This window comes from Bifidobacterium sp. ESL0690 (genome assembly GCF_029392315.1).
GTDB lineage: Bacteria > Actinomycetota > Actinomycetes > Actinomycetales > Bifidobacteriaceae > Bifidobacterium.
This window is the reverse complement of the sequence record NZ_CP113939.1, coordinates 57,672-115,342: the sequence shown is the minus strand read 5'-3', so window position 1 is coordinate 115,342 and position 57,671 is coordinate 57,672. Positions and strand designations below refer to the sequence as shown.

The following is a 57,671-nucleotide window of genomic DNA, read 5'->3' as shown; positions in this document are numbered from 1 at the left end:
CGCGTGCGCGACGACGGCGGGCAAGTTTATGCGATGAAAATCCTGCGGGATTCGCTCAAGGACGACAGCGAAACCGGAGGCGGTTATCAAAACGGCGATACGTCGGCGGAAGATGATTCCGGAAGTTACGGAAACAGCGACGGCAACAGCGGCAACGGCTCCATGGGTTATGACACTACGGGCGGCAACGCAGAGCAACAGCACCATCATCACAGCCACGACCCGCACGTCACGGCCCGCGAGCGCATGCGGCGCGAGGCGGTGGCCATGCGTAAAATCAACCATCCCGGCGTCTGCGCCATCGTCGACATGGAGCTCGACGATTCCCTCGCTTTCATCGTCACGGAACTAATCGAGGGCAAGAACCTGCGTGACGATGTGGCGGCGAACGGACGATACGTCGGCGACGACCTGCAGCGCCTTGCCGCAAAACTCATCGATGCCGTTCGCGCGGTGCACGCGCAAGGCATCATTCACCGCGACATCAAGCCGACCAACGTCATGGTCTCGGCGGCCGGCCCGGTTCTGGTCGACTTCGGCATCGCCATGAGCGCCGGCGAAAGCCACGTCACCCGTACCGGCTTGGTGATGGGCACGCCCGGCTTCATCGCCCCCGAAATCATCGACGGCGCCGAAAGCAACGAAGCCACCGACTGGTGGTCACTCGCCAGCGTCATCGCCTTCGCGGCGACCGGCCGACCGGTTTTCGGCAGCAAACCGATGATGGCGGTGCTCGAGCGCGAGGCGAGCGGCAACGCCAATCTTTCCGGCCTTCCGTCCAATACGCTTAATGCTCTGCGCAGCGCACTCGACCCGGATCCGACCAAACGCTGCAGCCCCGACCAATTGCTGCAAGCCATCACGCTCGACGCACTCAATCCCTTCGAAAACGGCGAGCTGGACGACGAAGATGACAACGACAATATCAATGGCCCAGCCAACGGATTCGGCAGCACCAACAACATGAACGGTTACGGCACGAATGCCAATAACGGTGCCGGTAATAGCGGAAACAGCCACGATAATCCCGAAGGGGTGGTGCCCCCTTTTGGCCAAACGCCTCGGCCTGATTCAAACTCTCCGGGCAAAACCTCGGATAATCCCCGAGCTTCTTGGACCGACAGCGCCCCTGTCTTCCCGAATTCGCCGCAAGCCAGCGCCACTGCCACGATGCCGCTTAGCGCGCCGATGACGCAAAGCCTCGAGCAGACATCGCGCCTTCCCGCTTCGAATCTGCAAACCGCACAGCAGCCCGACGACGCCACGATGCCACTCACTGTCGCGCCAACGCCTCAGTTCGCAGGGCAGCAACAAGCCCAGGGCGCCGCTTACGGAGCTCCATATCCCGCACCATATATATATGGTCAACCGAACGTGCAGCCAGACTATCCGCCACAACAGGCCCAGCTTGCTCAGCCCGTCGCACAGCCGGCGGCGAACCCGGCAGACATCAGGCGCGGCAAGCTGCTTTCACGCTCGATTCTGCCGCTGTGGCTTCTGACAATTCCGTTCGCCCTGCTTTCGGCCTCGGAGCCAATCGTCTCGATATGTTGCGCCGCGGCCCTACTTTGGTTCCTGCTGACGCTGGGTTACAGCGAAGAGGGGCAGCTCGAACGCGAAGGTCGCCGCGGCGGCATCCGCAAGGGCGGCGACCCGGCGTTGCGCGTGGTCGGACTGCCCTGGCACACCCTCAAAGCCCTTATTTTCACCATTCCGCGAGCGCTGATTTTCGTCGTCATCGCCGGCGTCGGCCCAGTGGTCGTGAATCTGGTTTCAGGACTTCCCACGCACATGATCACGCCGTCCTTCGGTTCCTGGCACCTTCCGCTGCCGTTGCCTGCGGACTTTTCACTCTCTTATTCAAGCCTTTCGCTGGCGATATTCATGGCCGCCGCCTGGTTGGTCGCCGTTTTCGGCCCGAAGACCACGTTGCTGCGCATCGGTGCCGGCCGCCTGCGCGGAGCCGCTTACCCCGAACCGGACGCCGCAGTTTATTCCGCGAATCCTGCGGGCAACGGATACGAAGATGATTCATCCAATGCAGATATTGCGGATGATATCGACAATATTGACGAAACCTACGATGATGCCGACGATGAAGACGATATGGCCAATACGAAATCGAAGCGCCATTCGCTCCGACGCTGGGTACTTCTCGCGATTTGGCTGATAGCAGCGCTTGCGGCACTGGCGCTTGCCCTCACCGATCACCAAATCAACTGGATACCGCTCCCCAATCCCCAGCTATAATACGGTTATCAATAAATGCGAATAAACAGTAGCTGAAACCGGGCAGAAACCCAAGCCAAACCGAAAGATAATTAGACATAGTATCAATATCTGTAATAAACTGCCAACACACTCAGCTCTCGGGCTATTTCATCCACCCATACGTGCAAAATAAGAGAGCATTAAGTCTATTTGAGTACGTTGGTTGCTTTAGTCGCTATACGGTGAACGAACCGGCGATTGGCAGCATTTTGCAATCACAAAGAAGGACACATGGCACAACAGGGCAATAAAAAAGCGCAAAAACGCCAGACACGAGCCAGGCGCCAAGCCGAGGAAGCGGCGCGACAGAAGGCGCTGGAAGAGGCCGCGGCCAAGGAACGCAAGCAGCAGACGCTCATCGGTGCGCTCGTCGTGGCCATCATCCTCGTGCTCGTCGCCATCATCGCTATCATTAGCCTCCGTTCGATTATCAAGAAGAACGAGGCGAACAAGGTCACCGCCGACGCTTCTTACACCTCGCTACAGTCGGTGAAAACCAAGCCAAAGCACATCGACAAAAAGGGCGGCATCCTCATTTCCAAGTACGGCTACGACAAGAAGGTCGAGAAAGCTCCGACCGTCGAGATTTTCATGGATCCGCTTTGCCCCGGCTGCGGCTCGATGCACCGCCAAATCGATTCCGACCTCGATAAAATGGTCAATTCCGGCCAGATCAATCTCGTCTACCACGTCATGAACTTCCTCGACGCGGATTCGACCGACCAGTACTCCACGCGCGCAGCCGGCGCGATTCTCTACGTCGCCAGCCATGATTCGAACCCCCAGCACCTGCTTGATTTTGTCAGCAACCTTTACAAGAAGGACTACCAGCCCGACGAAGGCGCTAAGTACAAGCCAACCAGCAATGAGCAAATCCAGGCGCAGGCCGTGGCAGCCGGGGTTTCGAAGAATGTGATGTCCAAGGCGTTCAACGGCACGTACAACAAGTGGCTCGAAGCGTCATACAACTACACGGTCAGGCGCAAAGACATTCTGAACGATTCCGGCCAGCTGAGCACCCCGGCCGTGACCATCAACGGCAAGTTGATGGATATGACCCAGGTTTCCGAGCTGGGCATCTCTCAGCAGCAGGCTCTGCTGAAGTCGCTGGGCATCAAGGAAGCACAGGTCGGGCAAAAGGGCGTCATGCCGGCAATCGGCACCGGAGCGCCTGAATCGCTGAAGTAAGCAGGGACAGGCAAGTCACTTTCGCGACATTCGCAGCTTAAGACCGGCGGCAGATACACACTATTGATGTGTGGTCTGCCGCCGGTTTCGTTTCACTGACTGGGTTTATTGAGACAGGTAACTCGGAAGCGGAACCTTGAAGGCTTGCCCGCTGACTGCTTTCCAGCATCTCGACTTATTCATCTAGAAGGTAATTACTGACGACCACTGAACTGACGACCACTGCATGAATCTTTCTAGTTTTCAGAGGGATTCATGCAAGAAAGCTGTCGCTGACAAGCCGCAACGAATCAATCAGATCAGAGCTAATAACTCACGCTCACGCAGTGGGCTGGGTCTTCGGGAACGTCGGGTTGCCGTCGCTGCCGATGGCCGGTTGCGCGCCGACCCTGCCGATATCCTCATTGGAAAGGCCGATGGACTGCAGAATGGCCACCTTATAGGTGAGTCCGATGTCGGAAATCCCCGAAATATCGAGCATCTTGCCATTGATCACCACCACAGGCGTGGTGAGCTTGCCCTTGAACTGCCCGGCGATGTCTTTAAGCTCAGGCCGACGCAGCGTATATTGCGCGGCCGCCGAAAGCCAAGGCTCGTATTCACTGCCGAACGCCTTCGCCGCGATATTCGCTGGAACGCCCGAAGCCACGGCCTGCTGTTGCAGCTGCTCGTTGCTCACAGGCTGGTAATTGGCGGCTTCTTCAGGCTGGAAACTATCGGAATGGATATTGGTCAGGAAGTCAAGCAAATGGTCGGGATTGGGGTCGTTGGACGAAATATAGGCCACACCATTATCAGCACGCGATGAATAGTGATCGGTCGACATATTGTCAAGGAACGTCACCGGATGAATTTCAAGGTTTATCTGGCCGGCATCGAGCATCGAGCGGAACGTCGCGTCCATTTGCTGGTGCAGGACGGCGCATCCGGGGCACATCGGGTCAGTATAGATTTCCAGCGTCGGGGCGTTGGCGGCTTTCTTGCCGTAACCGGCATTCGAAAAAAGTATCCCGCCCTTGTCGTTGGTGAATTTGGGCTTGAATTTGACGTTCTGCAAGGTCGCGTACGCCTGGTCTTCAGTAATATTCTGTGCAGCATTGCGCTTGGCAATGGAACGATAGCTGACCAACCCGATAACGGCCACGAAAATGACGACGATGACGAAAGCCACGAATCCGATGATACGACGCTGCTTGCGCTCCTTGGCTTCCTGGGCGCGACGCGCCTGAAGCAACAAATCACCGGCGTCGACGCCTCCATACCAAGAAGTATTAGCTGCCGTCGATGAGTAGCCATTGCGTGTATGCCGAGCCATACCCCATCCTCTATACTCTTTGCGCTAGCAACGTTGTCCATTTACCGGCACCTTACGGGACGCCGGCTGATTATGTCCTAACATTCCTACCCCCAACAAGCCGTGCGGCATTCCCCAAAAGTGCAATGCCGACCAAGATGTGCAAGAAGCAGCATTCTTAAGAGTATAACAAGAGTCAAAAGCCGGCGAATTCTCTCTCGTTTAGCGAAGCCGTTTTGCGCAAAACGCAACTTAATTTTATGTGACGTAAAATGATAAAAATGTCCGGAAATCCATTTATATCAGTAATTATTACCATCTGATAGTCGCGTAAGTTTCCGGACGAGGATTCGCATATAACGTTTTATGTTATTATACCATATAAACAAATATCATTTTAAGTAACATCGTTCACAAAACGTTTGTATTGCGAAAAATATCGGCACGAATTCCACTGGTCAGCCAAAACCCTAGGCACGTCAAGGTAATCGAGCCTTGCTGTTAAAGTAATGGTCTGTCTGGTTTTGTCGGTTACGATCGAAACCAACGCCTCCTTAGCTCAGATGGCCAGAGCGGCCGCCTTGTAAGCGGCAGGTCGTCGGTTCGATCCCGACAGGAGGCTCACCGGTGCGAAGTTGCGGTGAGAGACGATTAAGCAGTTTGCGGTTGAGGTTATTGGTGTCGGCATTGTTCGCGGCTGAGGCGGGCGGTGCGCGCCAATGGAAGCGGTAATGAATTTGTTGTATGGCCCACGAAAGTGGGTTGCGTGCGTTGTGGCGGTTCGCAAACCTTACGTCCACAACGATTCCGGCGTGAAGGAGGCGCCGACTGTATTACTCGTGCTCGAGTAAGTAAGCGCTGCCCCTCTTCCATATGAGGGCAGCGTCCAAGGGCGAAACTTCCCCCAATTTGCTTCGCCCTTTAGGGGCGGGAATATCCCCTTCTCTCCCGCCCCTTTCCCTTCTTAAACGGCTTTAACTTTTACAACCTTCATAGGTACTGTTCGCCGTACTTTTCTTTGCGAAATCTTGACTCCATAACCCAGATACGCATTGCAACCCCCACAGCGAAACCGATAGACTGTAGACTTGATTATGACAATGGGTATGCCCGGTAATCGCGGTATGCTCGGCAAATTACTTCAGGGGGTTTGGATGGCACGTCGATGGACGCCACGCCGGTTCGTCACTTTGCGCAGGGTTCGCGTGGCGGTTTGCGTGGGAGTGGTGCTGCTGGCCAGCATCATCTTCTTCGCGATCACCGCACGCAAAAGCGTTGCTCTGACGGTCAACGGCGATACCAAAACCGTCACCACCTATTCGGCCTCCGTACCCAGATTCCTTGAATCGCAAGGCGTCAAGACCAAATCGCACGATTTCATCGAATCCACCGACAAGCTGGCCGGCCTGAAAAACAATGACGTGGTCACCGTGCGCAGCGCCTACCAGACCACCATCAACATCCAAGGTCAGGAAGTGCCTTTCTGGACCTACGCCACCAGCGCCGACCAGCTGCTCGGCTTCTTCAAAGCCAATGACCAGAACGCCTCCAAGGTCTCGGTCAATGTCGGCAACGTCTATAACCAACTTACCGGCGGATTCGTGATCAACAAGGCCGGCCCGGTGACGGTGATCGCCGACGGCAAGACGTCCGTCGCGCCCAACGGCAAGCTTACGGCCGCCTCGATTCTCGATTCCAAGAACATCACCATCGGCAAAGACGACCGCGTCAACGTCAGCGAAGAGAACGGAAAGACCATCCTTCGCGTCCAGCGCGTCACACACGGCCAGGAAACCAAGAACGTCGCCGTAGCCTTCCCCACGCGCACTGTGGTCGATTCCAGCCTGCAGCCCGGCCAGACCGAGATTCGCCAAGCCGGCCAAAACGGCAACAAACAACAGGTTTACGACGTCACGTACGTCGATGGCCAAGCGGAAAGCTCAACGCTCAAATCCGAAGCCGTCTCGCAAGCACCGGTCGAAGAAATCGTAGCCGTCGGACCCGCCGCACCCACTCCTGCGCCTTCAACGGGCGGCAGTGGCAGCAATAGCAATTCCGGTTCTGGCTCCGGCTCCGATAGCGGCTCAAACAGCAACAGCGATTCGAACAAGGGCAACGACAATTCAAGCAATTCGAGTTCGTCCACGCCCGCGCCTTCGACTCCTTCGCAGCAGCCCAGCCAGCCGAGCCAGCCTTCACAGCCTTCGACACCTACCCCGGCTCCAGCGCCCGCTCCGGCTCCCGCACCGACTCCAGCCCCGACACCTTCGGCCCCATCGGGTGGCGGACTTTGGCATCCATCACGCGAAGCGGCGCAAATCTACGCTCAGGGCGCTGCAGCGCAATATGGCTGGACCGGAGACAACTGGAGTAACCTCGTATGGATTTGGGATCACGAATCCGGTTGGCGCTGGAATGCAGGAAACCCGAATTCGACCGCATACGGCATTCCGCAGATTCTTTATTATTACCTGTACACCAGCCAGACCGACTGGCCGGATAACGGCGCCACGCAGATCGCCGCTGGTCTGACCTATATCAACGGGCGTTACGGCAGCCCGAACGCGGCCCGCGTTTTCTGGAATGCGAATCATTGGTATTAAACGATTGGGTTTCGGTCGTTCTTACAAAACCGCGGCCGCAGCTGACGCTACCTTTTTGACTGAATGTTTCAGTTACGTCTGGCACTTGGCCTCTTTGCACCCCCAAAGTTTCAATTATCACCGAAACTTCAGCCTCACGAACCTAAGCCATAAGTCATATCCGATACTTTCAGCCATTTATAGCTGCAATCTCGGCAGCACTCCCAGCTCGCAAACCTATCGATTCGCGTACCAAGGGTATCTTTGAAAACATGAGTGAACAGATGACGGACGAGAGCGGCTTGGCAGACGGCAATCCGCCACATACCGGCCACTTGCTGGGTGCAGGGGATATCCGGCGGATTGCGGCCGAAGCAGGGATCAGCCCGACCAAAAAATTCGGGCAAAACTTTGTGATCGACCCGGGAACCGTACGACGCATTGTGCGCGAGGCTGGCGTTACAGCCGATACCAAAGTGCTTGAAGTCGGGCCGGGATTGGGCTCACTTACCTTGGCTTTGCTGGAAACTGGCGCTGCCGTCACCGCGGTGGAAATTGACCCGGCACTGGCCGCACGCCTGCCGGAAACCGTTGCCGAATTCATGCCGGAAGCGGCCAATCGACTTACCGTCGTCACGGCCGATGCCATGAGCCTGAGTCCCGCGACGCTGCCTGATTTTGCGCCGAATCTTGAAAACAGCAACCCATTCACGCTCGTTTCCAATCTGCCGTACAACGTGGCGACGCCAATATTGCTGACGCTGCTCGAGCGATTCGAAAATCTCGACCATTTTCTAGTCATGGTGCAGAAGGAGGTGGCTGATCGGCTCGCGGCCAAACCCGGTTCAAAGATTTATGGCACGCCGAGCGTGAAACTGGCGTGGTATGGCCGCGCCGAGCGCGTCGGGCTGGTGGGCCGCAACGTTTTCTGGCCCGCGCCGAACGTCGATTCCGCGCTGGTTTCGTTTACCCGTTATGACGAGGGTTCCAAAGACAAACTAGCCTCGAAAGCCAATCGCAAGAAGGTGTTCCAGCTTATCGATGCAGCATTCGGGCAGCGCCGCAAAACCCTTCACGCAGCCCTGAAAAAGTTGGTGCCGATGGAAGCGTTCACACAAGCCGGCATCGATCCGACCAGACGCGGCGAGACCCTGACCATCGATGAATTCGTTGCATTGGCTGCAGCGATGGAAGGCTGATTCCGCTCGTTCGGCCTATCACTTGCCCGGAATGCCGATATGATCCACCTGGTCTAATTCAATTCAATCGAATCTAGTGAATTTTAGTCCAATACATCAGCTCTAGGTTTCGGCTCGGCAACGGCCGAACCCGGATATCCGCCCAGCGCGTCACACTCTCACGGTAAAGTGAAAACGTCGATATTTCGCCAAATCCTACGCGCGTCGGGTGAGCCCACGAGCCTGCAGGAATTGGCGCAGGCACGGTTGACAGGAACGAAACATGCAGCAATTTAGTGACGAACGTCAGGCACGCAAGAAGTATGTGCATCACCGTCAGATGCGCGTGTTTTCAACGATTGCGGCCATTCTGGTCGTCGCACTGGTCGTCGCATTCTTCACCCTTTTCCATTCTCTTGGCAAAAGCAACGCCGGCGTGCCACAGGCGCAAACCAATTTCGGGGCACCGCTCGTCTGCGCCACCGACGATCCGAAGAAAAGCCCGGCCATGTATCAGCCAAACAACAGCGTGGAAGTCAACGTGCTCAATGGAACGAAGGCGGTCGGCCTCGCTCGGGCGGTCGGCGACGCATTGACCAACCGCCATTTCAACGTCTCCAGCGTCGGCGATTTCACTTCGCGAAAAGTCGAGCGGACCACCATCTACTACGGGGTCAACAATATCTGGCAGGCTTACACGGTGTATAGCAACTTCACTGACGCGAAACTGGTGATGGACAACAGGCAGGACGGGGTCGTGAGCGTGGTCATCGGCTCGACATTCACCGATCTGACGAAAAAAGGCTCACTGCCCACCGTCGGTTCCCAAATCAAGAACATCGAGGGCTGCACTCCACTGAGCAAGGTCGACAAAGCCAAGCTCCCGCAGGACTTCCGCCAGCCCAAGAAGTAATCGCTCTGGACGTTTGAGAGTCAAACACCATTGTGATATGTTCGTCGTATCGGTGAAATCGTCCACTACGGGTACAAGGTGTGAGTCTCTAAAACTTTCAACCCGTTGATTTTCATCGTAGGGCGTTGCTTATTATCGTCCTATTTATATTGATTTGTGCGGGTCACTGGCTTAGCTGGCGGCCTGCACGAGTTTTCTGGCGCCTACTCGGCGATCAATCCTTCTTCCACAGCCCAACGCTTGAGTTCGGCGACGGCGGTGTCGTGGTCGGCAGGGCCGTGATCCAAGCGGTAATCGAGCATGTGTTTGTAGGCGCGGCCGACTTGTGGGCCGGGCTTGATACCGAGGATTTCGATGATTTCGTTGCCGTTGACGTCCGGGCGAATCGCGTCGAAGTCCTCCTGCTCCTTGAGCTCCTTGACGCGCGCCTCAAGCTCGTCCATCGCCTCCGAGAACATCAACGCCTTGCGCTTGTTCTGCGTGGTGGCGTCGGCACGGGTGAGGCGGTTCAGACGTTCGTAAAGATGGCCGGAATCCTTGACATACCGGCGAACGGCCGAGTCCGTCCAAGGCTCGTCGACGTAGCCGTGGAACCGTAGATGCAGGTTCACCAATTCGCTGACGTCGGAGACGATATAGTGGTCGAAACGCAGTGCCTTCAAGCGTTTGCGCACCAGCTTGGCACCCACCACGTCGTGATGATGGAAGCTCACTTTGCCGTGAGGCTCGAAGCGACGCGTGGCAGGCTTGCCGATGTCGTGCAGCAACGCGGCCAAACGCAACGTCAGGTCGGGAGCCGGCACGGGGCCGTCGGGACCGGTTTCCAGCGCAATCGCACGGTCGAGCACCATGAGCGTGTGCTCGAAAACGTCCTTATGACGGTGATGCTCATCGATCTCCAGCTTCAGCGCCGGAATCTCAGGTAATACAATATCGGCCAAACCGGAATCGACCAACGCCTCGATGCCCTCGTGCGGACGTTCGGAAAGCAGCAGCTTCGTGATTTCGTCACGCACGCGCTCGGCGGAAACGATGGAGATGCGATCGACCATGTCGGTGATGGCCTCGGCAGTGTCCGGCTCGATGCGGAAGCCGAGCTGGGCGACGAACCGCACCGCACGCATCATGCGCAGCGGGTCGTCCTCGAAGGATTGGCGCGGGTCGACCGGCGTGCGCAGAATGCCTTTGGCCAAGTCGCTGGCACCGCCGAACGGATCGACGAATTCAAGGTCGGGCACACGCAGAGCCATAGCGTTGACGGTGAAATCGCGTCTGGAAAGGTCGCCCTCAAGCGAATCTCCATAGCTCACTTCCGGCTTGCGGGAGTCCGGGTCGTATTTATCAGAGCGATACGTGGTGACTTCGACCTTGACTTCAGTGCCGTCCTCACGACGCCGCATCGCACCCAAGGTGCCGAACTTGCGGCCCATATCCCAAAATCCATCATGGCCGAAGCGCTTCAAAATCAGCTCAAACTGCTCCGGCCGCGCGGAGGTGCAGAAATCAAGGTCATGGCTTTTCCGGTGCAGCAGCAGGTCGCGCACGGGCCCGCCCACCAGCGAAAGCTCGTAACCCTGCTCTGCAAACATGTGCCCCAGCTCAATGGCCTCAGGCCACACCTCAAACTCCACGATTTGCCTCCAACGTTCGAATTTCACGCGCTTTCCAGCATACCGTCACCGTTGCACGCACGCGCAGGAATCAAGAATTCAATCACTGATACCGCAATTTACAGCACCGAAAGCTCCAAAAGCACCGACATGGCTTCCGTGCTGCACACAATCATTTATCAAAAATACGATTCGTCGGAAACTCGCCATTCTCTATTTCAATATGCACGGCAACCACAGCAGGGAAGCAAAAGACTACCATAAAAACGTTTCCGTGCTGCAGACGTGTGGCAATCCGAAATGTGATTCGTTGATATTCCGCCATTCCCCATTTTCAATAATGTCATCTATGTAGCAGGGAAGCGATTTTGACGGCCGAGCAAGACTCCGTGCTGTACTGCACTACCAATCCAACATCATCCCGCACAGTCCTTACGGGATCGGAGACACATCCGGCAAAACCGACCAGCCAATCCGGGATAATTGTAAAACGGCGAAAAGCATTCCGTTACCCTACCTGCACATCCTTCTGAGTAAGCTGGAGGTATGATTACGCCCGCAGACCTGGCCCGCATGATGGCCAACGCTTCGGGCGACCACACCCAAAACGCGGAGAAGCAAGACAAACTGCTCTATACTTCGGAGTCCGAGGGGCGTATCGTCCGCTTCATCGAGCCGGATGGGGCGCCGACGCCGAAGATGATGCCACATCACCGTGCCACTCACGGTCCGATGAAATTCGCTACTTTGGACGCTCAGGAGCTGCCCGTCGCTCGCGAATATTCAGCCGGCGGCTTGATTTTTGACGAACACAACCGCGTCGCGCTCATCGCACGCCACTCGCGCAGCGGCCACCTTGAGTGGTGCCTGCCGAAAGGCCATATCGAAAAAGGCGAGACCCCCGAGCAGACCGCGGTGCGCGAGGTGCACGAAGAGACCGGAATAATGGGCGAGGTCATCGATTCCATCGCCACCATCGATTATTGGTTCACCGGCCAGTCCGAACGCGTCCACAAGCTGGTTCATCACTTCGCGCTGAGGCAGATCGGCGGCACGCTCACGGTGGAAGGCGACCCGGACCACGAGGCGGAAGACGCCATCTGGGTGGATTTCGATGACCTTGACAGAGTGCTGAGCTATCCTAACGAACGTAAAATCGCGTGGCTTTACGCCAAGAAACTGAACAGGCAGGCAGAAGGTTGAAACACTCGCACCCCTGCGTCCCCGACGGCAATACGCATAAGCAACAATCGCCCATCTCCACTCGGATTTCGGCGATTGTTTCGTCCGTCGTAGCCCTGCTCTGCACCTCCGCTCTGGCTCTTACGCCCGCCTGCGCGATTGCGGTGGAACCCGGGGAAACCAACCCGCCCGCCAGTAGCACGAATCCGGGAGGCTCTCTGGTCGCTCCTGCCAATCCATCCACGGCAAATGATCCCTCTAAAACAGGCCCAGCCAGCCCTGCGGCACCAACTCAGCCGGATCCTTCTCAGCAAAGCGGCGCTTCCAAAGCGCAATCGCCGAATCTGCAAACGACAACCGCTCCAGGCTCTTCCGATAATTCCTCATCTTCTTTGATGCGTTCAGCACAACCCAGCGCCGATACTGGCAGCCAAAACGATTCCAGCGCCAGTGCCGCCGAAAAGGACGCCGAAGTGACCATCGCGGCCTCAACGCCCGTGGTCACTTCGAACTCCGGCTACCACCTGAACGTAGTCATCAAAAACACGAGCAACGACGCGCTTCCGGCGGGCACTTTGACCGTTGCCGTCAACGATTATTACACCTTCGTTTCGCGATCGGATCTGCAGCAGTGGGCGCAGGGAAATTCGCGAATCCAAGTGCCCAACCAGATTGGCGAGGTCAACGTCCCGCCGATTGCAAAAGGCGAGAAAACCAGCGTTGCCATCGACGCGAACCCGGACCAGCCGAGCCTGAAAAACATGCTTTCGTGGGGCCCGAAACCTGTGCGCGTCGATTATTCGTTCGTCCGGAATCCTTCCGAGAACGCGGGCACTTCTTCGAAATCGCAAGACAACTACCTCAACAGCACCCACACGTTCCTGACCCGTTCCAGCGATGGGCTCAACACCGCCAACACCCCGCCGATGGACGTCACCGTCGTCATGCCGCTGACCAGTGACGGCTGGCAGGTCGACGGCCAGAAGCTCACGCAGTTCATGACCGCGGGGGAGGGCGATACCACCAAAATCGTCAATACGCACAGGCTTTCCCAAACCGTCGAGCAACTGATCAACAAGCATCCCGGCTTGCAGGTGATCACGGATCCGACGCTGGCGCAAAGCCTTCCCGTACCGCCGAAAACCAGCGGAATCATGCAGCCCGGCGATTTCGATATCACTGCGTATTCGGCCATTAACGATGGCACCGCTTACGAAAAAGCGGGAATTACGGCCAAAGACTGGAATACGGAAACGGGGCTGAAGGAATACCGCGACGCGCTCGGCGACGGCAATGCGAACGCGCAGGCTTACGCTTGGCCTGGGCGAGGGCAGTGGACGATGAACTCGCTGGAAACGGCCAGGCAGCAGGGCTATTCCACCGTCATCGCGCCTGACACCACGAGCGTGGAGGACGGCACCACCAATTCCACGACCCGCACCGGCAAATACACCATTCATACCTCCGCCGGCGACGTCACCGTGCTCACCGCGCAGGACGAGCTGAGCCGGCTCGCGCAAGGAAAACCGACCGATAAAACCGTGGACGGAGAATCGAGCCCCGCGGGCAGACTGGCACGCTTCATGGCCCAAAGCGCTTTTTACCAGATGGAAAGCCCCTACGCCACACGCAATCTGCTGATCTGCTTCGACACTTCCACTGCGAATTCCGAAAACAACGCGCAGGACGCAGATACGTTGATGCAAACGGTGGAACAGGCGCCTTGGCTGAAGCTGAGCAATATGGGCGAGCTTGGCCAGGCCGATGCCTATCTTTCCGGGGAAAAAGCCGAAAGTATGGTGCCCGGTTCGTCCAACATTCGCACTTCCGCACTGCAAGGCATTCGCCAGACGCTTGCCACGCTCACCGCGAGCAAAAACGATATCGACCGGTTCAATAATTCCATTCTTGATGAATCTTCTTCGGATTCGTCAGCGTCCGGGAGTTCAGGAACCTCTGGAACATCAGGTTCGACAAGCGGTTCGAATAATTCAAATAATTCGAATAACTCCGGGGCTTCGAAAACGCAGGGCGGGCAGAATAGTTCGTCTGGTGCGAAAACCAGCGGAAAATCAGACAACGCGGAAAGCTCGAGTTCAGGTTCCGGCTCGAACACAGCCGGCACATCAGGCAAGTCGGCAGATTCCTCCAAAACCAGCGGTTCGAATAATTCAAATAATTCCGCAAATACTTCTCCTTCGTCGCCCTCAAACGCCAATGGCAACAATGGGGGCAACGGCAACTCCAACAACGCGAACGGAAACGTCAACGGCGGCAAAACCGACACTGGTGACGCGCAAGCCCTCGCCCGCCAAGACGCGGACGCAACGGCGAAACGCTCGAAGAACGGCTGCGACTGGATCGCCGCCATCTCCTCGATGCAAAACGCCCTTGCCCTGCACGCACTTTCAGACAACGACGCCATGGCCAAACGGATGACTGCGAGCGCCCAGAACCTTGCGGCCCAACTGATGAACGGTATCAAGATCACACCTTCGGAATCCATCACCGTTCTAAGCGAATCCGCGAAAATGCCGGTGACGGTGAGCAATAACCATCCTTATCCGGTCACAGTCAAGATTTCCTCGCTTTCCGATTCGATGGAAATCGTTACGACGCGTTTCGTCACGCTTTCCATACCGGCCCGCAGCGAGGCCCAAACCACGTTCAACGTCCGAGTCTCCACGAGCGGCACGGCCACGGCGCATCTGACGCTCGCCGACCGCAGGGGAGACGCGTTCTCCGCCCCGCAGTCGACACACATCACCAGCACATTGCGCCTAAGCGACATGAGCGGCATCATTTTCATCGCCGTCGCGCTGGTTCTTGCCGCACTCGGCCTGTGGCGCCAATTCAACCGTAAGAAAGATCCCGACGAATGAGCTCATCTGTAGGTCATAATTCGATGGTTATGGCCGTGGGGACGGCCGCAAGCCGCGTCACTGGCCAGATTCGCACCATCCTGCTCGCCGCGGCCCTCGGCACGACGGGCATGGCGGCCGACGCCTACCAAGCGGGCTCACAGATTCCCCAGGTCATCTTCACCTTGGTCTCCGGCGGTATTTTCAACGCGGTGCTCGTCCCGCAAATCGTGCGCACGCTGAAAAAGAAGGACGCGCAAGACCGGCTTAACAAGCTGGTCACCCTCGCCATCGTCCTGCTGCTGGCCGTGACGCTGCTCGTGGCGCTGCTCACCCCGCCGCTCACGCGCCTCTACGTCAACGGCGACCGCGATATGCTGGCCCTCGCCACCGCGTTCACCTTCTGGTGCGTCCCACAGATCTTCTTCTACGGCCTTTACACCGTTCTCGGCCAGATCCTCGCCGCCAAAGACCATTTCGGCACCTACGCCTGGAGCTCGGTGGGCGCCAATGTCATCAGCTGCATCGGGTTCACCGCGTTCATCTTCATGTTCGGCCGCGCGAACACGCAACCCCTGAGTTTCTGGACCAGCGAGAAAATCGCCTTGACGGCGGGCGCGTGGACGCTGGGCGTCGCTTTCCAAGCGCTGATCTTGTTCCTGCCGCTGCGTAAAATCGGGCTTCACTATCGGCCAAGCTGGGGCATCCACGGTTTCGGCCTGCGTTCGATGGGTTCGGTGGCGGCGTGGGGTATTGGCATCGTCGTCGTCGACCAGCTGCAGACCATCGTCAACCAGCGCGTGCTCACCAGCGTGCCCGGCAAAGCGGCGCAGCTCCATCTCAACGCGCTCGACATGGCCGGCAACGCGAGTTATTGGAACGCCAACACCATCTATATCCTGCCCTATTCGCTCATCGCCACATCGGTGGCCACGGCGATGTTCCCCAAGATTTCGCAGGCCATCGCCGATCGTGACATCGACGGTGCTCGTGAGGATCTCAGCGCTTCGCTGCGCAATGTCTGGCTGATGATGTGCCTGTTCAGCGTGATGTTCATCGTCATCCCCACGCCGATCACGCTTGCCCTGCTGCCCAGCGTCAGCGTCAAGGAAGCGGTACTGATGGCCGGACCCTTGGCCGCGCTGTCCATCGGCCTGCCGTTTTCCTCGACCTATCTGATCATCCAACGAACGTTCTACGCCTTCGAAGACGGCTACCATCCCTTCTTCTTCACCCTTCTGGTTTCAGGCGGGCAAGCGCTGATGATCGTCATCGCGATCCTGTTCATCTCGCCGTTCAACTGGGCCACCACAGTGGGCGCGACGATGTCGTTGTCGTTCATCTTTGCCTTCCCTGTCATCGTCTATATGGTGCGAAAGCGTTTCAACGGCCGGCTTGACGGCAAACGCATCGCTACGGCATTCGGCAAGGGGATTATCGCCTCGTTTGTCGCCGTCGCCGGCGGCACGCTGCTGCGCTACCCGGTCTATGGACTGTTCGGCGCCGATATCGAGCCGGGCGCGGGCGTGCGCGGCGGGCATATGAACTGGTTCCAGGCCGTCGGCGTCTGCTGCGTGCTCGCCATTATCATCGCCCTGCTTTATGTGGGTACGCTGTGGGCACTTCGTACACAGGAATTGATGCCGATTGTCCGCTCGATGGCCGGCAGGTTCGGTATCAGGGTTCCCGGCGGCGCTAATGCTGAAAATGATGAAAACGGCGAAAATACCGGAAACACTAAAAATACCTCCGATACAAACGTCGAAAATACACAGGAAATCCAGGATGCGGATATTCCCGACAAAACCGAGAAAATCGAGAACGCAACCGTTCCCGGCAATTTTGCAGCACCCGAATTTCAGGACATCATACAGCTCGGAAACCGCGATACAACACAGAATTCGAACATTTCAAACTCGTCCCCAACAGCAAATACGGCTACAGTAGAGGGTATGCCTTTCACAAACGCCAATTCCGCCGATACGGAAACGAGGTCTTCCCATACTCCGGGAGACAGATTTCCGTCCGGCGTGAGTGGTGCGCGGCATTATGCCCCGGTTGCTTTCAACCCTTTGAGTGAAAAATTATCAAAAAATAACAGCGGCCGTTTGGACAATAATTTATCGGATAGCGATATTTCCAACGATAATCGACTAATCGATGAAGACGTACAAGATTCTCCGGCAGCGGCATCGGCATTGCAAGACCCGGTGACGTCGTTTGATGCCTTGGAATCCGAGAATTCGAGCCTATTCCAGGATTTCGGAATATCCGACAACCTGACGTTCCCCTCCGCCCCCTCCCTGTCAGAACCGGAAAGCGCTGAGCACGCCGAGCTTCCAGCACTCCCCATTGAGCCCACCGATTCCGCCGATTCATCTTATGGCGAGCGCCCGGCTTCGCAGATCAAACCGCTTTTCGACACCACGGATATGCCGTCCCGGCAACCCAAAGCCGATACCAATGCGGAAAACGACGCCACCGTCAAACCGCAAATTCCGGCCAAGACCGTTTCTCAATTCCCTGCCCCACCCGATAATTTCACTTGGCTGACCGCAGCATCGCTGGGCTTGCCGCCGGTTGGCGAAGCCGAGGAAGCGGCCTTCGAAACCCAGATTTCCAAGGCTCCCCGTCACCACGCACGCTGACAGCGCGTGCCCGAACGCCACCAAACCGAGGATATACGACAAATCGACACGAAACCTTGTCACAAAAACTTACGCCCCGGCCACGGCCATGGATAGAATGAAACAGACGGCAAGCCGCCTGATATTTTTTACTTTCGTTTGCGTGTAGGGTCGAGGAAATTATGAAGCCACAGCTGGGAGATATCGTCATCAGCAGATATACGTTGGTGTCGCCGCTGCGTAGCATACCCGGGCTCGAGGCTTGGAAAGCCAACGACCGAATCCTCGCGCGCGATTGCCAGCTTTTCATCCTCACCGACAAGGCAGCCATCCCCAGCTTCGAGGCGATTGCCTCAACGCTCACCCTTTCGCGCAACCCGCATTTCACGCAGGTTATCCAAATACAGCACGTCGGCGATATTCCCGTGCTCATCACGCGTCTTGATCAAGGGCTTTCACTCAACAATTTCATCGGGCATGGCACGCGCAAGCTTGGCTACGAAGCCATGCATTCCATCATCGCAGAAGCCGCGAATGGCTTGGAAACGCTGCTGCGCGATGATCTGAAAATGAAGGCGCTGAGCACCGACATCGTACGTATTACATCAAAAGGCGTCCAAATTACCGACGCACCTCTCGAAGCGATGTTTGTCAGCACTCCTGAAGAACAGCATCTGGAGCCGGAAATGCTGGCGGTTCATGAGCTTGCCGCACTGCTTTACGCGATGCTCACCGGCAAATGGACTTCGGAAATCAAGAGTTTCGACCTTTCGGCGCTTCCTGAGGACACACCCGAAGAGCTGCGCATCATCTGCGATCGCGGATTGTCCATCACGGACGTGGACGGCAGGCCGACTCTTTCGATGGTCTCGCTGTCCGAGCTTGTCGCCTTGCTCGGGTCCGTCAAGCCGGTGGCACAGCTCCCAGCGAGCGAGCTGAAACGGCCGAATTCCGACGGTGAAGCTTCCATTTCAAGGCTTCGACTGCGCAGGGCGCGGCCGGGCAATTTGCTTGATTTTCCGCAGAATCTTTCGACCAACCAGTTGCAGTTCCGAGCACGTCAGGCCGCCAGCGCCGCTGGAGCAGGTGCTGCTGGAGCTGGAGCCAATGCGGCGCGAAAACGGGCGGGCACAGCAGCTCGCGCCGATTCTGACGCCACTTCTGTGATTCCTACACCTTCCGGCCAGTCCCGCGTTAATTCGGCAAAGGCCGGTTGGATGAACCAACCGAAATCCGCAGGCGCAAACGCCAACCGCACTTCCGGCTACACGTCCGCAAGCTCAAAGGCGGCCTCATCGCAAAATAACTCGGCGCCGTTGCCAATGCCGAAAAAGCCCGGTACACAAGGCGTTCCGGGCATCCCCGGTATTCGTGGAGCTGCCGGTGCCGCCAATAATGCAAAACCGGCCGGCCCCTCACAAGACCGATACTCGAAATGGTGGCGTCAACGCGGCAAGTCCGGCAGTAATCAGCACCACTCCGATGATCTCAACAACGTCGCGGCCCCGCGCATGGATCTGCACGATCTGGCCGCAGCGGAAATGGCCGACGCTTTCAAATCATTCGATTCGACGGCCGACGACTCCATTTTCCCGGATTTCGACCAGAACACCGTACAGACCACGAACCCGACGATGCAATTCGACTTCGCCATGAAAGGCAATGGCTCTGGCGATAACGATACCAATCCCGGCAACCGTACCGAGGCAACGGGCCGTATCCCGCTGCTCGACACCGAAGGCAATTTCATCGAGCCCGGGCATGAGTCCGCGGCCGCGCTCGAAGCGGAGCGGGAGGCCATCGATGCAGCCAATCCGGTCATCACCCCTCCCAGCTTCACGCCTCAGCAGAAGGCGCAGCAGGAATCCGACAACCCGACCAGCGACGATATCGCCGATACCCCGTTGCTTGGCAAGCTCACCACCAAAGTCGTCGCCATCATCGCCGTCATTGTGCTGATTCTCGCTGCCGCAGGCGTCGCCGCGTTCGTCTTGGTCGATCACAACAGCAAAAACGCCGGCACCTATCAGCAGTCGAACTCCGACCCATGGCCCAACATGAACCTCAACAAGGTGCCTTTCGGCGCACAAGGCGACGGAGGCGAAAGCGGGGACCAAGGCTCAGCCGATTCCAACAACGCCAATAAGCAAAACGGCTCGTCAAACAACTCCTCCTCTAAGTCCGCAAGCGGCACGAACTCCAAAGCGATCACCGCCGACAAAAACGCCAAAGCCGTTCCCGCGCCATCGCTGCCGGTGAACAATACGCCGTTGACCATCGACAAGCAGGAGTTCTACCAGAGCCCGGCCGGACAGGACGGCCTTGCGTATTACATGCACATAAGCCAGCCGGCCACCGTCACCCGTTTCGTGGTCCAGATTCGCACTTCCGGCGGCACCGGTTACCTCATCGCCAACTCCGCGCAGGATCCGAACGCGGGCCAGCGGGTCGCCCAGTTCACCTTCGACGCGAGCGGCACCACCGAGGTCAAGCTGCAGAAGCCCGTCAAGTCGCAGGACTTCCTGCTCTGGGTCCCCATGGACTCATTGCCCAACCATTCCCTCTACATCAACCACGTCGCGCTGTACTGAGGGTTTCAAAACAAGCGGAACATATTTAACAAATTTAGATTGCATTTAGTAGTGCTTTTGGTATCATGAATATACCTATTTGATGTCAAAGGAGCTATTATGGCCACCACTACTGCTTTTACTATGCGCATGGACAGCGAACTCAAACAACAATTCGACACCATAGCCAATGCGCTGGGACTTTCCGCAACGGCGGCGTTCAACGTCATGGCTAAAAAATTCGTCGAGGACCGAGGGTTCCCTTTTTCGGTCCGGCTTCCCGAATCGTTCGACCCTAACCAAATGACCATCGAAGCCATGCAATATGCGAAGGAAAGAGCCGACGGAAAAGTGCCCGATGACTCGCCGACATTTACCAATGCAGCGGCCGCAATGGCTTATCTCAACCAAAAGGCCGACCATGTTTCAGATTAAAATCGACCCGCAATTTGTCAAAGATTACGAAATATTCAGACGAAGATACCCGTTTCTCGTTGCAGAATTACAGGCAGCCATCGAAGAGCTTGCTCAGTACGGCGAAGTACCTTCTGGATATCGGCCACATCCATTGAATAATCCTGGCGGCAACTATAACGGTCACATTGATTTCCATCTTTCCGATGGAGAAGTCGATGTAGTCGTTCTGTATCTGCCGCACAAATCGAATCCGATTATTCGCCTCGTGCGCATAGGTGAGCACGCTCAACTCTTCCAAGGGCCGTTGCAATAAGGTAACACGATTATGCTGACTATGTCGCTCATTTTTATCGAGCATCTTCATTCCATTTAGATTCAGGTCCGTTACGAACCGCCGAAAGCGTGTTGAAGCGGTGCCGGTTTTTCGCGGGCGATTGCGCGGTGGCATATGGCGACTAAAGTCTTCTCTTATATTGCTTAAACGCATGAAATCTGTTTGGCGTGCGACGCACGTTTGACGCGGGCCGCAACCGAGGAAAGGCATGGGTTGATGTCTGGAAACAAGAACAATTCCGGGAAACCGAACGAAGCCGAACACCATGGTTCCAAGGCTTCCGCGACCGACGTAAGCGGCGAATCCAAGGTCTTCAAGAACGACCCGTGGTACGACTCCTACGCGGCCCGCGCAGACAACATGCGCGCCTCGGAAATCCGGGCTTTGTTCGCCACAGCCTCGCGCCCGGATGTGGTTTCGCTGGCCGGCGGCATGCCCTATTTGGACTACTTGCCGTTCAAAGAGCTCTCGGAACTCATCGCCAAGATGCTCGTCGACAAGGGCGACGTGGCCTGGCAGTATGGCTCGGCGCAAGGCGACCCGCATCTGCGCGAGGACGTGCTGCAGATCATGGCGCTCGAAGGCATCAAGGACGTGCAGCCCGACGATGTCGTCATCTCCAACGGTTCCCAGAACGCCATCGACCTGGTCACGCGCATCATGTGCGACCCGGGCGATGTCGTCATCGCCGAAGCCCCGAATTACGTGGGCGCGCTCGGTGTCTTCTCGTCCTTCCAGGTCGACGTGGTCAACGCGCAAACCGACAAGGACGGGCTGATTCCCGAATCGTTCGAAGAGACTATCAAAGCCCAGCTTGCGGCCGGCAAAAAGGTCAAGTTCCTCTATACCGTGCCCAATTTCCATAACCCCGCGGGCGTGACGATGAGCGTCGAGCGCCGCCCACGCATCATCGAGATTGCGCGCAAATACCATGTGCTCATTGTGGAAGACAACCCTTACGGCCTGCTCGGTTTCAACGGTCAGACCTACCCCGCGCTGCGTTCGATGGACGCCGAAAACGTGGTCTATCTTTCCAGCTTCTCCAAAATCATCGCACCGGGCATGCGCATCGCATGGATCGTAGCGCCTCCTGGAATCCGCAAGAAGCTCATCCTGGCCAACGAGGCATCGATTCTCTGCCCGCCGAACATGAGCCAGATGACCATCACCACCTACCTCGATAATTTCGACTGGAAGAACCAAATCAGCCAGTACCGCGGCATGTACAAGAAACGTTGCGACACCATGGACGCGGCGCTGAAGGAATACCTGCCGTACTGCTCGTGGAACAAACCCAAGGGCGGCTTCTATATCTGGCTGAAGATTCCGGAAGGCTTGAATTCCAAGGAAATGCTGCCTCGCGCCATCACCGCAAAAGTCGCCTACGTGGCCGGCACCGGCTTCTACCTCGACGGCAGCGGCACGCACCACATGCGTCTTTCGTTCTGCTATCCGACGCCGGACAAGATCAAGCTGGGCATCCAGCGTCTCGCAGGCGTGATGAACAACGAGCTCAAGACCGCCGAACTCTTCGGCACCGCAAAGGCTGACGCGGACGCACGCCGTTCCAGCAGCTCGGATAAGAAAGACTGAAGGAGCATCAATCATGGCAAAGCATATCAAGGCCAAAAAGCACGCAGCCCCAACAAAAGACCACGCTCCAATCGACCGCTCGGCAACAAAGGTACTCGTCATCTGTGGCGGCATGAGCCACGAGCGCGACGTATCGCTTTCCAGCGGGCATCGCGTCGGCGGCTATCTTGAGGAAGCCGGCTGGAACGTCGCCGTGCACGATATGGACAGCGAGCTGCTGCCGTATCTGAGCGACCCTGAGACCCGTCCCGATATCGTCTGGCCGCTGCTGCACGGCGCCAACGGCGAGGACGGCTCGATCCGCGACATCCTCGAGATGGTAGGCCTTCCATATATCGGCTCACGCGCGAAAGCCTCGCGCACCGCTTGGAGCAAGCCCATCGCCAAGAACGTGGTACGCAAGCTCGGCGGTCTCTCCACTCCGGTTTCGGTGGCGCTGCCCGAATCGACGTTCCGCGAGCTCGGCGCAAAGAAAGTGGTCGATTTGCTGGTCAAATCGTTGAAACTGCCGCTTTTCGTCAAGCCGACCCAAGGCGGATCAGCGATGGGCTGCACTCGCGTCGACAAGGCTGAAGAGCTTCCGCAAGCGATGGTGAACAGCTTCGCGTATGGTGATGTCGCACTGGTTGAAAAGGCCGTCACCGGGACCGAGATTTCGGTCTCCGTGCTGGAAATCGACGGAGAACCGCTCGTTCTGCCGCCGCTTGAGGTGGCCACGCCTGACGGCGACTACGATTATGAAGCCCGCGTGACCCCCGGCCCGACCGATTTCTACGTTCCCGCTCGTTTGCCGGAATCCGTTCTCAAAGCGGCACAGGACGCGGCTCTGACGGCTCACAACACCCTGAGCCTGCGCGATATTTCCCGCACTGACTTCATCGTCGACGAGTCCGGCACCCCGCAGTTCCTCGAATCGAACGTGGCCCCCGGCATGACCGCGACTTCGCAGCTTCCGCAAGCCGCCATCGCCGCCGGATACAGCCTGGCCGACCTCTACTCGCAGCTGGTCGAGTCCGTCCTGCGCCAGCATCGCGCCGACAAGTAAGTCTTATGGCAAGCCCGGCAAATTGAGCTGCTGGGCTTGCAGCTCGAGGCGAATCAGCCATTGCGGCGTCAGAACCACCGCCAGCACCACCAACAGCACGACGAGAACCGCACCATACACCAGCGTCCGCACCCATAGCGGGCGGCGACGCAGCGCAGGAATCCCGTCCAGCAGCAACCAGCCCAGCACCAGGCCGACCACGAATCCACCGACGTGCGCCTGCCACGCCACGTGCGGCACGAAAAGCGGCATCGCCAAATCGAGGATAATCCAAATCACCATCCCACGGATATCCTCATGCGTGCGCCGGAAAACAAGAAGTACCACGCCGAAAAGCCCGAACAGCGCACCGGAAGCGCCGTATGAGGACATGCCCCAATCGTTGGTGAAATAGCTGTAGACTATCTGGCCGTCAGAGGCGCCGAGCCCGCAAATCAGGTAGACCGCAAGGAAGCACCAATGCCCGAGCAGACCTTCCAAATACGGTCCGATGATGATCAGCGTGAGCATGTTGCCCAGCACGTGCAGTACGTTCGGGTCGTGCATAAACATCGAGGTGAGCCACGTCCACGGCTTCACAATCGCCAGGCCCGAAGTGAACGAACCGTTGAAAATCAAACTGTTGAATCGCTCCGGCGAACCGTATTTGAAAAGCACTTCCACGAGCCACACCAGCACGCAGGCAACGACAATCACCCATGTAACCACCGGGCCGTTGGATTGCCATTGATACCTGAATTTCCGCCACCAGTGCTGGATGTCGTTGCTCTCATTGGTCATTGTTATATTTTATCGATTGAAGTCTACAAGACCACCTGCAAAAGTGCACGAAAATCTTGATATGAGCATCAAGAAACCTTGAACTTTTCGCTTTTCATGGGCTTTGCACCCAATTGTCACAAAATATCGGCTAGGATAGAAGCAACGTTGGCTTGGACGCGCAAGCCGGCACTTAAGAAAGGAGCCGTCATGGAGAACAAGTCTTCTAACGGTTGGAAGTTCTTTGCGCTGCTCTTCGGCGGTCTGCTCGCTGCAGTCGTCGGCCTTTATATGTACAAGCAGCAGAACCCCGACTATGATCCGTGGGAAGAGCCGTGGGAAAACAGCTCTTCGCCAGTCGATTTGGGTCTTGATAAGGAAGCCGATCCGAAGCCTGAAGCAGGCCCGGAAGCCGCTACCGCCTGACCTTTATTTATTTTATTATTCAAAGCCGTCGCATTGCCTTGTTGGCAGTACGGCGGTTTTGCTATGTCTCTGTGCCGTTGTTCCATCCGCCAAGAAAATGGCAATGAAATAGCCGACAAGACCTCGCTTCCCACCCCATTCCGTCCATAAATGCGAGGACGATGCGAACTGCCACCATCGGCATGCCTGGGCCTAATTCCGTCCACAAGGTGAGGGACGATGACGTTATGGCAGCGATACGGGAACAAGATATTTCGAAGGGCATGGCAGCACTGGATCAGTGGCGCAAGTTGGCGGACACTCATCGAGGCGAACCACTTGAGGAACGGCTTACGTTTTCGCCGGACGGTTTGCCACGCAACACATGGGCGATGGCCGTGCGATATTCGCTCTATCTCTTGGAGAACAAGGCCCCAGGCCCCGGCGTCGAAGTGCGCGTGGCACCTTGGGGAGCGGTGAAAATCCTCGATGGCCCCGCCTCGGACCCGCATAACCTCACCCCGCCCGACGTCATCGAGCTCGACCCGGACGTTTGGCTGCGGCTGGCGTGCGGCCTGACCAATTGGTCGGAAGAAAAAGACGCCGGCCGTATCAGTGCCATCGGTGAGCGCGACGATTTAAGCGCATTGCTGCCACTGGAATGACAAAACGTTGCTTAATGCAACGCTCGAAATAACCTTGATTTACTATCTAACGATTCTTCTTGGTTAATAAATTGAGGACTGTCAGATGAACATATTCTGACAGTCCTCAATAAAAATATGACTAAACCGAATCAGGCTTTGTCGTCCTTGGGCTTTGGCTTGCGCAAAGCACTGGGAATAGGCATGTGAATCGGTTTGTGCGGCTTGGGAATGGCGACTTTCTTGACGGCAGGCTTGGCCTTGTCATCGCTGGAAGCCTTCGCTGCGGCTTCGGCGGCCCACTTGGCATAATCGTCCAAATCGTCGTCGACGGCCGGCGAATCGTCATGCTGATCTACGGCCTCGGCATGCGTATCCGTATCAGGATCGCCATGATTGCGCGAATATTCCTTCTCAACCTCAGTGAACGGATCGGCTGACCCGCTTCCCGGCTCCTGCGCGCCAAGCTCCTTTGCCAGCTCGTCATAATCGGTATCGGTTGTCAAATACTTAAGCTTACGGGCCATTTTCTTCTGTTTAGCCTTTTGACGTCCGCGGCCCATTTGACCCCCTGAAGATTCTGTGCTTGCATTAATCCATCAATATAGAAGGATACCACCCAATCCGTCACGTTTCATTGTCGGCTCAGACTTTTACCATAAAAACAAGATTTTCAAGGACTACAAACGATTGAGGGCGAGTCATGGCGGACGCAAAAAACGACGTGGAAAACGAACAAGTCACTGCCGCGGGCAACGAGATAAGCGCAAGTTTTGTCGAGTCCAAGAAGCGTTCTGACGCGGTTTTGGCCAAACTCCAGAAGGATCCGGGCAAGTTCACCATGCTCACCGGCGACCGACCGACCGGACGCCTGCACCTCGGCCACTATTTCGGCTCGATCCGTGAGCGTGTCGCGATGCAGAACAAGGGCGTGCACACCAACGTGCTCATCGCCGATTACCAGGTCATCACCGACCGCGACACCACCGAGCACATCCAAGACAACACGCTCAACATGGTCCTGGATTATCTCGCCGCTGGCATCGACCCGAACAAGACCATGATTTTCGCGCATTCCGCGGTTCCCTGCGAAAACCAGCTCATGCTGCCGTTCTTGTCTCTGGTCACCGAAGCTGAATTGCTGCGCAACCCGACCGTCAAGGCAGAAGCCGAGGCGAGCGGCCATGCCCTGACCGGCCTCTTGCTCACCTATCCTGTCCATCAGGCCTGCGACATCCTCTTCTGCAAGGCCAACGTCGTGCCGATTGGCAAAGACAACCTGCCGCACGTCGAGATCACGCGCACCATCGCGCGCCGCTTCAACGAGCGTTACGCCAAGAAAAATCCCGTCTTCCCCGAGCCGACGGCCATTCTTTCCGATGCCCCCGAGATTCCGGGGCTCGACGGCCGCAAGATGAGCAAGTCCTACGGCAACTCCATCATGCTCGGCGCCACCGCGGAAGAAACCGCCAAGCTCATCAAGAAGAGCCCGACCGATTCCGAACGTCGTATTACGTTTGATCCGGTCAACCGTCCGCAGGTTTCCGCGCTTTTAACCACAGCTGGACTGGTCACTGACCGCGACCCGAAGGATATCGCCGAAGAAATCGGTGATGCCGGCGCAGGCGCTTTGAAGCAGTACGTCATCAAATCCGTCAACGAATTCCTCGCGCCGCACCGCGAGCGCCGCGCCGAACTGGCCAAGGACATGGACTCGATCCGCGACATCATCCACGACGGCAACAAGCGCGCCAACGCCATCGCCGAGGAAACCCTCGACCAGGTCCGTGACGCTATGGGCATGAAGTACTGAGCCTCAAACACTCGTCGAACCAAAAGGTCGGTCGATACGAAATCCGAAATGGCGACAATCAGCCATTCCCAGATTCGCATCGACCGACCTTTTCGCTATTCAAAGCCTGCCTTTAATTTGCAACTTTCAAAATGACAATAATTTTGGTTTGGCAATCAGCACAAAAACCTTTCCTGATAGACATTATCATAAGATATACTTAGTTTCCATGAGGCAAAGAAGTCAGCACCGGCGCAGAAACAGAATCATCATGGTTGTTGTGGCGGCTCTCGTTACCATCGCGACAATCGTCTCTGCCGTGATTGTCTACTCTTATTATTCGCCTGACCGCCCGGAGCCGGGTATCGTCGAGCGGTCTGCCAAGATTCCGAAGGAAAAACTCAAGACCGGCAAAGTCGTCACGATCGACACCTCCTGTATGTTCGACTGCCCGTCGAACGGAGATCTGAAATTCTGGGTCACGAATGTCCACAAAACCAACAGAACCTATTCCGCCACCCTGAAGATGGCGAGCCTCTACCGACCCCACAAAAACAGCGGCTATGAAACGCCCGACGATACATTAGATATAGCACTCGGAAAGACGAAAACCTCAAAGCCACTGCGCTGCTCGATAACGTTGGTTGCGCTGATCAAAATGAAACACACACCTGATAGATACTCGAAATATACCGAAGCGCAAGGGCTCACCCTGCTCATCACCCCTTACGACGACGGCCGGCCGATCATCCATCAGAACGCCGATGCTTCAACGATACAGGCCATACAGACGAGCGAAAGCCGTGTCCGAACCGCACCTCTGGGCGGAACCCTCGACTTCGGCAGTCGCAAACTCGACGCTCCGTACAACATCGGGGAAATCGACGGCGCGCCCTCCATCTTCCTCGACGACTTTGATAACAACTTTGATGACAGAGAGCCGCTGAAACTTGGCGGAAATCAAGAAAAAGACCAGGAATATACGCTGACATTCGTAGGTCTGACGGATATCGGAGACAAGCAAGGCATTACCGTGATGCTGACACCGCCAAAACACGGACCAATCATCCATGAATCCGCAACAATCGTCAAAGAACAGCTGCAAAGGGGAACCGTGCAGACCGGGCCTCTTGGTGAAGCAATGCGTTTCGGGGATATGGAAATCGATCTACCCTACGTGGCCAGCGGGGAGGGCAAGTGGAGCGGCATCGACTTCGATGCCAAGATACCCAATGACGACGATGCAGGCGAAATCACTTTCATGCCGTTATTCGTCGGCGAAACGCAATATCTGCGCGAGATGCATTACTCGGTGACACTTGTCGCGCTTACCGATCTTGATGGCCAGCAGGCAGCAACCATTTTAGCGATTCCCGATAGCCACCATCCGATAATCAATAAAACCGCCAAAATCCCATTATGGCAACGACTTAACGGCAAAACCATAAGTCAGTCATTCGACGACGGAACCGACGGCCGCTTTGGCGAAAACATAACAATCCACATGCCAGAGGCATTCAGGAACATCGACGCCGAATACGGAATTTACATTAACGCTTACGGCAACGACCAAAGCCCAGATATAGACAATGATGACAAGATGTTTCTAAAACTCGGGGAGACAAAAACTTCGAAATCGCTGAGATGCAAGATCACTTTCGCGGGACTCAAGGAAATCGACGGCGATCAAGGCTTCACCATCCTCATCGCGAAAGCGTAGGTGTAATACGTATTATTCGCAAAAGGTCGGTCGACTTAAAATCCCGAATAGCGGAAATTAGCCATTCCCGAATTCGTAGCGGCCAGCTTACCGACAAGTTTGTCAGAACGCCAGAACACAAGTCGGTAGATAGAAAATCAGGAATGGCAGAAAATGGCCGTTCTCAAAAACCTATCTGCCGACTTGTGTTTTCTGGCAAAGCCATCACACGTCGTAGCGCCAAGACTTGTCGGTGATGACGCGGGCCATCGCAAGGCCGATGGGCAGGCAGAGAATAACCATGAAGGCCTTGAAGGCCCAGTCCAGCGCGTTCAGGGTGTCGAACTGACCGAGGTAGAACATCGCGCGGTACATATAGAGGCCGGGCACCATGATGACGATGGCCGGGACGGTCAGGCAGATGCGCGGGTAGCCGAGGTATGGCGGCAGGAAACCGTGACGCACCGACGAGCGCCAAGCCGAGGCGAGCAGGCCCGCGAGCATTGCGCCAAGGAACGCGGCGGCTTCAGGCGGCATACCCATATCGACCACCGTCAGACGCAACGTGTCGGTGATCGCGCCGATGAAAGCGGCGGTGAAGCACATGCGCTGGGGCGAATTGAAGAGCACCGAGAAGCCCCAGACCCCGCCGAATGCGGTGAGCGCGCGCAAAGCGGTATTGACCCACGGGTTGAGGCCGAGCGGTTCGAAGCCCTGCGGATTGAGGTGGACGATGGTCGCCACCATCCAGCCGGCGAGCGTGGCCATGAGAATAAGCGCCATCGTGTAGACCAAGCGCTGAATGCCGCTGGGCAGATCCATTTTCGCGATATCAAGACCGCCGGTAATCAGGGGGAAACCAGGGATGACGAAGAGCATCGCGCCGATGTAAGCGGTGTCATGCCGAAGCGCAACCGGGTCGAAGAACCCAATCAAACGTAACGTGCCGATGCAGGCGAACGCGGCCACGGCAACGGCGACGAAAGTGACGAAGAATTGGTTCAAATGGTAGATGAACAGCCGACGACGAACCCAATGACCGATGCCTGCGCCCACGAACGCGCCGATCATGTCGAACGGTCCGCCGCCGAGCAGGAACACGAAGCATGCACACGCCACTGCTGACGCAAGGCCAGAGAACCAAGGTGCGTATAGCGGCTTGCGATGTTGGATGAGGCTCAATCTTTCGTGTGCTTGCCGCACGGTGATACCGCGGTTGGCTTTCGCCACCATGGTGGTGGCTTTGGGCTCGGCTTGGGATTTAGAACTCGCTGATTTCATTGCGGCAGAGGTGCTAGCAGCGCTGGCATTGCCGGCGTTCTCATTTACAGCATTATTGACATTGCTGCCATCGATTCTCACAGAGCTATCGCTAATCCGGCTAGAACCGTTCTCTCGATTGGCATTCACCGCAACGTTTTCAGCGCGAACGGCTGAATTTGAAATTGCCGCATCCACTCGCGGCCGATTGCCAGCCTGGCTTTGTGCCGAGGCAGCCTCGGTTTTAGCCTGTGCTTCAGCCGCTGCGGCCTGCTCGGCGACGACATCCTCGCGCGTCTTGCCGATATGCTCGAAATGCTTGGCGTACTGGCCTTTCGGCGGACGGAAGCCACGCTTTTTGACGCGCTTGACGGCTTTTTCGTGCACACGTTTGCGCTTTTCAAGCTCGCGATGGGCCTTCTGCGTGGCCGACAGTACGGAACGCTGGGCCTCCGGGTTGTCAAGCTGCTGAACCATTGCGGTCGAAACCGAGGTCTGCGCATGATAGGTCGTCCCCGGCTCGCCGATATTGACGCTGAACCAGTCTGCGAAATGCTCAAGAAGCCAAATACGCTCCGTATTGACTCCAGTTGTCGGCAAATCGACAACCTGCGTGATTCTGCTGACGCCGTCGCTGCACGACACATCCATATCCGTGAGGTTGATGTTCGCGCGAACGTGGACGCCAAGTGGGTAGCCGATTCGATGCATCAGCTCGTGGATACGGAAACTTCCCGTTCCCGCACGCAAATCCAGCAGCCCGACCCGCGCGATAATACTGGCCTTCGCCGCGATGCCGGCGTCGACCACCGGCGTATCCCAATCGCGCTCGATGTCAGCAGTATCCAACGGCATATAATGCGTCAGTCGGTCGTGCACCTTGGCCCGATGATCGCCGCGAGCGCTGGAATCGTCACCATCACCCCTGTCGTCCACATCGTCAATCGAAGCCACCGCTTCGGCCACCCGCCGGTATTCTTCGGAATCGGATTCATCCAAACTCCCAAAAATATCCTCAAGCCCGGAATCGCCCTCGTCTTCATCCTCGTCGCCGCCGCTGTTCACCGTCTTTTCGATGTCCTCAGCCACCGCGTCCCTGCTGATTTCCTCGTTCTCATCTTCGTCGGATTCGTTGTGCTTTTCCACACCGCCGTCGTCAATCGAGCCCGCGTCATTCATCGCCATAATCGACTTCCCCCATCATCTTCCGATGTCTTCTCGCCATTCCTCGAGCGTCTCTCATGCCCAATAAGCCGAGTTCTCTGCACTCAAGCTTCCTTGGAATGTAACAGATATCGATAAATCGCATAAATTTTGACATATCCCGATATCCCATTTTTAGCACGCTCGCCCTAAATTATTCACGCCATCAATGCACATCAGCTGTAATCTAAATCGATTGAGTCTTATTCCATAGCAACAATCTATGATTTTCTCAGACTGGCCTAACATCTTTAATTTAACGGTAAATCACATCTTGTATTACCACTATACATTTTACACCAGTTTCATTGAGCATTTTACACCGTTTGAATCTTACATTTTGCACAACGTTTGATAAGACATTATGAAATCGCATCAATTTTAAAATGCCGACTCCGGAAGTGAAATCAGGCCAACTCAGTAAACGAAAACGGTCTTATTCCAGAAGCACGATACCGAAAACTTTGATATAACAACGAAAATAACCAAGACTCGCTATTGCGTCGTAGAATCGCCAAAACTCGGCCTCGCCCCAAAAGCGCAAGCAATCCGTCCGGAATATGGCCATTGTTGAATTTCGTTACTTAAATGTCGATTAGGTCACTCTACAATCGAACCGGACTCACCAAGCAATGGCTTTGGGTTCGCAACAGATGGCACCACAACCGCGGAGGAGCCGCGGAATGCCAACAGATCGAACAACCGGAAGCTTGGTTTGAAGGAGGTCTGAATGGCTAAAAAAACTAAAAAACAGCCAGCCAACAATCAACCGATCACGCAGCCCGATGCCGCGCTTTTCACTTCCGGAGTAGGGACCAAGGGCCCCGAGGAACGTGATCTTCCCCAATCGCTCAATGACGATCTTGCACTGTGCCTCGAGATTCTGCGCACTGTGCTCGGGGAATACGACAAGGATCTGCTCTCCACGTTCGATACGGTCCGCGACTATGCCGTCAAAGCGAGCGCCGAACATTACGCGGAGACCATCGGCAAGGAACAGCCCAAGGAAGACAACCTCGAGAAGGCCGAGAAGGTCATCGATGCCTTGAACGTCCACCAAGCGCAACTGCTTGCGCGCGCGCTCACCACGTACTTCCATCTGGCGAACCTCTGCGAGGAGAACTACCGCGTTTCCGTGCTGCACAAGCGCGAAGCGAACGTGGGCGAGGACGCTGCCACCGATCCGGTCAACGAACTGACCGGCGCCTACCACCAGCTCATCAACGAAATGGGACCGGCCAAGGCCAAGAAGCTTTTGAACAAGCTCGAGTTCCACCCCGTCTTCACCGCACACCCCACCGAGGCCCGCCGTAAGGCCGTCGAGGGCAAGATTCGCCGCATCGCAACGCTTTTAAGCGCCGGCAAGTTTATGGGCGGGTCCGACAAGAAGGAAAACTACCGTCGTCTGTACAACGAAATCGACGCGCTTTTCCGCACTTCGCCGATCGGCGCCAAGAAGCCTACACCGGTTGAGGAAGCCGATACCATCATCGACATTTTCGACAACACGTTGTTCGACACCATCCCGCAGGTCTATCGCCGCTTCGACGATTGGATTCTGGGCGACCAGGCCGGAATCTCGGAGCCGCAGTGCCCAGCATTCTTCCATCCCGGTTCTTGGATCGGCACCGACCGCGACGGCAACCCGAACGTCACCGCCAAGGTCAGCCGCGCCGTGGCCCGCAAGTTCAGCGACCATGCCATCGAAGCGCTTGAAAAGGCGACCCGCGCCGCCGGCACGAACCTCACCATGGAAGCCGTCACCACACCGCCGAGCGATGAACTCGTCAACCTCTGGAGCCACCAGAAGGAAATGAGCGAGCGCCTGACTGACAAGGCCGCCGCCACTTCCTCGCACGAGCTCCACCGCGCGGTCATGCTGGTCATGGCCGATCGCTTGCATTACACTGTGGTGCGCGACGCCGACCTCATGTATAAGAGCTGCGACGACTTCATCGCCGACCTCAAGATCGTGCAGCGTTCGCTGGCCGCCGCGGGCGACAAGCGCGCGGCTTACGGCCCGCTACAAGATGTCATCTGGAAGGCGCAGACCTTCGGATTCCACCTCGTCGAGACGGAATTCCGCCAGCATTCGCTCGTCCATTCCCGCGCTCTGGAGGACATCCGCGAGCACGGACTGCACGGCGAACGCGGCGAACTGCAGCCGATGACGCATGAGGTGCTCGACACCTTCCGCGCACTCGGCGCCATCCAGAAGCGCAACGGCCAGAAGGCCGCCCGCCGCTACATCATCTCGTTCACTAAGTCCGCGCAGAACATCCGCGACGTCTACGAGCTCAACCGTATGGCGTTCTCGAACCCCGAGGATGTGCCGACCATCGACGTCATTCCGCTCTTCGAGCAGCTGCAGGATCTGCAGAACTGCGTCGATGTGCTTGATGAAATGATCAAGATTCCTGAAGTTCAGGCCCGCTTGAAGGCGACCGGCGGCAAGCTCGAGGTCATGCTCGGCTACTCCGATTCCTCCAAGGACGCCGGTCCGACCACCGCAACGCTCGCGCTACATTCGGCGCAGGGACGCATCGCGGAATGGGCCGAGAAGAACAATATCGACCTGACGCTCTTCCATGGACGTGGCGGCGCCGTCGGCCGTGGCGGCGGCCCCGCGAACCGCGCGGTGCTTTCGCAGCCGAAGGGTTCCGTCAACTGCCGCTTCAAGCTCACCGAACAGGGCGAGAGCATTTTCGCCCGCTACGGCAACCAGGTGCTGGCCATCCGCCACGTCGAGTCCGTCGCCGCGGCAATCTTGCTGCAGTCGGCCCCGAGCATGGAGAAGACGAACACCGAGATGACCAAGAAGTATTGGGGCATGGCCGAAAAGCTCGACGATTCGGCGCACAACCGCTTCCTCGACCTGCTCAATACGCCAGACTTCACCCCGTGGTTCTCCACGGTGACCCCGCTGACCGAAATCGGCCTGCTGCCAATCGGTTCGCGTCCGGCCAAGCGTGGCCTTGGCGCCAAGTCGCTTGCCGACCTGCGTACGATTCCGTGGGTGTTCTCCTGGGCTCAGGCGCGTATCAACCTCGCCGCCTGGTACGGCTTGGGCACAGCCTGCGAAGATTTCGGCGATCTCAAGACGCTGCGCAGCGCCTACAAGGAATGGCCGGTATTCTCCACGTTCATCGACAACATCGAGATGTCGTTGGCCAAGACCGACGAGCGCATCGCCAAGATGTACTTGGCACTGGGCGACCGCGACGACCTGCGCGACAAGGTGTTGAACGAGATGGAGCTCACCCGCAAGTGGGTGCTCGCCATCGTCGGCGACCAGTGGCCGCTGCAGCACCGTCACGTGCTCGGCCAGGCTGTCCGCGTGCGTTCGCCGTACGTCGACATCCTCTCCGTCATTCAGGTGCTTGCCCTGCGCAGCCAGCGCGAACTGCAGAAGAAGCAGGACGCCGAGGCCGCCAAGGCGAAGGCCAACGGCGAGGCGCCTGCCACAGGTGCCGTTGCTGCGAAGAAGACGGACAACGAGGAGCTGGCCCGCGACCAACAGCGCGGCGGCTTCACCTACCTCATCCTCTGCACGGTCTCCGGCGTAGCCGCCGGCCTGCAGAACACCGGCTGAGTTTGTAGCTGACTTAGTTAGGAAAGCGCCGCAGACGTTTACGAATCGTTATCGATTTCGTATTCGCCTGCGGCGTTTTCTTATGCCCTATTTTTAACTATCTGTCGATTCCATGCAAAATCGACAGATAAAAAGCTAATTCGACCATCTTAAAGTGCGGAAAGCACCAAAATCATTCTTTAGCACCCCAGATTTCATCTGCTAAAGTACGAAATCAGTCAAAATCGATGCTTAGCACATCAGAATTGACACTCTAAAGTGCGAAAATAGCCAAAATCGATGTTTAGCACGCTAAAATCCGCGACCTAAATAACGAAAACCGGCAAAATCAACATTTAGGGCTAACTCCTGCATGAACTAAATGATGATTTCTGCAGAAAAAGATGTTTAACAAAAGACCTCCGCCGGAATCAGCCGGGGAGGTCTTGAGAATGGTAGTTTAGGCCCTATGCTTCGTCGATGAGATCCAGCATTTGCGGGACTGTCTTCTTGCCGAACTCGATCTTTTGCGTAGTCTTGCCCGAAGCATCGGTTTTGTTGACGACGATGCAGGGGACGCTCATCGCGCCGTACTGGCTTTGCAGCTCGGGGAAGTGCGAGATATCGTACGCCTCAGCCTTTACGTTCGGGTTATCGGCAGCGATGCGCTGCGAAGAGAGCACCGTGGTCGGGCACATCGTGCAGGTCAGCGAGACGAGCACCATCACATCGGTGGTGCCGCCGTCCGCGTCGAGCTTTTCGATGCGCTGCTGGGTGTCGTTGTCGACGGACTGGCCGGGACCAGCCGCGTTGTAAAGACCCAACACAAACGAATTGAACTCGTGGCCGCTCGGCACACCGTGGAACGCAAGTCCGGTAGGCTGTGGCTTGCCATCTTCGCCCACCTTGCACAGACGCACGCAAGGACGAGCCATCGGCATCACTGCCTTGACGTCGAACTTGGCACGGCCTTCCGCGTCTTCCTCGCCCTCACTGGGTTCGGGAACAACAACGGCGGAAAGTTTGCCATCACTCAATCCAACCAGCTCGTCAATGAAGCCCTTGAGCTCCTGCGAAAGCTTGGTCTTGTCGAGCGAAAGCTCAAGCACCAGCGGCTGGCTCATGCGGCCGAAGACCACATCGAGCTGCTTGCGAATGGCGTCGTCGAAGAATCCGGAAGTCTTGACAGGGCCGGAGGCCTGGCCGCCGGCAGCACCGGCAACATCAGACGCGGCAGCAGGAGCTGGGGAAGTGCCTGAATTGGCGGCTTTCTTGGCTTGCTCGGCCTCACGCTTCTCGTAGTTCGAACTGGTCGGGCGAGGCGGCACCAAGCCGGTCTTCTCACTCAAATCCTTGGCGTAACGCTCAAGTTCCACGCCCGCGACGGCACCGTCGGAAACGGCGGTGACCACCTGGCGCAAATTCTTCTCGCGCAGGTCACCGGCGGCGTACACCCCGGCTGCGGAAGTCTCGAGATAATCGTGCGTGATGACGTATCCGTGGTCGTCAAGATCAATGACGCCCTTCAGAATGTCAGTCTGCGGCACATAGCCCGCGAAGACAAAAACGCCGAAATTCTTGCCCTTGCTCGGCTTCCACTCCGTATCTTCACCGGTTTTACGGTTGTGGAACACGGCGCTTACCAAGCCGCCTTCGCCGGCCGAAACCGACTTCATCTCGGTGTTGTAATGGATCTCGATATTGGGGTCGTTCTTAGCCTCGTTGGAAACGGACGCGTCGCAGGTGAAATCGCTGCCACGCACCAGAATCGTGACCTTGCTGGCGTATTTGGTGAGGAACACGGATTCCTCAGCCGCGGAGAAGCCACCGCCAACGACGACGACCTCCATGCCGTTGAAGAATTCGCCGTCGCAGGTCGCGCAGTAGGAGATGCCACGACCGGCGTATTCGGCCTCGCCTTGGAAGCCGATTTTGCGCGGGTTCGCGCCCGTAGCCACCAAAATACCGAAGGTTTTGAGGTCGCCGCGGTTGGTATGCACGGTCTTGATATCGCCGTGAACGTCAATCCCGGTGGCGTCAGCCGCCATGAACTCGGCTCCGAAATCCTCGGCCTGCTGACGCATGGTTTCGGTCAACGTGCGTCCGTCGATTCTGGCGATGCCGGGATAATTGACCACCTCGTTGGTGATGGTGATCTGCCCGCCGTACTCTTCCTTTTCGAGGATAAGCACACGATATCGAGCCCGCGCCAGATAGAGACCAGCGGTAAGCCCCGCAGGACCTCCGCCGATCACTACAACGTCATACAAATCGTCTTGTTGCTTCATAGCTTCCTTTAGTACGGTTCAACTCGCACAGACGGAAATCAGAGCTGGCCGACGAGGTCGAGGCTCGGGGCGATGGTTTCGTCACCCGGCTCCCACTTCGCAGGGCAGACCTGGTCGCCGTGCTCGTATACGAACTGCGAGGCCTCGACGCGGCGCAGAATCTCTTCCGCGTTACGGCCGACGTTGGAGGAAATGACCTCGTAGGCAACGACCTTGCCTTCGGGGCTCAGGATGAAATCGCCGCGCTCGGCCTGGCCGTTGACCTCGTCATAGCTGTCGAGGTCGCGGGAAAGCGTGTTGGTGGGGTCGGCGACCATCGGGAACTGAATCTTCGCGATCTTGTCGTTGGCCTCGTGCCAAGCCTTGTGGACGAACTCGGTGTCGTGCGAGACGCCGTAGATCTCGCAGCCGGCCTTCTTGAACTCGTCGTAGTGATCGGCGAGATCCTCGAGCTCGGTGGGGCAGACGAAGCTGAAATCGTTGGGATAGAAGAAAATCAGGGACCAGTGGCCGAGCACGTCCGCCTTGGTGAGCTTGCTGAACTTGTTGTCCTGATAGATGTTGGCCGTGAAGTCGGTCAATTCGTGCTGAAGCATGGTCATAGTGTGTACCCCTTTACCTCGAAAACCAAATGCTATACGTCCGCGCGACTCTGGCCTTTATGCGTTCCGCTTGACGCCCTTTGTGAACGTTCGTAACCATAACCCAGCACCTTGCAAGCGCCTGTGGAACCGTTTATCGCCGTGACCACATCATGGTAACGCCGGAAACCGCATTATCGACAGTTGCTATGCGTCTGAAGGCACTTCTTTTCGTCAGCCGCAATAAGAGCCGTTTTATACAGACGAGTTATCACTATAAATATTGAATAATTAGACGATTTTATATGTATTGCAATAATACAGGTCCGAATTATTAACATTTATTTTGTGCACTTTAATTATTTTATATATCACTCTATCCATTTTTGACAACATTGAACATATTCGTTTCCATATATTTCCGATAATTCCGAATATCGTCAAAGTGACGCGGCAGGAGGGTAATGTTGGACGCAACGACTTTTGCTTGTCAGACACTTTCGCTTGGAAGGAATCTCAAATGACAGATAATTCGAACTCCAAAGAATCTGCAGCCAACGCGAAACCACAAGAGAGCGATCCGAATTTCGCCGAATCCACGGCCAACGCAACCTGGAGCCGCATGCTGCAGGGCAACGCGCGCTTCGCTTCCGGGCAGGCCGAACATCCTTGGCAGGACAAGGAAACAAGGGAATCGCTCATCGACGGGCAGCAGCCAGATGCGGCAGTGCTTTCGTGTTCGGATTCGCGGGTTCCGCCGGAAATCATTTTCGATCAGGGGTTGGGCGATATGTTCACCGTGCGCACGGCCGGGCAGACGCTCGACGATGCGGTCGTTGCGTCGCTGGAATATGCCGTGACGCACTTGGGCATCAGCGTTTTGGTGGTGCTCGGGCACGAGCATTGCGGGGCCGTCGCGAGCGCCGTCGCGGAACTTGACGCCATCGCCTCCGGCGCAGGCATCGATTTGGGCGCAGCCTTCGCCGCAGAAGTCACCGATTCCGAAATGATTGACCCTGCGGCCGATACCAACGATGGCAGCGATACCGACACCGGTTCTGGTTCAAGTTCCGCCAATCTCGACGAACCCGGACTCGACGACACAGCTTTAGCTGCGCGCACCGGCATGGATGCCGATGACGTCTTCGACAAGATGGAGGAACTGGTCGCAGCTTCGGAATCCGTGCTCGTACGCTCGGTCGGCGCTTCCGTTTTGGCAGCGCAGGAAGCCGCGTTAAGCGACACCAACGATTTCGAGCGCGTCCACATCGCCCGCACCATCGAAGCGTTGGTCGACCGCTCGACCATCATCCAAGAAGCACTGGCCGCACAACGCCTCTCCATCGTCGGCGCCCGCTACCAGCTGACCACAGGTAAGGTCGAGGTACTTTCGTTCTGAAGTAAACGCCGAATCGCAAGCAGAGCAACGCACAAATCTCCATAAAAATGCTGAAGCTGTCAACTCCACAACCAGGGGTGAAAACATTTAGTTCGCCGATAACCCATTTTTAATTTCTATACAAATGTTTTCATAAAATATAATATCGAAATTTCGTTTAAAGACTTCTTTCCCCTATTTTTCTCAAGGCACGCATTCGCATCCATTCGTTCGTCACACTGTCAAAAGGCACAAGGCTCCCCTCTTCTAAACATCCACAATTAATAAGGTTTTTAATTTCTATTAAGGGCCAATAAAAGGTATACTGATTATCCAAAAGTAATATAAATCAATTATATTTAATGAGTATCATATGTCCTATTCAGATGACCTTCGTGCCGAAATAGCACGGTTAGACCGCAGAAAATCTGATCTCGAAGCTGAGCAATCTCAACTGAAGAAAAGACTTGCTCAACTAAATGAACAACTTTCACGCCTCATCAAGCAACAAAACGATTTCGAGACCAGACAAAGCAACCGCCGAAACACTTTACAGAACCTACGATGGGCTTACTTAGAAAACCATAGTGCCGAGCGTTATGCGGACATGATGGAAAACATGGTCAACGGCGGGAAAAACTCAAATGTCGCAGACGCTCTTTCGCAATCTATCGCACTGTTCAAAAATCACATAAGAGCCGAGGAAGAAAGAATGGCAGACCTCGGGTCATCACTGAACAACATAGAAGAGAAACAGGCAGACTGTCGGTATCGGCTCAGTCGAGCATCGGACAGGGAATAAAGAAAAAAGAAACAGGAATATTCGTACGCAAATAAAACGACGGGAGCAGTAATGGCCGCAGCAGCTGGTGAAGATCCGAAACTAATCATCGTAGATGATTTTGTTGAAAGGGCAGCTAAAGACTATGGAGAACGCGGAGACGCACTCGACAAAGCCATGAAGCAATACCTGTCAATACTCGATAAAATTAGTTCAGAGGCAATTCCTTCGGGAGCCCAACATGATGCTCTCGTAGCATTTGCAAGCACGGCAGAGACATTATATGGCGGTAAGTCTGCACGACTAAAAACAATTTCCGACAATTTGAACAGCAAATGCAAAAATTTCATCTCACAAGTCGATCAAGACGACAGCTTCTTGTATTGAGCTTGTCGACAAAGGAGCACATCAATGGATGCAACAATAGACTTCAAACCAGACCAACTGCTTGAACTCATTACCGAAATAGAGAATATTGACATAGGTGCATGCAATACCGGGAGTAAAAAGCCGGATACATGTGGAAGTGCCGGCGCGTCTATGACCGCATTAGCTGATATTGACAATCAATACAACCAACTGGCTTCCTCGATGAAAAATTTGTTCAATAACACCGCAGAATTTCTTAAAAAAGCACGAGAATCGATGACATCAACCGATGATGCAATGAGCCATCAATTCAAGTAACGCTTAGACGAAATTCAATCATCTATCCTTAAACGAAAGAAGGTATCCCATGACATCAGCACGCAGAGATTTCACGGGGGATACGAAGGAAAGACTGTTACGAATAGCCGATGAAGTCGCACCTAAAAATTGGTGGGGAGCGTTCACAGATACCTTCAGTGATGGTTATTCCTTAACGGAACTAAACCGAGAAGAAACCGAGGCCATCCAGAACGGCACAGAGGCCCCTAAAAGCTATGAGCGCGACATCATAGATATGAACAATATGTCACAACAGCAAATCCGGCAAATCTGGTCGAACGTCAACGCCGACGCAAGCACGGCTTTAGCTAGTTTTACTGCTGCGGACAACGATTTGGAAGGATTCCGGCAGCAGCTAGACGCGTTGACGGCTACCATGAATGGCGGTTCTCAAACAGGCCGACTTGATCTCACCTATATCAATGGCACCCTAAAAAATCAAATAACTTTTTATGACAAACTCAGCAAGCTCTACGCCCAAATTGAAGACAAAGGTTTGACTCCAGACACAGGCGATAGGCAGACGCTGACAGTGCTCTTGAAATCCCTTGGCGCCAAAGTATTGCAATTCGACCCCAGCCTAGAACTCGATCATGATTGGAGTCTCCCGATAGGCCCAGGACTGGAACTTACTTTTTCAATAGGAGCGAAAAATAAGGATGGCGTAGGAATCGCTCTCAATGTCCCCGGCTCTGTCGCGAAAGCACAACGTCAAGAACTGCAGGACATGCTTTCCTTTAATCTAGGCGGAGGATCATTGCAGTTAGACGCCAACGGCAATCCTGTCAATGACCCGAACGACAAAGACTGCACTACTTGGTCCAACAACAGTAATTGCGGCATCGGAAAGGACGGCGAAGCAAAGTATTCTTGGAGCCGCACACATGGGGACAAAGGGCAGACATATACCTTAGGTATTAGCGGCCAATCAACTTCCGTTTCCGTTGGTATTTCACAAAATTACGGCGACGCCTCCATCTCATCGGACCTTGGATTGAAGGCCAGTACAAACTCCCATTGGCGAGATTTCCGCACACCTGAACCGGTTAAAGTCCAAGTCTACGTACCAGATCTAAACCCTGATTGGAATATAGGGACTGTGCCAGAAACGAGTCCGTTGGTTAAAGGTGCCGAGACGCTAGTAATAATCGGTGGCATCCTTTTAATCGTCGTAGGATTGCTGAGCTTGGCATGAAAAAGAAAATATCCACAACACAGTACACCCGATTCGTTGCCATTATCTTATGCATGCTGATGGTATTCCTGCTCCCCGCCTGCAGCAATCCCAGCAGGGATGACCCGCCAAAACCGGAAACGGAGGAGATTACCTACCCCGCAGACTTTGTAAAAAAATTCTTATACTACGGTAATATAGATACTCCTAAAAAAGTTGCCCAAGATTTCAAAAATGGGGGTAGCAAGTATGCTACCGACGCATACGCCAAACCCGACGGAAGCGTGGTCGTCGTTGTCACCGAACGACAAAGACTCGCCTACATCAAGTACAACGACAAACGCATGGACCTTGATGAGTTTGTGCAGGAAAGCCCGAAGTACTACCACTACACCCTCAACGAAGAAGGCACCGAACTTTCATTTTGGGCCGATAAACGTCTGAGCCCCGTGGCCGGTTCCTCCCTTCTGTATGCAGTGCCCCGGTGCTCGGGCTACAACTACTACATGAAACACCACACCGGCAAATGGGACATGCTTATTACGGCATACAACTGCCACACCAACCAACTCATCCATCAATACCACGTCTCAGAAGGCTGGCAAATGTCCATGGACGAGCTCGGTGAATAAGTCCATACGCCGGCAACAAGCAAACCAAACAAGGAACACAACAATGCAGAAACTGAATATTCTCGGCAATTCGGCAACGATTGAGCTACCCGACGATTACCGTCCTTGGCGACCAGTCGGAAATCCTTCTAACGCAACCCCTGAGAAGCCGAATCCCGCATCTTCGTTGCTGACAGCAGCCGCATCGCTCTGCGAAACCATCGACTTCCCAAACGATACCATGTTCGAAGGCAACGGTTCCCATATCATCGGTGTCATAAGCAAACAAGAATGGGATCAAAATCTGCTCAACAAAAGACTCGACGAATGCTATCGAACCATAGCGCGCAGCTTACCATTGGTCGACAACACACAAATCGCTACCCGAAAGACATCAGAAAACACCTCAGATGAGAAAGAGGACAATCGAGAAGACGGGAAAGACGAGACAAGCGGCGAGCCTACAATAGGCATGATTCGCTACACTTTCGCTACGCCGCAAAAAGATTGGTTCGCCTGCACCGTCCTCCTCCCCGCCAAAAATCAGGAAGCGACGCTGACCATGATCTGCAACACCGAAGCACTGCCAGGAAAAGCTGAGGAATTCATGTCCATCGCTGAATCTATTGATTTCCCGCTCGCCGATTCACACTGATTCTATGCTTGCCGAAATAGCGATGCAACGAAAGCACCTTAGCATCCACAAATCAACAGAACTCGGACTGTCAACATAAGGGTTGCCGGTTTTTAAAAGTAACCAGTAGCAATATTCATTAGTTACTTTTAAAAACCGGCAACCCTAGCGCGGTGCGAACGATTACTGCTTTAAGATTTCGAAGATGCGCTCGGTCTCGGGACGGCAACGAGGAATGCGCACACCCACCGTCATCAGGTATTTGCCCGAAACCGCGACATCGCCCAATGGCCCGTAAGAATCGAAAGACTCGAGCGGAGCCGAAAGCTGGGGAAGAGCTGTCCAACGAACCTTATATTGCGCGCTCTCGTCGAGCCCGGGAATACGCAGATAAATGCCGCGGTTCGAGCGTGATTCGTCATATTGCACATGCTCGATAATGGCACGCGAACCGTCGTCAGCGACCACACCATATCCAAGAACCGCGGAATCGGCGAGATCCAGACGCACGAATTTGCCGGAATGCAGGAAATCGCGGTTGTCCTTATACCAAGCGATCCAAGTGGCAAGCTCCTTCAAATCGACCTCATTCGCCTGTGTCAGATCCCATTCGATGCCGAAGGAGAAGAACACGGCCGTGGCGGCACGGAAAGCAAGGCTAAGCGTGCGCTCGGTCTGCTGGGAACACGGTTGGGAGATGTGTGCCCCGATATATTCAGGCGCGACGGTCTGAGCGGTCCAACGCTGAATCTTCTGTCGGCTCATGGCATCGGTCATATCCGAGCACCAGAAACGCGACACTTTCTCGACGATTCCTGTATCGATGCGGCCGCCACCGGAAGCGCAGGATTCCCATTCGATATCGGGGAATGCCGCACGCAATTTGTCGAGCAAGCGATAGAAGGCTTCCGTCTGCGCATGCACCGCCGGGGCACCGCCGCGTAGATTCGAGCCCGCTTCCAGCAGGAAACGGTTATGATCCCACTTGATGTAGTCGACACCGGTTTGTGAAAGCACCTTGGAAATCGAGCTGAACACGTAATCAAAAGCGGCCGGATTCGTCAAATCAAGCACCAACTGGTGACGCTGCTCAATCGGTGTGCGGCTGCTGGCCTGCATAATCCAATCCGGGTGCTTGCGGTACAGGTCGGAATCGGGGTTGATCATCTCCAGCTCAATCCACAGGCCGAATTGCATGCCGAGCCCGCGCACATAATCGGAAAGCGGTTTGAGCCCGTTCGGCCAAGTGTCCGGATCGACCCACCAATCGCCGAGGCCGGCGTGGTCGTCGCGACGCAAATGGAACCAACCGTCATCGAGCACATAACGTTCGACGCCGACGTCGGCGGCAATTTTGGCCAGCTTTTTAAGCTTGGAGAAATCATGGCGGAACATGACCGCTTCCCAGACGTTAAGGGTCATGGGCTGGGTCTTGGGATGTGTCGCCAGAGAACGTTCCCAAGCATGGACGCTTTGCGCGGCACCGTCAAGGCCTTCGTTCGAAGCCGTCACCATCACCCACGGCGTCGTATAGCTCTCACCTTTCGCGAGCACGATTTCACCGGGAAGCAGCAGTTCGCCGGCATTGATACCAGCGCTCTGTTCGTCGTCTCGGTCAACGGCGATGGCGGAATTGCCGCTCCAGGAGACCTGCACCATCAAGACCGACCCATGACGGAAATCGAACCCTTGCGTACCGGCCACAATCAGTGGACCAGCGTATCCGGGCTTGCCCTTGCGGAATTCGCGCAACCACATGCCGTCGGCGACTTGGTGTCGTTGCGGCTGCCGCTCACGTTCATGCCGCCCGCAGAAATCGAGGAACTCGGTCATGTCATCGCCAAGCGGAACATGGACATCAAGGCCTTCAAGCATATAAGAGCCGGAAGCAACATTGATAAGCGTATGCCGGACCCGCAGCGAACCGCCCTTCAGCGCTTCCACTTCGGTCGCGAGCACAAGCCCTGCGTCATCGTCGCGCGCTTCATAGCGCAACATATCATCGGAAACTGTCGCCGGCTTAGTCATTTTGAATCGAGGCGACCAGGCACGTCCGGCTTTCAGATTATCGCCGGCATCTGCATCGTCACTCCCATTCGCGCCATCCGTTAAAATGCCGCCGCTCATTCGCTGCCCCCGCAAACCCGGACGGGTGAACACATTCAATGCGTGCTCAACCAACAACGTGCGCGGGCGCGGGTCCTGGTCAACGGCCTGCCCAAACGCACCGGCATCACGACCCGCGAAAACAGCGATGACATCGGGCAAATCGTCGCCGACAGAGCTATCGGCCATGACCAAGCGGGTCAAGGGCCACTGTGCGGAAGTGGCGGATGGGAACAACATAATTTTTCCTTTACTAACGTTTTGATTCAAATTTCAACTAATTATTATCGACAATAGATATTCGAAACGAACAGGCCGCCGAAACCTCATTCACAGAAATGTAATATATCAGTTTCAGCGGCCTGCATTCGTTTTCCGTCATTTCACCGAACCCGCAACCATACCGGCAATGAAATATTTCTGCAGGAACATGTAAGCCACAACCATAGGCACTGCAGCGATCAGCGCGGCCGCAGCGGCAATGCCGAGATTGTTGGTGTTCGCCGAGAAGAACGACGCCACACGCGGGGCTATGGTCTGCTTGGCCGGGTCGGTCAAGATGTAGCTGGAAAGCGCGTAGTCGTTCCAGACCGTCGAGCCGGTCATGATGACCACGGTGGCCGTCACCGGCTTCAGCATCGGGAGGATGAGCTTGCCGAAGACCTGCAGCTTGTTGGCGCCGTCAATCGTTCCCGCTTCGTCGATGGCGGGCGGAATCGCCTTGATGAACGCCGTGTAGAGGAATACGGCAAGCGGCAGGTTCGTGGCGGTAAGCACCAGAATGATACCCCAGTACGTATTCGCGGCGTTGATGTTGACCAGGAAGGTATAGAGCGGCACCAGAATGGAAAGCGGCGGAATCATCATCATCGAAAGGATGAACGCCGATACCAGACCGTTGAACCGGGTCTGCCTTCTCGCCAGAGGATAGGCAGCAGCCGCGCCAAGCACGCAAACCAGCAGCGTGGTGCAGACGGTGACGATGATGCTGTTGACAACCGATTTAAGGATGCCGCCTTCGGTGATGGCCGCAGACCAGTTGCTCCACGCCAAATCCGCAGTACGCGGAATAAGCGCGGAAGTCATGTCATCCGCAGGTTTCAAAGAGGTGGTGATCGCCAGATAGAACGGCAGCAGCTGGCAGATGATGACGATGCCCAGGAAGAGGTAAATCGCCCAACGACCGCGCTGGTATTCCTTATGTTCCTTGCGTTGCTCACGCTGCTCACGCGTTTCATGGGCGCGCGAAACCTTCGCATTCGCCGTTGCCTTCACTTGTGTTTTCTCGCTCATGATCACTCCCACTCCAACTTCGCAAGGCCTTTGTTAACCGCAAACGTGACCAACGCGATGAGGACGAACAGCACCACGCCGATTGCCGAAGCGTAACCGGCGGCTTGGTTATCGAAGTAAACCGTGCCGATATAGGTGGAAAGCGAGTTGGTGGAATAGCCTGGGCCTCCGCCAGTCAACACCTTGATGATGTCGTAAAGCTTCAAGCCACCGATAAGATTCAGCACCACACTGGTGGTGAACGAAGGCGCCAGAAGCGGCAGCTGGACGTTCCAGAATTTCTTCCAGCCATAGGCGCCGTCGACTTCGGCGGCTTCCAGCACTTCCTGGTCCATGGTCTGCAGGCCGGAAAGGTAGATGATCATCGAGACGCCGACGAACTGGATGGAGTTGACGAGCACGATGATCGCCACGGAGAAATGCGCGTTGTTGAACCATGCCACTTTCGGCAGTCCCAACCAGACCAGAATCTGATTCAGCGCGCCTTGCTGATACTGGAAGATGAAGTAATACATAATACCCATCACCACAGGCGCAACCAACGCCGGCAGATAGATAATGGCGCGAATCAGCGTTTTGCCGTGAATCTTGGTATTGAGCAGCAACGCGAGCGCCAGGCCCAAAACCTGCTGGATCACCGTGCTGCCGATGCCGTAGATAAACGTGTTGATGAGAATGGTGCCGAAGTTGCCGTCGCTGAGGATTCGTTTGTAGTTAGCCAAGCCGACAAAGGTTTTTGTCGCGTTATAGCCGTCCCAATTGGTCAGCGAGAGAGCAATGCCCGAAATCAGTGGGTAGATAATGAAAACCACTAGGACGATTACAACGGGCAGGTAGAAAAGATTGACAGCCGCGCCGCGGAACCGCCGCCGCGAACCGTTGTTTCGGCTCTTCGGCCTAGGCAACGGTTCCGCGGCGTCCGCTGACGGACCAGCCATCTCAGTTTGCCGAGATTTTTCGCTAGTCACGATGCGTCACTCCTTGAAGTCAGGACTTCTGCCCATACAGGCTGTTGAACGAGGTTTTGACCTGCTCGGCCGCCGACTCCGGGGTCAGCTGCCCGGTGATGAGGCCGTCGGTGGACTTGCCCAACGTGTTGTACATGCCGTTTGGCAGGTAAGCGCGGTCGAAGAAGGGGACCGTGCGGGTCTTCTGGTCCTTGACCCAGTAATCGTAGGTGTCCTGGAACTGGCCCAAGGCGGAATTGACGCCCTTGAGTGCGGAATCGTTCATGCTGACATTGACCAGTTTCTGCATATTGGCAGGCTTGGCCATGAAATCGATGAATTTCAGCGCTTCATCCTTGCTCTTGCTGGTCTTGGAAACACCAAACGCCATGTCTTCTCCAGTGGAGAAGTAAGGCTTGCCGACCTTTGCGGGAACGGGGAACATACCGAGTTTCACATTGGGGTTGAAGGATTCCATGAGCTGAGCGTTGCCGTTGGCGCGTAGGAAGAAGGCTGCCTGATCGGAAGCCATCGCACGCGCGTCGTCATCGGCGCTGGCGGAGGTGTAGTCGACGTTGAAGTACTTGGAATCGGCCCACTTCTTGACGATCTGCGTGTACTGCTCGTAAACGCTGGTGTCGAACTTGCCCTTCTTGAGGTCCTTCAGTTGAGCATCCGTATACATACCCGGCAGAAGATAATCGGCAATATCGCCGTCGGCGCCAGGATCCTTCGGGTTGCTGACGATTGGAGTCAGACCAGCTTCCTTGACCTTCGCGCAGGCCTGATCGAAATCATCCCAAGTCGTTATACTCTTCGGGTCAACCCCGGCCTTTTGAAGTACGGTCTTGTTGTACATCACTCCTGAAACTTGAATATCTACAGGAAGCGCATACAGGTTGCCCTTGCCGTCCTTGAAGACGCTGTTGCCCAGTGGCTTCAGATTCTTCGCCCAAGGGCGGTTCTGCAGCGGTTCCAGGAAGTTGCCGTAACGGTCGCGCGACCATCCGTGCGTCGCCCAAATATCAGGAGGATTGTGGCCAGCCAGACGGACTTTGATGTCGTTTTCATTGCTGTCGGTTCCCGGCAACAACTTGATATTGACACCAGGATTCTCCTTTTCAAAAGCCTTTGCCAAGCCTTGCAATACCTTGAGTTGTGGAGTTCCCGAAGACTGCATCGTCATAAATTCCACGGTTTTGGAGCCCGACGAACTCGAGCCGCCGCCACAAGCCGAAAGACCTGTCAAAGCCAGTGCCGCACTCACCACCGCAGCTGTGATTCGAATCTTTTTCATAACTTACCTCTTCCGTTGAGTTAACAAGAGAGAAACCTAACAGCCATGTTCAGCATCTCCCAGATAACGATTCAGATACTACACGTGTAGATTTTATTTTGCAAATCAGCAATTGATTTATTCCAAAATACTTTAATTCGAAATCGGCACAGCCTTGTCGCGACTCAGATAATTCAGTCTTAACCCTATACTGTAATAAGTTTCTTGTTTCCCTTTCCGCAAAGGATTTCCATGGCCAAAGCAACTCGCAACGACGTAGCGCGTTTAGCGAACGTTTCTACAGCAGTAGTCAGTTACGTTTTCAACAAAGGCCCACGCAACGTATCCGAAAAAACAACGAAGCGAGTGCTCGACGCAGCCCGGAAACTGAACTATCAACCCAATTCAATCGCCCGAGCGCTGCGCACCGGCAACTCGAATACGCTCGGTGCGGTGATCAACGATATGACCAATCCTTTCAACGCCGGAGTCTACGAAGAACTTGAAATGCTCGCCGCAGAACGGGGATACTCGATGCTGTTCGCAGCTTCGCACGGAAGCCCCGAACGGGAACATTTTGTCACCGAACAGCTCATCAACCGCAATGTGGAAGCCCTATTCATCTCTCCATGCGAGAACATCGAGCTTTCTCCCATCAATACGGAGAACTGTAAATTCATCGTTTTCGACGTCGACACGAAACTCAACAACGCCACCACGATATCTGCCGACTACGCCAAGGCTGTGGAAACCGGAATGAACCACCTTTTCGAACACGGCCATACCAACGCCGCCATGATCATTGGCAATTCGCTCAACGGAATCAGCGATGGGCGCGTGAAAGGCTGGTACCACGCCTTCATGAAACGGGGAATCCCAGCCGGCCATATCGAATACACAAGCTTCACCCGTGATGGCGGATACCAAGCGATGCTGCGTATTCTTGACTCGCCAAATCGCCCGACCGCCGTGTTCGCGGGCTCGGACCTCATCGCACTGGGGGCGCTGCGAGCCATGCACGAACGTGGAATACGCGTTCCCGAAGAGATGGCAATCATTTCATTCGATGGCACCATCGATTCGCAATACACTTACCCCGAGCTTACGGTTCTTCAACAGGATCCAAAAGCCATCGCAAAACTGGCTTTGGAGACGGCAATCGACCAGAATTCCAAACCCACCCGTCATCTACTCGAGGCGAAACTGGTGATTCGACAGTCTTGCGGCTGCAATATGAAAACACAATGAGCTACGGTCACTGAGGCAATCTGCCAATCGTCGCGTCACCGGCCAGCTGCACGCCTTCTCAATAATTCACAGGCCACAGCCAGTCCCAACAAAGTAACGGCGAGCCCGCCGCGACGCAAATAATCCTTGTATGAAGCCCCAGTAAGTGGTATCGAATTCGCCAACTCACCCCACTTGGCACTTAACGTCGCATCCTTGGTTACCGCGGTGTTGGCGAAGTCGAAAGAGTCTCCTTGGCTGCACATCCCGGCAATGCCGGCGGCGCAAATCCAGCCCACGAAATAGTAGCCGTCACGCGAAGGCTCTGAAGCAGGGGCGGTAATCTTGTAGCCGCTATGCACCTGTACCGACGACGGTTGTCCGGACGGCAGAGTGCCCGCGCCGGGGTCGAACGTTACCGTATGCTGCGCGACCTTGTACGGCTCGGTGATGGTGCCCGAAAAGACTCCCGTGGTGTTGGGCAATTGCGCATCGGTGGAGAACGTTTGCTGCAAGGTTTTCGCGGAATTGTCGGCGTTGAACGGCATCGGTCCGGCCCACGTCACCTGCTGGTGGTCGGCGTCGAATTGCCCCGAACTTGGCGAAGTCGGCAAGCTTGACGTTGGTTCAACAGCCGCCCCGGCGACCGAGCCGTCGGCCACCGACTTCTTCATCGTCACCGCCGTGGGCATCGACAGCCCTGGATCGGCCGTCAACGTGTCCGACAAGGTCACCGTCTGGTTGTCGGCGCAGAAACTGGAAGTTCCGAAATCGCAACTGTCTGGTGTGCCCCAATCCAATCCCGTCAAGCCGCTCAGCGACGAAATATCGCGGATATGGTTGCTACCGATATAAAGCATGGTCAAGTTCGTCAACCCCGCCAACGGCGACACGTCTGAAATCTCGTTGTGGTGCAACCACAATTGCTTGAGAGTAGTTACGTCGCGCAAAGAACCGATGTCACTAATTTTATTGCTTGATAATCCAAGCATTGTCAGATATTGGAAATTTGCCCTCTTGATGACGCTGATATCGTCAATCTTGTTGTTGTCCAGATACAGCGCATACATTCCCTGCAACGGCGACAACGAAACGATGGATGGAATCTGGTTGTTCTGAAGCTTCAACGTCTTCAATGTGGTAAGAGGCGCCAAAGGCGACACATGGACGATTGCATTGTTATTGAGATCCAGCTCTGTAAGCCTCGACAAATGCTCAGTGGGAGACACGATCAGGCCCGAGAGATCGGAAATACGGTTATTGTCCAGTTTCAGGGTCTGCAAATCCCACAATCTGGAAAGGCCACTCAAATCGGAAATGCTGTTGTCGGTAAGATACAGGATTTGCAGATGCGACATTCCGGAAAGATTGCTGACATCGGTTATCCCGTCGCCGTTCGCGAAAAGGTTCTCCATCTTATCCAGATATTTCAGCTGGTGCAGATCACGGCTGTGAGTATTAAGCGTATTCCCAGTAACGTTGCTGATATGCAGGCGCCCCAGACCCGTGAGCGTCTGCAAGCCGTCCAGCTCGGAGATGTTCAGTGGATTATCGTCCAGACCATGCCCCGGAGTCGTATCGTAGTTCAGATCGCCGAAATGCAATGCGTCACGCAGCGTCCACACGTCCGTGGTGTGGTGAGCGTCAGTCGCTTGCGCCGCGCTGACTACCGTATGCGCCAATGTCTGATCCGGAAAGCACGTGGCGACCGTATCCACACTCATGACGCACCTGTGCCCGGCTGAAGTGTCCTCATAACCCCACAGCGCCCATACCGTCTCGTTACTGTTGACTGGCGCCGTCGCGTCGAACGTGGTCATCATGCCCTCGCCGCTGGCATCCGTGCTGTCTTTGCTCACGCCCCAGCCCATGAACTTGAGGCCTTGATTATAGGGGGTCGGCGAGGTCGGAGGCACAGGCGTCTCTCCCGCGGCCACCGTATCCGTTTTCAGTATTATCGCAGAAGAAGCAACGCCGTTAGAGTCCATCTGTGTTTTGAACGTCACCGTATAGGAGTCACGCACCCATATGGCATACATCGTTTGCGGGGCTGCCGGCATTGTCATGGTAGTCATCACATGATTTTCTGCGTCCGAAAACGTATCGAACGGAGCCAACTTCGTCGCCGACCAACCCACGAACTTCATACCATCACGAATCGGATTGTCTTTCTGGCAATTGTCTGTGGCGCCAGCCGACAAGGTGACCACTTCGCCAGAAACATGCTGGGACGAGCAAGTCTGAACCCCCTGCCCGGTATCTGCCTTGGTCAGCGGCGCTTCCGTACCACCGTTCGCATCGTACGTCAGTGTATAGGACGCATTGAAACCGATGTCATTGACGATACGACCCGGCAGACCGACTGCATCGGATGAAACGCGATTCGCACTCTGCGAGGTCTGGAATCCGGAATGTCGCACGTATTTTGCAGAAGAATCGGCACTGGAGACGCCTTTGCCCTTCTGTGATGCCACAGCTGAAACCGATGACTCATCCTTCTCGGCCGCACCATTTGTGTAACTGCCTAAACTTAGCTTCCCTTGAAAACCGATAACGGCCACGCCAAGGCATAAAGCTAGCAGCATTACACCCATGGTTATCCACAACCATTTATGCATCCGCGTCCGCACGATATGCCCCTTTCCGGCGGCCTCGCACATCGCGCCCCAAACGTGTCGTGCGAACGCACACTACACTCGCGATGTCAGCAATCGCTGAGAGCACGATAAACCCAAAATCGTTCTCAGCAAAGAATCCCCCAATGGCAAATTATTGTATTATATGCCGACGCAATATTCAAACAATTTCACTGTTTCTGAGTAAAAAATATGTCGGGAATACACGGAAAATAAAACAATTATCCATTATGTTTACACTTCAAATGCTTTACTTTGAGCGTAATACAGCACGTGGCCGTTCAGGAGCGCAGTCAATGACCCACCGCTCTTCTAGACTGGAGGCATGTCTTTGGCCCTGGATATTGTCTTCGTTTTCGTCTTCCTGATCATCGGCGGCGTCTTTTCGTGCACCGAGCTCGCACTGGTGAGCCTGCGCGGCTCGCAGCTCGACGAGATGGAACAGGAGGACGCGCGCGGGCAGAAAGTCGCCAAAATTGCGCGAGACCCGAATACATTCCTTTCTACCGTGCAAATCGGCGTAACGCTTTCCGGCTTCTTCTCGGCGTCGTTCGGCGAATCCGCCATCGCACCTTGGGTTGAGCCGGTCGTGGAAAGCTGGGGGATTCCGCACCATATCGCAAGCCCCGGCACCACTATCGTCTTGACGCTTATCATTTCCTTCTGCGACATCGTCATCGCCGAAATGGTGCCGAAGCGCATCGCCATGCAGCGCACCGAGCAGATTGCGCGCGCCGCGGTGCCCGCGGTCGATATCTTCGCTCGTATCTGCCGCCCGATCATCTGGCTCATCGGCAAAAGCACCAACGGCATCGTGCGGCTTCTGGGCTTTGATCCGAGCCAGACCGAAACCGAGGTCAGCGACAAGGAACTACGCGTACTGGTCAATTCCAACACCAACCTGAGCAAGGACGAGCGCACCATTTTGGATGACGTGTTCGACGCCTCGGAAACCATTGTGGCAGAAGTGATGCGACCTCGCGCCGACGTGGTCTTCTTGGAGGGCTCGCAGCCGATTGAGGAAGCCGCCAAATACGTGCGCGAAATGCCCTATTCGCGTTATCCGGTCACTGGCAAGGATTTCGATGACGTGCTCGGCTTTGTGCACGTCCGCGATCTGCTTGACGTGCGCAACCCGAATGCCAAAACCGTGGCTGACGTGACGCGCGAAGGCATTTCGCTGCCTGGCACTTCGAAGATTTTGCCGAGTTTGGCTTTGTTGCGCAAACGCGGGATTCACTTGGCGGTGGTTATTGACGAATACGGCGGCACCGACGGCATTGTGACGTTGGAAGATATGACGGAAGAGCTGGTCGGCGATATCCGCGACGAATACGATCTGCCGGAAGACAGCAATGGCGTGACGGCAAACGGCGTTGGCGACGGCCGCAACGGCGAAACCGCATTCGTGGACGGCGTGGCCACGGTCGACGGCGGCATGACCATCGAGGACTTCGCCGACCTCACCGGCATCGAGCTGGAAGACGGCCCCTACGAAACGGTCGCCGGCTACTTCCTCGCGCACACCGGCCGCATGGGCGAGGTAGGCGAAACCCTCCACTCCGACGATGGCTACGACATGGTGGTAACGAAGGTCGACGGTCGCCGCATCGAAACCATCGAGGTTCGCAAGAGCGGTCTTGATGATGTGGATGCGGACGAAATGACCAAATAAATTAGAAATTAAACAAAGTAATCACATTATTAACTTGTAACTGCCATTTAACGGAATTAGACATTTTTGTCATTTTTAATGCCCCATCCGTCTTTTTCTGCCTCATTTTTAATAAAAGTGAGGCAGAAAACTCGAAATGAGGCAGTAAATGGGGCAGATAAATTTTCCTACCTACGGACGTAACGTTGCCAACGGAACTACACGGACACCATCGGGACGATTGTAGGCGCGATTGAACGTGCCTACGATGACGCATTTGCAACGCGGGGGTTCCTGGCCACCGGCAACCATTTTCGCTTCGACAGCATTCAACGAAGCGGCTGCAGCATCAATCTTATCTGCGCTCAACTTCACCTCAAATGCGCCCCAACCGCCATCCGGCATTTCGACTATCTCATCGCACTCCAAATCGGAATTGTCAATATAGTGCATAACGCGGGCGCCGAAACTAGACGCATACACGTCTAAATCGTGGAATACGAGTGATTCAAATAACAAGCCTAATGTCTTAAAGTCGCGTTTCAGACTTTCCGGTGTCGCACCGAGCGCGGCAACCGCCAAAGACGGATCCGTCAAATGAATCTTTGGCGTCTTACGCAATCTCACCGAAGAGCGCAAAGCCGGAGACCAGGCCGACTGCTCGTCGACAAGATACAGCCTTCGCAAAATTCCATAATAACGCTCGAGCGTCTCGTACGAAGTAGCCACACTATTCTTGTCAGAAGGCCGATAACTCTCGTCAGTATCCTGAATCAGAGTAACCTTCCGCACCGGTGAAGCTACGCTCCTCGCAATGGCTCTCAGCAGAGAGAGCATACGGTCTGGGTCAATTTTCTCTTCGCCTTCGCTATATGCATCTTCATCGGTCGGATTACAAACAGCTTCGATATATTGCCGCGGCGTCAAAATCGCCTGTTCGAGAGGATCATGAATGGTAGCCGGCCACCCACCGCGGCAAATTATTTTGAGGATATCGTCAAGTTCGAAGCCTTGCGAGGCAAGACCCGAAACTTTGTCTCCATTCATCAATCCTTGCAATGACACTGACGCTGACGAAACGCCAGATTCATACAACGTCATCGTTTTCATCTTGAGCCGAGCAATTCTGCCTGCCCCGCTGTGCAAAACCTTCTTTTTCGGCCCAGCAGAGCCGCAAAGCAAAAACTTGCCACGTGCTCGTGTATCGTCGATATCATGTCTGGCCGCGTCCCAAATACCCGGTACAACCTGCCATTCATCAAGCAAAATCGGCGGTTCGCCTATGAATAATTGCGATGGATCGATACGGGCCAGTTTGCTGATTGCATAGTCGTCAGACGGGTCGGACACTTTGACGCTCGTTTTTGCCTGTTTAAGACAGGTTGTGGTTTTGCCACACCACTTTGGCCCTTCAACCGATACTGCGCCAAAGGCTTGAAGCAACCGAGAAAGCTGATCATCAACCACTCGATTTAGATATTGAGATGCATCAAATTTCATCGTTGCCTCATTCATCATTTTCCTGGACTTTCCAACGAAATTAGCACATAACCTTTAAAAAAGCAAACAACCAACCTTCAAGTTTACAAATGAACAACCTTCAAAAAAGCAAATAGCTCATGTTTAAGTTTGCAAATGCCAAACGTTCAAAAAAGCAAACAACCGACCTTCAAGTCTGCAAATCTTAACAGGCTAGAACAAGCACGGAATATGTCGAATCGTCTCCGACAGAACGAGTGGACTCCATATTTAAGATATTGATTCTATCCGGTTTTGACATATCTCAATAGAGCGGTACTATTTACTCTCAGTAAGAGTACTAATAGTTAGAGTAGAGGTTCATCATGGCGCTACCTTCCATCGAACTCATGACGCTCGGAGCGTTGAAAGACCATCCGATGAGCGCTTATGACATCAACAAATTCCTCGCTTCGCGCGGTGTCAGCAACTGGGTCCAAGTCAGCGAGCAATCTGTCTATCGAATTGCCATCAAACTTTGCGACGACGGCTATACCTCAATCGACACAGAGGATTCTTCAGCTTCCTCGCAAAAGCGCGTCTACTCCATAACACCAAAAGGCGCACAACACTTCGACGAGCTCATGAACGAAATTGCCTCGGCGCCACCGCATATCACCTTCGACTTTGTGGCCATGGTGGCAAATCTTTATCAGACCGACGAAGCAACCGGCCGCCGTTTGCTCACGACGCTGGAAACCAACCACCGCAGTGTGGCCGAGTGGATGCGCAGTTCCGTCGCCGATCTGCCATTCAGCGAAGCGAGCGAAACCGTGCTGCTTTGCGCCGACACCTATGCCCTCATCGCTCGTTGGGCACATCATTTCCAAGAGAACTTCTATCATGACTCGGAATCTGCTGGTACCAACGAGCCTGAATATGAGAACGACAACAATACAGAAACCGCAAATTCCCAAAGCAAATCAACCGATTTCGTCATTGTTACGCCACTGCAGGCCCGAGCCCAGGCCCAGAACGATTCAACGGAAGAAGAGACCAAAATGCAGAGACAAAACGAAATAGCCGAAGAACCTGACGGCGCAACGACTTCCAACCGCGAGCCCAACAATGACACACCTGAAGCAGCAAACACCGCCCCAAACGCTTCGACGGCTTCAGAGACCTCAGCGAGTCAAACACCCAACCAAGATCGGCCCGAGACCAACGCAAACAACGACGGCTCACAAAACAGCCCAACCGTTATGGTAAAAAATCAACAGTTCACCGGCTCACGGCCAATCACGAAACTGGATTTCCATCTACATTCCATGGCGGGACGAATCACCACCCAGTCGAGCAATTCCGGCGCGTTCGAAATCAAATTCCACCATTGCAAGGCCTCAGACTTCCAAATCTCAAACACAGCCGGCACGTTGCACATCGCCAACACGGGAACCCCCTGGGACCATATGTCGCTGATGAACGTCTTCAATCCCGCCCAATGGAACGCCTATGTCGAGGTGATTATCCCGGCCTCACAACCGTTGGTGCAAACGACCGCCGCGCTCAACAGCTCAAGTCTTGTCATCGCCGGGCTGGAAAGCCGTGACTTCGACCTCAATCTGCACAGCAGCTCCGCCAAAATCAACGACATTTCAGCGGATGATGCTTCCTTGGCAACCCATGGCGGAAGTGTGAAATGGGACGGAAGCGTACGCAACAGCCTAAACGTCGATTGTCACAACAGCAGTGCTCGCATATCGGGATTGCCTCGAAATTTTGGTTACCTCGCGGAAATTCACAGCAGTACTCTCACAGTCGATGGTAAGCCAATCATCGCAAACAGGCACTCTGCCAGCCGACCAGGAACACTGATGGTTGATGTAAATTTACACTCCAGCAGTATTTCACTTGATTGATG

Annotated in this window: 41 protein-coding genes and 1 tRNA gene (1 of these 42 only partly in view); 29 read left to right on the top strand and 13 right to left on the bottom strand. The window is 55.3% G+C overall.

The window, feature by feature from the left end; genetic code table 11:
- Nucleotides 1-2,250, top strand: partial view of a protein kinase gene (locus OZX62_RS00425; RefSeq protein ID WP_277176098.1) — the 3' portion only. It extends 99 nt beyond the left edge of the window; only the last 2,250 of its 2,349 coding nucleotides appear in the window; its start codon lies beyond the left edge, outside the window; its stop codon occupies nt 2,248-2,250.
- 252 nt (nt 2,251-2,502) lie between these two features.
- Nucleotides 2,503-3,459: a thioredoxin domain-containing protein gene (locus OZX62_RS00420; RefSeq protein WP_277176097.1), complete on the top strand. Its 957-nt coding sequence runs from the start codon at nt 2,503-2,505 to the stop codon at nt 3,457-3,459.
- 319 nt (nt 3,460-3,778) lie between these two features.
- Here the strand turns inward: OZX62_RS00420 and OZX62_RS00415 are convergent, their stop codons facing one another.
- On the bottom strand, nt 3,779-4,774 hold the full coding sequence (locus OZX62_RS00415; protein ID WP_277176096.1) for a DsbA family protein: 996 nt from the start codon (nt 4,772-4,774) through the stop codon (nt 3,779-3,781).
- A 527-nt stretch (nt 4,775-5,301) separates the two neighbouring features.
- Between OZX62_RS00415 and OZX62_RS00410 the strand changes: the two genes are divergently transcribed.
- From OZX62_RS00410 to OZX62_RS00395, 4 genes are all read left to right on the top strand, one after another.
- A tRNA-Thr gene (locus OZX62_RS00410) sits at nt 5,302-5,375 on the top strand.
- A gap of 532 nt (nt 5,376-5,907) precedes the next feature.
- On the top strand, nt 5,908-7,356 hold the full coding sequence (locus OZX62_RS00405) for a G5 domain-containing protein (RefSeq protein WP_277176095.1): 1,449 nt from the start codon (nt 5,908-5,910) through the stop codon (nt 7,354-7,356).
- Between the two features lie 263 nt (nt 7,357-7,619).
- Nucleotides 7,620-8,534, top strand: coding sequence for a 16S rRNA (adenine(1518)-N(6)/adenine(1519)-N(6))-dimethyltransferase RsmA (gene rsmA / locus OZX62_RS00400; RefSeq protein WP_277177103.1), 915 nt, complete (start codon nt 7,620-7,622; stop codon nt 8,532-8,534).
- A gap of 262 nt (nt 8,535-8,796) precedes the next feature.
- Nucleotides 8,797-9,426: a LytR C-terminal domain-containing protein gene (locus OZX62_RS00395; protein ID WP_277176094.1), complete on the top strand. Its 630-nt coding sequence runs from the start codon at nt 8,797-8,799 to the stop codon at nt 9,424-9,426.
- A gap of 203 nt (nt 9,427-9,629) precedes the next feature.
- Here the strand turns inward: OZX62_RS00395 and OZX62_RS00390 are convergent, their stop codons facing one another.
- On the bottom strand, nt 9,630-11,057 hold the full coding sequence (locus OZX62_RS00390) for a CCA tRNA nucleotidyltransferase (protein WP_277176093.1): 1,428 nt from the start codon (nt 11,055-11,057) through the stop codon (nt 9,630-9,632).
- 525 nt (nt 11,058-11,582) lie between these two features.
- Here OZX62_RS00390 and OZX62_RS00385 point away from each other — a divergent pair.
- The 8 genes from OZX62_RS00385 to OZX62_RS00350 all read left to right on the top strand — a co-directional run bounded on the left by OZX62_RS00385 (nt 11,583) and on the right by OZX62_RS00350 (nt 23,665).
- Nucleotides 11,583-12,239 carry an NUDIX hydrolase gene (locus OZX62_RS00385; RefSeq protein WP_277176092.1) on the top strand — a complete coding sequence of 219 codons (657 nt, stop codon included), beginning with the start codon at nt 11,583-11,585 and terminating at the stop codon, nt 12,237-12,239.
- Complete coding sequence (locus OZX62_RS00380; RefSeq protein WP_277176091.1) at nt 12,236-15,100, top strand: DUF6049 family protein; 2,865 nt, start codon at nt 12,236-12,238, stop codon at nt 15,098-15,100. The genes OZX62_RS00385 and OZX62_RS00380 overlap by 4 nt, the downstream gene beginning before the upstream one ends.
- The gene (murJ, locus tag OZX62_RS00375) at nt 15,097-17,727 is read left to right on the top strand and encodes a murein biosynthesis integral membrane protein MurJ (RefSeq protein ID WP_277176090.1); all 2,631 of its coding nucleotides are present in this window, start codon (nt 15,097-15,099) and stop codon (nt 17,725-17,727) included. Before OZX62_RS00380 ends, murJ begins: the two co-directional genes overlap by 4 nt.
- Nucleotides 17,728-17,888: 161 nt before the next feature.
- Nucleotides 17,889-20,297 (top strand): hypothetical protein, encoded by a 2,409-nt coding sequence (locus tag OZX62_RS00370; protein ID WP_277176089.1) that lies wholly within the window; start codon nt 17,889-17,891, stop codon nt 20,295-20,297.
- A 99-nt stretch (nt 20,298-20,396) separates the two neighbouring features.
- Nucleotides 20,397-20,711, top strand: a complete 315-nt coding sequence (locus tag OZX62_RS00365) for a type II toxin-antitoxin system RelB/DinJ family antitoxin (protein WP_277176088.1) — start codon at nt 20,397-20,399, stop codon at nt 20,709-20,711.
- Nucleotides 20,698-21,006, top strand: a complete 309-nt coding sequence (locus OZX62_RS00360; protein ID WP_277176087.1) for a type II toxin-antitoxin system YafQ family toxin — start codon at nt 20,698-20,700, stop codon at nt 21,004-21,006. Before OZX62_RS00365 ends, OZX62_RS00360 begins: the two co-directional genes overlap by 14 nt.
- A 237-nt stretch (nt 21,007-21,243) precedes the next feature.
- Entirely contained in the window at nt 21,244-22,620 is a 1,377-nt protein-coding gene (locus tag OZX62_RS00355) for a PLP-dependent aminotransferase family protein (protein WP_277176086.1), read from the top strand.
- 13 nt (nt 22,621-22,633) lie between these two features.
- Entirely contained in the window at nt 22,634-23,665 is a 1,032-nt protein-coding gene (locus OZX62_RS00350; RefSeq protein WP_277176085.1) for a D-alanine--D-alanine ligase, read from the top strand.
- Nucleotides 23,666-23,668: 3 nt separating this feature from the next.
- On the opposite strand, the gene OZX62_RS00345 is transcribed toward OZX62_RS00350, so the two are convergent.
- Nucleotides 23,669-24,445 carry a rhomboid family intramembrane serine protease gene (locus tag OZX62_RS00345; protein WP_277176084.1) on the bottom strand — a complete coding sequence of 259 codons (777 nt, stop codon included), beginning with the start codon at nt 24,443-24,445 and terminating at the stop codon, nt 23,669-23,671.
- Between the two features lie 189 nt (nt 24,446-24,634).
- Between OZX62_RS00345 and OZX62_RS00340 the strand changes: the two genes are divergently transcribed.
- Together OZX62_RS00340 and OZX62_RS00335 are read left to right on the top strand one after the other, a co-directional pair.
- Nucleotides 24,635-24,850, top strand: coding sequence for a hypothetical protein (locus tag OZX62_RS00340; RefSeq protein ID WP_277176083.1), 216 nt, complete (start codon nt 24,635-24,637; stop codon nt 24,848-24,850).
- 227 nt (nt 24,851-25,077) lie between these two features.
- The gene (locus OZX62_RS00335) at nt 25,078-25,494 is read left to right on the top strand and encodes a sterol carrier family protein (RefSeq protein WP_277177102.1); all 417 of its coding nucleotides are present in this window, start codon (nt 25,078-25,080) and stop codon (nt 25,492-25,494) included.
- 131 nt (nt 25,495-25,625) lie between these two features.
- On the opposite strand, the gene OZX62_RS00330 is transcribed toward OZX62_RS00335, so the two are convergent.
- Entirely contained in the window at nt 25,626-26,036 is a 411-nt protein-coding gene (locus tag OZX62_RS00330; protein ID WP_277176082.1) for a DUF3073 domain-containing protein, read from the bottom strand.
- A gap of 140 nt (nt 26,037-26,176) precedes the next feature.
- On the opposite strand from OZX62_RS00330, the gene trpS reads away from it, so the two are divergent.
- The gene (gene trpS / locus OZX62_RS00325; protein WP_277176081.1) at nt 26,177-27,286 is read left to right on the top strand and encodes a tryptophan--tRNA ligase; all 1,110 of its coding nucleotides are present in this window, start codon (nt 26,177-26,179) and stop codon (nt 27,284-27,286) included.
- Between the two features lie 250 nt (nt 27,287-27,536).
- Nucleotides 27,537-28,985: a hypothetical protein gene (locus OZX62_RS00320; RefSeq protein WP_277176080.1), complete on the top strand. Its 1,449-nt coding sequence runs from the start codon at nt 27,537-27,539 to the stop codon at nt 28,983-28,985.
- A 204-nt stretch (nt 28,986-29,189) separates the two neighbouring features.
- Here OZX62_RS00320 and OZX62_RS00315 read toward each other — a convergent pair whose 3' ends face one another.
- Complete coding sequence (locus OZX62_RS00315; protein WP_277177101.1) at nt 29,190-31,079, bottom strand: threonine/serine exporter family protein; 1,890 nt, start codon at nt 31,077-31,079, stop codon at nt 29,190-29,192.
- A 1,078-nt stretch (nt 31,080-32,157) separates the two neighbouring features.
- Here OZX62_RS00315 and OZX62_RS00310 point away from each other — a divergent pair.
- Complete coding sequence (locus OZX62_RS00310; RefSeq protein ID WP_277176079.1) at nt 32,158-35,019, top strand: phosphoenolpyruvate carboxylase; 2,862 nt, start codon at nt 32,158-32,160, stop codon at nt 35,017-35,019.
- A gap of 446 nt (nt 35,020-35,465) precedes the next feature.
- On the opposite strand, the gene OZX62_RS00305 is transcribed toward OZX62_RS00310, so the two are convergent.
- Nucleotides 35,466-37,286: an FAD-dependent oxidoreductase gene (locus OZX62_RS00305; protein ID WP_277176078.1), complete on the bottom strand. Its 1,821-nt coding sequence runs from the start codon at nt 37,284-37,286 to the stop codon at nt 35,466-35,468.
- A 38-nt stretch (nt 37,287-37,324) separates the two neighbouring features.
- A complete protein-coding gene (locus tag OZX62_RS00300; RefSeq protein WP_277145944.1) occupies nt 37,325-37,888 on the bottom strand; it encodes a redoxin domain-containing protein in 564 nt (187 codons plus the stop codon).
- Nucleotides 37,889-38,489: 601 nt separating this feature from the next.
- Between OZX62_RS00300 and OZX62_RS00295 the strand changes: the two genes are divergently transcribed.
- The 7 genes from OZX62_RS00295 (at nt 38,490) to OZX62_RS00265 (ending at nt 43,174) form a co-directional block, all read left to right on the top strand.
- Nucleotides 38,490-39,266, top strand: a complete 777-nt coding sequence (locus OZX62_RS00295) for a carbonic anhydrase (RefSeq protein WP_277177100.1) — start codon at nt 38,490-38,492, stop codon at nt 39,264-39,266.
- A 352-nt stretch (nt 39,267-39,618) separates the two neighbouring features.
- Nucleotides 39,619-40,047 carry a hypothetical protein gene (locus OZX62_RS00290; RefSeq protein WP_277176077.1) on the top strand — a complete coding sequence of 143 codons (429 nt, stop codon included), beginning with the start codon at nt 39,619-39,621 and terminating at the stop codon, nt 40,045-40,047.
- Between the two features lie 51 nt (nt 40,048-40,098).
- Nucleotides 40,099-40,413, top strand: coding sequence for a hypothetical protein (locus OZX62_RS00285; RefSeq protein WP_277176076.1), 315 nt, complete (start codon nt 40,099-40,101; stop codon nt 40,411-40,413).
- Between the two features lie 24 nt (nt 40,414-40,437).
- Nucleotides 40,438-40,713, top strand: a complete 276-nt coding sequence (locus tag OZX62_RS00280) for a hypothetical protein (protein ID WP_277176075.1) — start codon at nt 40,438-40,440, stop codon at nt 40,711-40,713.
- A gap of 49 nt (nt 40,714-40,762) precedes the next feature.
- Nucleotides 40,763-41,929 carry a hypothetical protein gene (locus tag OZX62_RS00275; RefSeq protein WP_277176074.1) on the top strand — a complete coding sequence of 389 codons (1,167 nt, stop codon included), beginning with the start codon at nt 40,763-40,765 and terminating at the stop codon, nt 41,927-41,929.
- Nucleotides 41,930-42,192: 263 nt separating this feature from the next.
- Nucleotides 42,193-42,540: a hypothetical protein gene (locus OZX62_RS00270; RefSeq protein WP_277176073.1), complete on the top strand. Its 348-nt coding sequence runs from the start codon at nt 42,193-42,195 to the stop codon at nt 42,538-42,540.
- A 43-nt stretch (nt 42,541-42,583) separates the two neighbouring features.
- Entirely contained in the window at nt 42,584-43,174 is a 591-nt protein-coding gene (locus OZX62_RS00265; RefSeq protein ID WP_277176072.1) for a hypothetical protein, read from the top strand.
- Nucleotides 43,175-43,336: 162 nt separating this feature from the next.
- Here OZX62_RS00265 and OZX62_RS00260 read toward each other — a convergent pair whose 3' ends face one another.
- From OZX62_RS00260 to OZX62_RS00245, 4 genes are all read right to left on the bottom strand, one after another.
- Entirely contained in the window at nt 43,337-45,499 is a 2,163-nt protein-coding gene (locus OZX62_RS00260; RefSeq protein WP_277176071.1) for an alpha-galactosidase, read from the bottom strand.
- Between the two features lie 138 nt (nt 45,500-45,637).
- A complete protein-coding gene (locus OZX62_RS00255) occupies nt 45,638-46,552 on the bottom strand; it encodes a carbohydrate ABC transporter permease (RefSeq protein WP_277176070.1) in 915 nt (304 codons plus the stop codon).
- A gap of 2 nt (nt 46,553-46,554) precedes the next feature.
- The gene (locus OZX62_RS00250; RefSeq protein WP_277176069.1) at nt 46,555-47,520 is read right to left on the bottom strand and encodes a sugar ABC transporter permease; all 966 of its coding nucleotides are present in this window, start codon (nt 47,518-47,520) and stop codon (nt 46,555-46,557) included.
- Nucleotides 47,521-47,539: 19 nt separating this feature from the next.
- Nucleotides 47,540-48,796, bottom strand: a complete 1,257-nt coding sequence (locus OZX62_RS00245) for an extracellular solute-binding protein (RefSeq protein WP_277176068.1) — start codon at nt 48,794-48,796, stop codon at nt 47,540-47,542.
- 231 nt (nt 48,797-49,027) lie between these two features.
- Between OZX62_RS00245 and OZX62_RS00240 the strand changes: the two genes are divergently transcribed.
- Nucleotides 49,028-50,023, top strand: a complete 996-nt coding sequence (locus OZX62_RS00240) for a LacI family DNA-binding transcriptional regulator (protein ID WP_277176067.1) — start codon at nt 49,028-49,030, stop codon at nt 50,021-50,023.
- A 35-nt stretch (nt 50,024-50,058) separates the two neighbouring features.
- Here the strand turns inward: OZX62_RS00240 and OZX62_RS00235 are convergent, their stop codons facing one another.
- Nucleotides 50,059-52,476, bottom strand: a complete 2,418-nt coding sequence (locus tag OZX62_RS00235; protein ID WP_277176066.1) for a leucine-rich repeat domain-containing protein — start codon at nt 52,474-52,476, stop codon at nt 50,059-50,061.
- Between the two features lie 487 nt (nt 52,477-52,963).
- Between OZX62_RS00235 and OZX62_RS00230 the strand changes: the two genes are divergently transcribed.
- Nucleotides 52,964-54,313 (top strand): hemolysin family protein, encoded by a 1,350-nt coding sequence (locus OZX62_RS00230; protein ID WP_277176065.1) that lies wholly within the window; start codon nt 52,964-52,966, stop codon nt 54,311-54,313.
- A 171-nt stretch (nt 54,314-54,484) separates the two neighbouring features.
- Here the strand turns inward: OZX62_RS00230 and OZX62_RS00225 are convergent, their stop codons facing one another.
- Nucleotides 54,485-55,792 carry a DUF4143 domain-containing protein gene (locus tag OZX62_RS00225; RefSeq protein WP_277176064.1) on the bottom strand — a complete coding sequence of 436 codons (1,308 nt, stop codon included), beginning with the start codon at nt 55,790-55,792 and terminating at the stop codon, nt 54,485-54,487.
- A 344-nt stretch (nt 55,793-56,136) separates the two neighbouring features.
- Here OZX62_RS00225 and OZX62_RS00220 point away from each other — a divergent pair, with 344 nt between their 5' ends.
- Entirely contained in the window at nt 56,137-57,669 is a 1,533-nt protein-coding gene (locus OZX62_RS00220; protein ID WP_277176063.1) for a PadR family transcriptional regulator, read from the top strand.
- Nucleotides 57,670-57,671 lie beyond the last annotated feature (2 nt).

Excerpts from the sequence above, each read along its gene's own strand:
- OZX62_RS00420 (WP_277176097.1), top strand. The coding sequence starts at position 2,503 with ATGGCACAACAGGGCAATAAAAAAGCGCAAAAACGCCAGACACGAGCC.
- OZX62_RS00415 (WP_277176096.1), bottom strand. The coding sequence starts at position 4,774 with ATGGCTCGGCATACACGCAATGGCTACTCATCGACGGCAGCTAATACT.
- OZX62_RS00405 (WP_277176095.1), top strand. The coding sequence starts at position 5,908 with ATGGCACGTCGATGGACGCCACGCCGGTTCGTCACTTTGCGCAGGGTT.
- rsmA (WP_277177103.1), top strand. The coding sequence starts at position 7,620 with ATGACGGACGAGAGCGGCTTGGCAGACGGCAATCCGCCACATACCGGC.
- OZX62_RS00395 (WP_277176094.1), top strand. The coding sequence starts at position 8,797 with ATGCAGCAATTTAGTGACGAACGTCAGGCACGCAAGAAGTATGTGCAT.
- OZX62_RS00385 (WP_277176092.1), top strand. The coding sequence starts at position 11,583 with ATGATTACGCCCGCAGACCTGGCCCGCATGATGGCCAACGCTTCGGGC.
- murJ (WP_277176090.1), top strand. The coding sequence starts at position 15,097 with ATGAGCTCATCTGTAGGTCATAATTCGATGGTTATGGCCGTGGGGACG.
- OZX62_RS00370 (WP_277176089.1), top strand. The coding sequence starts at position 17,889 with ATGAAGCCACAGCTGGGAGATATCGTCATCAGCAGATATACGTTGGTG.
- OZX62_RS00365 (WP_277176088.1), top strand. The coding sequence starts at position 20,397 with ATGGCCACCACTACTGCTTTTACTATGCGCATGGACAGCGAACTCAAA.
- OZX62_RS00360 (WP_277176087.1), top strand. The coding sequence starts at position 20,698 with ATGTTTCAGATTAAAATCGACCCGCAATTTGTCAAAGATTACGAAATA.
- OZX62_RS00355 (WP_277176086.1), top strand. The coding sequence starts at position 21,244 with ATGTCTGGAAACAAGAACAATTCCGGGAAACCGAACGAAGCCGAACAC.
- OZX62_RS00350 (WP_277176085.1), top strand. The coding sequence starts at position 22,634 with ATGGCAAAGCATATCAAGGCCAAAAAGCACGCAGCCCCAACAAAAGAC.
- OZX62_RS00345 (WP_277176084.1), bottom strand. The coding sequence starts at position 24,445 with ATGACCAATGAGAGCAACGACATCCAGCACTGGTGGCGGAAATTCAGG.
- OZX62_RS00340 (WP_277176083.1), top strand. The coding sequence starts at position 24,635 with ATGGAGAACAAGTCTTCTAACGGTTGGAAGTTCTTTGCGCTGCTCTTC.
- OZX62_RS00335 (WP_277177102.1), top strand. The coding sequence starts at position 25,078 with ATGGCAGCGATACGGGAACAAGATATTTCGAAGGGCATGGCAGCACTG.
- OZX62_RS00330 (WP_277176082.1), bottom strand. The coding sequence starts at position 26,036 with ATGGGCCGCGGACGTCAAAAGGCTAAACAGAAGAAAATGGCCCGTAAG.
- trpS (WP_277176081.1), top strand. The coding sequence starts at position 26,177 with ATGGCGGACGCAAAAAACGACGTGGAAAACGAACAAGTCACTGCCGCG.
- OZX62_RS00320 (WP_277176080.1), top strand. The coding sequence starts at position 27,537 with ATGGTTGTTGTGGCGGCTCTCGTTACCATCGCGACAATCGTCTCTGCC.
- OZX62_RS00315 (WP_277177101.1), bottom strand. The coding sequence starts at position 31,079 with ATGCCGTTGGATACTGCTGACATCGAGCGCGATTGGGATACGCCGGTG.
- OZX62_RS00310 (WP_277176079.1), top strand. The coding sequence starts at position 32,158 with ATGGCTAAAAAAACTAAAAAACAGCCAGCCAACAATCAACCGATCACG.
- OZX62_RS00305 (WP_277176078.1), bottom strand. The coding sequence starts at position 37,286 with ATGAAGCAACAAGACGATTTGTATGACGTTGTAGTGATCGGCGGAGGT.
- OZX62_RS00300 (WP_277145944.1), bottom strand. The coding sequence starts at position 37,888 with ATGACCATGCTTCAGCACGAATTGACCGACTTCACGGCCAACATCTAT.
- OZX62_RS00295 (WP_277177100.1), top strand. The coding sequence starts at position 38,490 with ATGCTGCAGGGCAACGCGCGCTTCGCTTCCGGGCAGGCCGAACATCCT.
- OZX62_RS00290 (WP_277176077.1), top strand. The coding sequence starts at position 39,619 with ATGTCCTATTCAGATGACCTTCGTGCCGAAATAGCACGGTTAGACCGC.
- OZX62_RS00285 (WP_277176076.1), top strand. The coding sequence starts at position 40,099 with ATGGCCGCAGCAGCTGGTGAAGATCCGAAACTAATCATCGTAGATGAT.
- OZX62_RS00280 (WP_277176075.1), top strand. The coding sequence starts at position 40,438 with ATGGATGCAACAATAGACTTCAAACCAGACCAACTGCTTGAACTCATT.
- OZX62_RS00275 (WP_277176074.1), top strand. The coding sequence starts at position 40,763 with ATGACATCAGCACGCAGAGATTTCACGGGGGATACGAAGGAAAGACTG.
- OZX62_RS00265 (WP_277176072.1), top strand. The coding sequence starts at position 42,584 with ATGCAGAAACTGAATATTCTCGGCAATTCGGCAACGATTGAGCTACCC.
- OZX62_RS00260 (WP_277176071.1), bottom strand. The coding sequence starts at position 45,499 with ATGTTGTTCCCATCCGCCACTTCCGCACAGTGGCCCTTGACCCGCTTG.
- OZX62_RS00255 (WP_277176070.1), bottom strand. The coding sequence starts at position 46,552 with ATGAGCGAGAAAACACAAGTGAAGGCAACGGCGAATGCGAAGGTTTCG.
- OZX62_RS00245 (WP_277176068.1), bottom strand. The coding sequence starts at position 48,796 with ATGAAAAAGATTCGAATCACAGCTGCGGTGGTGAGTGCGGCACTGGCT.
- OZX62_RS00240 (WP_277176067.1), top strand. The coding sequence starts at position 49,028 with ATGGCCAAAGCAACTCGCAACGACGTAGCGCGTTTAGCGAACGTTTCT.
- OZX62_RS00230 (WP_277176065.1), top strand. The coding sequence starts at position 52,964 with ATGTCTTTGGCCCTGGATATTGTCTTCGTTTTCGTCTTCCTGATCATC.
- OZX62_RS00225 (WP_277176064.1), bottom strand. The coding sequence starts at position 55,792 with ATGAAATTTGATGCATCTCAATATCTAAATCGAGTGGTTGATGATCAG.
- OZX62_RS00220 (WP_277176063.1), top strand. The coding sequence starts at position 56,137 with ATGGCGCTACCTTCCATCGAACTCATGACGCTCGGAGCGTTGAAAGAC.